Annotated in this window: 49 protein-coding genes (1 of these 49 running past the window's edge); 24 read left to right on the top strand and 25 right to left on the bottom strand. The window is 71.8% G+C overall.

Annotated elements, in window-relative coordinates:
• The 3 genes from crtI to AB0C27_RS22415 form a co-directional block, all read right to left on the bottom strand.
• On the bottom strand, positions 1-30 hold the beginning of the coding sequence (gene crtI / locus AB0C27_RS22425) for a phytoene desaturase family protein (protein WP_357846862.1). The gene continues 1413 nt to the left of window position 1, outside the view; the window shows 30 of its 1443 coding nt (coding positions 1-30); it begins with the start codon at positions 28-30; its stop codon lies off the left edge, out of view.
• 219 nt (positions 31-249) lie between these two features.
• Positions 250-729, bottom strand: coding sequence for a DUF305 domain-containing protein (locus AB0C27_RS22420; RefSeq protein ID WP_357846860.1), 480 nt, complete (start codon positions 727-729; stop codon positions 250-252).
• A 50-nt stretch (positions 730-779) separates the two neighbouring features.
• Positions 780-1313 (bottom strand): XRE family transcriptional regulator, encoded by a 534-nt coding sequence (locus AB0C27_RS22415; RefSeq protein ID WP_346107611.1) that lies wholly within the window; start codon positions 1311-1313, stop codon positions 780-782.
• Positions 1314-1401: 88 nt separating this feature from the next.
• On the opposite strand from AB0C27_RS22415, the gene AB0C27_RS22410 reads away from it, so the two are divergent.
• Both AB0C27_RS22410 and AB0C27_RS22405 read left to right on the top strand, forming a co-directional pair.
• Positions 1402-2526, top strand: a complete 1125-nt coding sequence (locus AB0C27_RS22410) for an aminotransferase class V-fold PLP-dependent enzyme (protein WP_357846857.1) — start codon at positions 1402-1404, stop codon at positions 2524-2526.
• Positions 2527-2560: 34 nt separating this feature from the next.
• Complete coding sequence (locus AB0C27_RS22405; protein WP_357846855.1) at positions 2561-3946, top strand: amino acid permease; 1386 nt, start codon at positions 2561-2563, stop codon at positions 3944-3946.
• Between the two features lie 2 nt (positions 3947-3948).
• On the opposite strand, the gene AB0C27_RS22400 is transcribed toward AB0C27_RS22405, so the two are convergent.
• Complete coding sequence (locus AB0C27_RS22400; protein ID WP_357846853.1) at positions 3949-5478, bottom strand: alpha-L-arabinofuranosidase C-terminal domain-containing protein; 1530 nt, start codon at positions 5476-5478, stop codon at positions 3949-3951.
• A 211-nt stretch (positions 5479-5689) separates the two neighbouring features.
• Between AB0C27_RS22400 and AB0C27_RS22395 the strand changes: the two genes are divergently transcribed.
• From AB0C27_RS22395 to katG, 6 genes are all read left to right on the top strand, one after another.
• Complete coding sequence (locus AB0C27_RS22395) at positions 5690-7306, top strand: FAD-dependent oxidoreductase (protein ID WP_357846851.1); 1617 nt, start codon at positions 5690-5692, stop codon at positions 7304-7306.
• Between the two features lie 31 nt (positions 7307-7337).
• Positions 7338-8558, top strand: a complete 1221-nt coding sequence (locus tag AB0C27_RS22390; RefSeq protein WP_357846849.1) for a cytochrome P450 — start codon at positions 7338-7340, stop codon at positions 8556-8558.
• Between the two features lie 103 nt (positions 8559-8661).
• Positions 8662-9039, top strand: coding sequence for a hypothetical protein (locus AB0C27_RS22385; RefSeq protein ID WP_357846847.1), 378 nt, complete (start codon positions 8662-8664; stop codon positions 9037-9039).
• Positions 9040-9090: 51 nt separating this feature from the next.
• Entirely contained in the window at positions 9091-10263 is a 1173-nt protein-coding gene (locus AB0C27_RS22380; RefSeq protein WP_357846845.1) for a serine hydrolase domain-containing protein, read from the top strand.
• Between the two features lie 102 nt (positions 10264-10365).
• Positions 10366-10803, top strand: a complete 438-nt coding sequence (locus AB0C27_RS22375; protein WP_357846843.1) for a Fur family transcriptional regulator — start codon at positions 10366-10368, stop codon at positions 10801-10803.
• Between the two features lie 34 nt (positions 10804-10837).
• The gene (katG, locus tag AB0C27_RS22370) at positions 10838-13069 is read left to right on the top strand and encodes a catalase/peroxidase HPI (RefSeq protein WP_357846841.1); all 2232 of its coding nucleotides are present in this window, start codon (positions 10838-10840) and stop codon (positions 13067-13069) included.
• A gap of 64 nt (positions 13070-13133) precedes the next feature.
• On the opposite strand, the gene AB0C27_RS22365 is transcribed toward katG, so the two are convergent.
• The 5 genes from AB0C27_RS22365 to AB0C27_RS22345 form a co-directional block, all read right to left on the bottom strand.
• Entirely contained in the window at positions 13134-13442 is a 309-nt protein-coding gene (locus AB0C27_RS22365; protein WP_357847867.1) for a tetratricopeptide repeat protein, read from the bottom strand.
• 97 nt (positions 13443-13539) lie between these two features.
• Complete coding sequence (locus AB0C27_RS22360) at positions 13540-14907, bottom strand: NB-ARC domain-containing protein (protein WP_357846839.1); 1368 nt, start codon at positions 14905-14907, stop codon at positions 13540-13542.
• A gap of 61 nt (positions 14908-14968) precedes the next feature.
• A complete protein-coding gene (locus AB0C27_RS22355) occupies positions 14969-15538 on the bottom strand; it encodes a dienelactone hydrolase family protein (RefSeq protein WP_357846837.1) in 570 nt (189 codons plus the stop codon).
• 106 nt (positions 15539-15644) lie between these two features.
• Complete coding sequence (locus AB0C27_RS22350) at positions 15645-16370, bottom strand: hypothetical protein (RefSeq protein WP_357846835.1); 726 nt, start codon at positions 16368-16370, stop codon at positions 15645-15647.
• 88 nt (positions 16371-16458) lie between these two features.
• On the bottom strand, positions 16459-17328 hold the full coding sequence (locus tag AB0C27_RS22345) for a sigma-70 family RNA polymerase sigma factor (protein ID WP_357846833.1): 870 nt from the start codon (positions 17326-17328) through the stop codon (positions 16459-16461).
• An 85-nt stretch (positions 17329-17413) separates the two neighbouring features.
• Here AB0C27_RS22345 and AB0C27_RS22340 point away from each other — a divergent pair, with 85 nt between their 5' ends.
• The 4 genes from AB0C27_RS22340 (at position 17414) to AB0C27_RS22325 (ending at position 20476) form a co-directional block, all read left to right on the top strand.
• Entirely contained in the window at positions 17414-17863 is a 450-nt protein-coding gene (locus AB0C27_RS22340; RefSeq protein WP_357846831.1) for a carboxymuconolactone decarboxylase family protein, read from the top strand.
• Positions 17864-17989: 126 nt separating this feature from the next.
• A complete protein-coding gene (locus tag AB0C27_RS22335) occupies positions 17990-18403 on the top strand; it encodes a helix-turn-helix transcriptional regulator (protein WP_357846829.1) in 414 nt (137 codons plus the stop codon).
• A gap of 259 nt (positions 18404-18662) precedes the next feature.
• Positions 18663-19445, top strand: coding sequence for an ABC transporter permease (locus AB0C27_RS22330; RefSeq protein ID WP_357847865.1), 783 nt, complete (start codon positions 18663-18665; stop codon positions 19443-19445).
• Positions 19442-20476 carry an ABC transporter ATP-binding protein gene (locus AB0C27_RS22325; protein WP_357846827.1) on the top strand — a complete coding sequence of 345 codons (1035 nt, stop codon included), beginning with the start codon at positions 19442-19444 and terminating at the stop codon, positions 20474-20476. Before AB0C27_RS22330 ends, AB0C27_RS22325 begins: the two co-directional genes overlap by 4 nt.
• A gap of 65 nt (positions 20477-20541) precedes the next feature.
• Here the strand turns inward: AB0C27_RS22325 and AB0C27_RS22320 are convergent, their stop codons facing one another.
• The 3 genes from AB0C27_RS22320 to AB0C27_RS22310 form a co-directional block, all read right to left on the bottom strand.
• Complete coding sequence (locus AB0C27_RS22320; RefSeq protein WP_357846825.1) at positions 20542-21558, bottom strand: hypothetical protein; 1017 nt, start codon at positions 21556-21558, stop codon at positions 20542-20544.
• Positions 21559-21664: 106 nt separating this feature from the next.
• Positions 21665-22234, bottom strand: a complete 570-nt coding sequence (locus tag AB0C27_RS22315; RefSeq protein WP_357846823.1) for a hypothetical protein — start codon at positions 22232-22234, stop codon at positions 21665-21667.
• Positions 22235-22301: 67 nt separating this feature from the next.
• On the bottom strand, positions 22302-22931 hold the full coding sequence (locus tag AB0C27_RS22310) for an HD domain-containing protein (protein WP_357846821.1): 630 nt from the start codon (positions 22929-22931) through the stop codon (positions 22302-22304).
• Between the two features lie 270 nt (positions 22932-23201).
• Here AB0C27_RS22310 and fdhA point away from each other — a divergent pair, with 270 nt between their 5' ends.
• Positions 23202-24425, top strand: coding sequence for a formaldehyde dehydrogenase, glutathione-independent (gene fdhA / locus AB0C27_RS22305; protein WP_357846819.1), 1224 nt, complete (start codon positions 23202-23204; stop codon positions 24423-24425).
• Between the two features lie 70 nt (positions 24426-24495).
• Here the strand turns inward: fdhA and AB0C27_RS22300 are convergent, their stop codons facing one another.
• Positions 24496-25248, bottom strand: coding sequence for a LysE family translocator (locus AB0C27_RS22300; RefSeq protein ID WP_357846817.1), 753 nt, complete (start codon positions 25246-25248; stop codon positions 24496-24498).
• Positions 25245-25994: a metallophosphoesterase gene (locus AB0C27_RS22295; protein WP_357846815.1), complete on the bottom strand. Its 750-nt coding sequence runs from the start codon at positions 25992-25994 to the stop codon at positions 25245-25247. Before AB0C27_RS22295 ends, AB0C27_RS22300 begins: the two co-directional genes overlap by 4 nt.
• A 93-nt stretch (positions 25995-26087) precedes the next feature.
• Between AB0C27_RS22295 and AB0C27_RS22290 the strand changes: the two genes are divergently transcribed.
• The gene (locus AB0C27_RS22290; protein ID WP_357846813.1) at positions 26088-26699 is read left to right on the top strand and encodes a CGNR zinc finger domain-containing protein; all 612 of its coding nucleotides are present in this window, start codon (positions 26088-26090) and stop codon (positions 26697-26699) included.
• Between the two features lie 106 nt (positions 26700-26805).
• Here AB0C27_RS22290 and AB0C27_RS22285 read toward each other — a convergent pair whose 3' ends face one another.
• The gene (locus tag AB0C27_RS22285) at positions 26806-28029 is read right to left on the bottom strand and encodes an NAD(P)-binding domain-containing protein (RefSeq protein WP_357847863.1); all 1224 of its coding nucleotides are present in this window, start codon (positions 28027-28029) and stop codon (positions 26806-26808) included.
• A 76-nt stretch (positions 28030-28105) separates the two neighbouring features.
• Positions 28106-28654 carry an OsmC family protein gene (locus AB0C27_RS22280; RefSeq protein WP_346107570.1) on the bottom strand — a complete coding sequence of 183 codons (549 nt, stop codon included), beginning with the start codon at positions 28652-28654 and terminating at the stop codon, positions 28106-28108.
• Between the two features lie 80 nt (positions 28655-28734).
• On the opposite strand from AB0C27_RS22280, the gene AB0C27_RS22275 reads away from it, so the two are divergent.
• The 3 genes from AB0C27_RS22275 to AB0C27_RS22265 are packed head-to-tail and all read left to right on the top strand — an operon-like array spanning position 28735 to position 31782.
• Positions 28735-29946, top strand: coding sequence for a homoserine O-acetyltransferase (locus tag AB0C27_RS22275; protein ID WP_357846810.1), 1212 nt, complete (start codon positions 28735-28737; stop codon positions 29944-29946).
• A gap of 19 nt (positions 29947-29965) precedes the next feature.
• Entirely contained in the window at positions 29966-31303 is a 1338-nt protein-coding gene (locus AB0C27_RS22270; RefSeq protein ID WP_357846808.1) for an O-acetylhomoserine aminocarboxypropyltransferase/cysteine synthase family protein, read from the top strand.
• Entirely contained in the window at positions 31300-31782 is a 483-nt protein-coding gene (locus AB0C27_RS22265) for a CoA-binding protein (RefSeq protein ID WP_357846806.1), read from the top strand. Before AB0C27_RS22270 ends, AB0C27_RS22265 begins: the two co-directional genes overlap by 4 nt.
• Here AB0C27_RS22265 and AB0C27_RS22260 read toward each other — a convergent pair.
• The 4 genes from AB0C27_RS22260 to AB0C27_RS22245 form a co-directional block, all read right to left on the bottom strand.
• Entirely contained in the window at positions 31754-33163 is a 1410-nt protein-coding gene (locus tag AB0C27_RS22260; RefSeq protein WP_357846804.1) for a HAMP domain-containing sensor histidine kinase, read from the bottom strand. The two genes, AB0C27_RS22265 and AB0C27_RS22260, sit on opposite strands and share 29 nt — an antisense overlap.
• A 157-nt stretch (positions 33164-33320) precedes the next feature.
• On the bottom strand, positions 33321-34697 hold the full coding sequence (locus AB0C27_RS22255) for a HAMP domain-containing sensor histidine kinase (protein ID WP_357846802.1): 1377 nt from the start codon (positions 34695-34697) through the stop codon (positions 33321-33323).
• A gap of 229 nt (positions 34698-34926) precedes the next feature.
• Positions 34927-35661: a haloacid dehalogenase type II gene (locus tag AB0C27_RS22250; protein ID WP_357846800.1), complete on the bottom strand. Its 735-nt coding sequence runs from the start codon at positions 35659-35661 to the stop codon at positions 34927-34929.
• 8 nt (positions 35662-35669) lie between these two features.
• Positions 35670-35807: a hypothetical protein gene (locus AB0C27_RS22245; protein ID WP_357846798.1), complete on the bottom strand. Its 138-nt coding sequence runs from the start codon at positions 35805-35807 to the stop codon at positions 35670-35672.
• Between the two features lie 164 nt (positions 35808-35971).
• Here AB0C27_RS22245 and AB0C27_RS22240 point away from each other — a divergent pair, with 164 nt between their 5' ends.
• The 5 genes from AB0C27_RS22240 to AB0C27_RS22220 are packed head-to-tail and all read left to right on the top strand — an operon-like array spanning position 35972 to position 39139.
• Positions 35972-36478, top strand: a complete 507-nt coding sequence (locus AB0C27_RS22240) for a hypothetical protein (RefSeq protein ID WP_357846796.1) — start codon at positions 35972-35974, stop codon at positions 36476-36478.
• The gene (locus AB0C27_RS22235; protein ID WP_357846794.1) at positions 36475-36909 is read left to right on the top strand and encodes a S26 family signal peptidase; all 435 of its coding nucleotides are present in this window, start codon (positions 36475-36477) and stop codon (positions 36907-36909) included. Before AB0C27_RS22240 ends, AB0C27_RS22235 begins: the two co-directional genes overlap by 4 nt.
• The gene (locus tag AB0C27_RS22230) at positions 36899-38794 is read left to right on the top strand and encodes an ABC transporter ATP-binding protein (RefSeq protein WP_357846792.1); all 1896 of its coding nucleotides are present in this window, start codon (positions 36899-36901) and stop codon (positions 38792-38794) included. Before AB0C27_RS22235 ends, AB0C27_RS22230 begins: the two co-directional genes overlap by 11 nt.
• Positions 38767-38928, top strand: coding sequence for a hypothetical protein (locus AB0C27_RS22225; RefSeq protein WP_326630037.1), 162 nt, complete (start codon positions 38767-38769; stop codon positions 38926-38928). Before AB0C27_RS22230 ends, AB0C27_RS22225 begins: the two co-directional genes overlap by 28 nt.
• A 25-nt stretch (positions 38929-38953) precedes the next feature.
• Positions 38954-39139 carry a hypothetical protein gene (locus tag AB0C27_RS22220; protein WP_346107550.1) on the top strand — a complete coding sequence of 62 codons (186 nt, stop codon included), beginning with the start codon at positions 38954-38956 and terminating at the stop codon, positions 39137-39139.
• 82 nt (positions 39140-39221) lie between these two features.
• Here the strand turns inward: AB0C27_RS22220 and AB0C27_RS22215 are convergent, their stop codons facing one another.
• Positions 39222-39992: a BTAD domain-containing putative transcriptional regulator gene (locus tag AB0C27_RS22215; protein ID WP_357846789.1), complete on the bottom strand. Its 771-nt coding sequence runs from the start codon at positions 39990-39992 to the stop codon at positions 39222-39224.
• 118 nt (positions 39993-40110) lie between these two features.
• On the opposite strand from AB0C27_RS22215, the gene AB0C27_RS22210 reads away from it, so the two are divergent.
• The gene (locus AB0C27_RS22210) at positions 40111-40272 is read left to right on the top strand and encodes a hypothetical protein (RefSeq protein WP_357846787.1); all 162 of its coding nucleotides are present in this window, start codon (positions 40111-40113) and stop codon (positions 40270-40272) included.
• Positions 40273-40333: 61 nt separating this feature from the next.
• Here the strand turns inward: AB0C27_RS22210 and AB0C27_RS22205 are convergent, their stop codons facing one another.
• From AB0C27_RS22205 to AB0C27_RS22195, 3 genes are read right to left on the bottom strand one after another with little or no spacing between them, the layout of a single operon-like run.
• Positions 40334-42022 (bottom strand): ABC transporter ATP-binding protein, encoded by a 1689-nt coding sequence (locus AB0C27_RS22205; RefSeq protein WP_357846785.1) that lies wholly within the window; start codon positions 42020-42022, stop codon positions 40334-40336.
• Positions 42015-53186, bottom strand: a complete 11172-nt coding sequence (locus AB0C27_RS22200) for an amino acid adenylation domain-containing protein (protein WP_357846783.1) — start codon at positions 53184-53186, stop codon at positions 42015-42017. Before AB0C27_RS22200 ends, AB0C27_RS22205 begins: the two co-directional genes overlap by 8 nt.
• A gap of 24 nt (positions 53187-53210) precedes the next feature.
• A complete protein-coding gene (locus tag AB0C27_RS22195; RefSeq protein WP_357846781.1) occupies positions 53211-54986 on the bottom strand; it encodes an ABC transporter ATP-binding protein in 1776 nt (591 codons plus the stop codon).
• A 143-nt stretch (positions 54987-55129) separates the two neighbouring features.
• Between AB0C27_RS22195 and AB0C27_RS22190 the strand changes: the two genes are divergently transcribed.
• On the top strand, positions 55130-56230 hold the full coding sequence (locus AB0C27_RS22190; protein WP_357846779.1) for an alpha/beta hydrolase-fold protein: 1101 nt from the start codon (positions 55130-55132) through the stop codon (positions 56228-56230).
• 109 nt (positions 56231-56339) lie between these two features.
• Here the strand turns inward: AB0C27_RS22190 and AB0C27_RS22185 are convergent, their stop codons facing one another.
• Positions 56340-57656 carry a lysine N(6)-hydroxylase/L-ornithine N(5)-oxygenase family protein gene (locus AB0C27_RS22185; RefSeq protein ID WP_357846777.1) on the bottom strand — a complete coding sequence of 439 codons (1317 nt, stop codon included), beginning with the start codon at positions 57654-57656 and terminating at the stop codon, positions 56340-56342.
• Between the last annotated feature and the right edge of the window lie 15 nt (positions 57657-57671).

Below are 57671 nucleotides of genomic sequence, written 5' to 3'. Positions count from 1 at the left end.
CCCGACGACCACCACAGGACCTCGTCGCACAGGGCTCCCCTCCGTCGCTCGGTGACAAGCTGCGGAGGGAGAGTCGGATTCAGGGCGGGTCAGTCAGCCCCGGAACCGCACCATCACGGTATCCACCGGACGCGCGCCGGGAAGCGGGGACACGCCCGCGCGCCGCCCATGTCCCCGAGGGAACCTGGACGGCGGCGGCCCTCAGGCGGCGGGTGGCCCCAGCCGGCGGCGGGGCGGCGGTCGCAAGCCTCAGATGGCCAGTTGTTTGCCGATGGCGGACAGTTCCTCGGTCTGCACGGTCACGATCCGGTCGGCCAGTTCCCGCGTCGCCGCGTGCTCGCCCGTGCTCTGGATCTCCTTGGCCATGTGCACGCCGTGTTCGAGGTGCCCCTTCAGCAGCGTCAGCCACCCCCGGTCGAACCCGTCGCCCGCCTTCAGCTCGGCGCCCTCGTCCGTCTTCTCCTCGGCCGGCACCGACTCCGACCACGACGTGAGCCAGCCGGACATCTTCTGGATGTCGGCCTGCTCGTTCGGGATGATCTCCTTGGCCAGCTTGCGCACGTAGTCGCCGCCGCCCCGCTCGGCCGCGAGCTCGGCCAGCTGGATGGTCTGGCGGTGGTGGGTGATCATCTGCTGGTTGAACCGCACGTCCGCCTGGTTGTACCCGGCTTGGGTCTCCGCCGAGGCGGAGCACGCGCCCGCCGCCAGCAGTCCCAGGAAGGCGATCAAGGCCATTCTCCAACGCATGTACGAAGGTACGCGCGGCGCAGGGGAAAGGTTCAGTAGCTGGGCGGGGTCGCGGTGATCAGGAAGTCGACCGGCTCCTCGCCCGGGTTGAGGTAGCGGTGCGGCAGCGCGGAGTCGAAGTAGCAGCTGTCGCCCTCCTCCAGCGCATGCTCGACCCCCGACACCTCCACGACGAGCCGCCCCCGCAGCACCAGCACGCACTCCTCGGACGGGTGCGACCACGGCTCGGCGGCCGACGAGCCGCCGGGCTCCAGCCGGCCCTCCAGGACCTCAAGCCGCCCGTGCCCCGGGGAGACGCGGGTGTAGGTGACGCCGCCGGTGGGGGATCTGACCAGCATGCGCTTGTCCTGCCGGACCACGGCGACGACAGCCGCGTCCGGCTCCTGGAACAGGCTGAACAGCGGCAGGTCCAGCACCTTGGCGATCTTCCTGAGCGTCTCCAGGCTCGGATCGGCCAGATCGCGCTCGACCTGGCTGATCAGCCCGCTCGACACGCCGGCCGCGGCGGCGAGCTGCGCGAGGGTCAGCCCCCGTTCGGTACGGAGCTTCCGGATCCTGGCGCCCATCACCCGGGGATCATATCCATTGTTAACACCATTTAACGCCCATTGACCAGGTTAAATCCCGCCCGATAGTGTGCCCGAAATGTCGCGCATGTTGAACGCAACCCAGTTCCGGGCCGAGTTCCCCTCTCTGGCCGACTCCGTGCACCTGGCCAGCTGCAGCCAGGCCGCGCTGTCGTCGCGGCTGGCCTACGCGCTCCAGGAGATCGGCCACTCGCTGCGCGCCGAGGGCGCCCCGTGGCAGACCTGGATGGAGCAGGTCGGCCGGGCCAGGGAGCGCTTCGCCCGGCTCATCGGCGCCGAGCCCGGCGAGGTGGCCGTGCTGTCGTGCGCGTCCGAGGCCGCCTTCCAGGCCGCCGCCTCGCTCGACTGGTCCCGCCGGCCCGGCATCGTCACCAACGACCTGGAGTTCCCCTCGATCGCGCACGTGTGGCTGGCCCAGCGCCAGCGCGGCGCCGAGGTGCGGGTGGCCGCCGACACCGGCGAGAACGTCGCGGCCGAGGCGTACGAGCAGGTCATCGACGAGCGGGTCAACCTCGTCTCCGTGCCGCTGCACACCTACCGCAACGGCGCCCGCCTGCCCGTCGAGGACGTCGTACGGCTGGCGCACGACCGGGGCGCGCGCGTCTTCGTGGACGCCTATCAGGCCACCGGCGTCGTCCCGATCGACGTCAAGCGGCTGGGCTGCGACTATCTGGCCTCCGGGTCGCTCAAATACCTGCTCGGCCTGCCCGGCATCGCCTTCCTGTACGTCAGGGGCGGCATGGAGCAGCAGCGCGAGCCCGAGCTGACCGGCTGGTTCGGCCGTACGCAGCCGTTCGCCTTCGACCCCAGGCTGCTCGACTTCCCCGCCGACGCCCGCCGCTTCGAGACCGGCACCCCGCCCATCCCGTCCGCGTACGCGGCCAACGCAGGGTTCGACCTGATCGAACGGGTCGACCTGGTCGCCGTACATGAGCACGTGTCGGCCCTGGTCGAGGAGCTGGCCCAGCGGCTGACCGAGGACGGCGAGCGGGTGGTGAGCCCGGCGGGGGCACGCGGCCCGCAGGTCGCCATCGCCGACCCCGACCCCGACAAGCTGGCCGCCAGGCTGGCCGAGCGCCGCATCTGGACCGCGCCGCGCGGCGACCTGCTGCGGCTGTCGTTCCACTACTACAACGACCGGTCCGACGTGGACGCGGCCGTCGAAGCCATCAGGGACTGCCGCAGGACCTGATCATCCCCCCGAGAGGTCTTCCGTGGACTCTTCCGTGGACAACGAAACCGGGCTGCGCCGCCGGCTGACCGGCCGCCAGCTCACCATGATCGGGCTGGGCGGCGCCATCGGCACCGGGCTCTTCCTCGGCTCCAGCCTGGCGATCTCCCAGGCAGGCCCGGCCACCGTCGTCGCGTACGTGATCTGCGCCGGCGTGGCGCTGGTGATCGGCTGGGCGCTGGCCGAGATGGTCGTGGTGCATCCGGAGGCGGGCGCGTTCGGGGTCATCGCCCACCGGTATCTGGGGCCGTGGGCCGGGTTCGTGGTCCGCTGGACGTACTGGACGATCCAGGTCATCGCGATCGGCGGCGAGGTCATCGCGGCCGGGATCTACGTGCAGTTCTGGTGGCCGTCGCTGCCGCTGTGGCTGCCGGTCACCGTCTTCTCGGCCGTCGTGCTGATCACGAACGCCGCCGCGGTCAAGCTGTTCGGCGAGGTCGAGTACTGGTTCGCCATGATCAAGGTGGTGGCCATCGTCGTGTTCATCCTGCTCGGTGTGGTCCTGGTCACCGTCGGGCTTCCCGGCGCGCAGGCGACCGGCGTGTCCAACCTGACCGCGCACGACGGCTTCCTGCCCAACGGGATCAACGGCCTGTTCCTGGCCATGGTGTTCGTGCTGTTCAGCTACATCGGCACCGAGGTCGTCTCGGTCACCGCCGCCGAGTCCGAGAACCCCACGCGCGACATCCCGCGCGCCGCCCGCCGCATGGTCACCCGCCTGGCGCTGTTCTACGTGCTGGCCATCGCGGTCGTGCTGACCGTGGTGCCCTGGACCACCACCGCGCAGGGCGGCGACGTCACCGAGAGCCCGTTCGTGCGCGTCTTCTCCGCGGCGGGCGTCCCGGCGGCGGCCACGATTATGAACTTCGTGGTCCTGACCGCCGCGCTCTCCAGCGCCAACACGAACCTGTACCTGACCACCAGGATGATGCACTCGCTGGCCGCCCACCGCTACGCCCCCGCCTGGACCGGCCGCCTCAGCGCCTCCGGCGTGCCGCGCAACGCGCTCGCCCTGTCGGCGCTGGGCCTGGCGCTGGCCGCGATCGTCTCGGCGGCCAGCGAGAGCGAGGCGTACCTGGCGCTGTTCGGCGTGTCGGTGTTCGGGGCGCTGGTCGTGTGGCTGCTCATCCTGGTGACCCACCACGCCTTCCGCCGCACCCGCGCCGCCCAGGGGCTGGCGCCGTCGCCGGTCCGGCTCTGGGGCGCGCCCGTCACCTCGGTGGTGGTGATGCTGTTCCTGGCCGCCGTGCTCGTCTCGACGCTGTTCATCGAGCCGCTGCGGCCGGCGTGGTGGGCGGGCGTCCCGTTCTTCGTGATCGTCAGCGTGGTGTATTTCGTCATCTCCCGCCGGAGCGGCAGCCGCGAACCGTCGCAGACGTAGCCTCACCGGCCGTCCAGGCGGCCCTCCACGGTGACGAAGGAGTGGGCGGGCAGGTGCACCCGCAGCCCGGACGCCGTGGCCGTGACCTGCTCGTACGGGCGGGGCGCGACCGCGGCGGGGGCCTCGGGGGTGTTGTGGTCCTGGAGCCGCCCCGCGGTGAGGATCCGGGCGCCGACCTCGGTCACGGCGCCGCCGCGCAGGTCCAGCTCGACGTCCGCCGCCTCGTCCGCGTCCACGTTCGACAGCGACACGAGGAGCCGGCCGTCCTTGCGGCTGGCCGACAGCGAGACGGTCGCCAGCCGGTCCTCCCCGACCTCGCGGGTGGGCAGCCCCGAGGGGAGGTCCACCCGCAGCGAGGCCGCGTCCTGGTGCCCCTTGTTCATCTCGAACACGTGGTACGTGGGCGTGAGCACCAGTGCGCCCGACTCGGGATCGGTGAGGATCATGGCCTGGAGCACGTTCACCGTCTGGGCGATGTTGGCCATGACCAGGCGGCCGGCGTGGCGGTGGAAGACGTCGAAGTGCAGCCCGGCCACGAGGGCGTCGCGCAGCGTGTTCTGCTGGTAGAGGAAGCCGGGGTTGGTGCCCGGCTCGACGTTCCACCAGGTGCCCCACTCGTCCAGCACCAGGCCCACGTTCCGGCCCGGGTCGTAGCAGTCCATGACGTTGGAGTGGCCGGTGAGCAGCTCGTCCACCCGGGCCGCCTGCACCATCGTGCGGTAGTGGTCGTCGGTGCCGAAGTCCGTGGCCTGGCCCTTGTCCTGCCAGGTGCCGGTGAGCGTGTAGTAGTGCACCGACAGCGCCTGCATGAACGGCGCCGGGCGGTAGGCGCAGCCCAGCTCGCCGAGCTGCTTCATCAGCGTCTCGGTCCAGGCGTAGTCGAAGGAGTTGGCTCCCGCCGCGATCCGGTAGAGCTTGTTGTCGCCGTGGTCACGGCAGTAGGTGCCGAACCTGCGGGCCTCGGCGGCGTACTGCGCGGCGCTCATGTTGCCGCCGCAGCCCCACGCCTCGTTGCCGAGCCCCCAGAAGCGCACCCGCCACGGCTCCTCGCGCCCGTTCTCCTTGCGCAGCCGCACCATCGGCGAGTCGCCGTCGCGGGTGAGGTATTCGACCCAGTCGCTCATCTCCCTGACCGTGCCCGAGCCGACGTTGCCGCTGATGTACGGCTCCGCCCCGAGCAGCTCGCACAGGGCCATGAACTCGTGCGTGCCGAAGTGGTTGTTCTCCTCGACGTTGCCCCAGTGGGTGTTGACCATGACCGGGCGCCGGTCCTTGGGCCCGATGCCGTCCGTCCAGTGGTATTCGTCGGCGAAGCAGCCGCCTGGCCAGCGCAGGTTGGGGATGTTCAGGGCGCGCAGCGCCTCGACCACGTCCAGGCGCAGGCCGCCCTCGTTCGGCAGGTCGCTGTCCTCGCCCACGTAGAACCCGCCGTAGATACACCGGCCCAGGTGCTCGGCGAAGTGCCCGTACAGGTGCCGGTTGATCAAGGGACCGGGGACGTCGACGTTGATGACGGCGGGGACGGCACTCATCCTGGACTACCTCGCGTTGTTCGTGCGTCATGAAGGCGACGCAAGTTTGTATCGATACAAGTTCGCCTGTCAAGGCGCCTGCACCCGGCATGCAAAGAGCAGGGCAGGATCGCGCGGGGCGGGCTACGGCCCTCGGCAGCGCGGGTAGGTCCCACGCCGGGACCCGCCGCCGGCCAGCGGGAACGTGCTCGCTCGACGGGGGAGTGGCCTTGTGAGAGTCATCGTCGACCTGACCCGCTGCCAGGGCTACGGCCAGTGCGCCTTCCTCGCGCCCGACGTCTTCACCGTCCGCGACGAGGCGCTCCTGTACGACCTGGACCCCGGCGACGAGCAGCGCGAGCACGTGCTGCGGGCGACCGCCGCCTGCCCCGTCCAGGCCATCCACCTCGACTGGACGCAGACGCGCCGGGTCGGCCTGTCCTCGGCCGCGCGGCCGCCCGCCGAGCAGCCGCCGGCCGCGAAGATGACCGAAGGCCACATCGTGATCGTGGGAGCCTCGCTGGCCGGCGCGCGCGCCGCCGGCGTGCTGCGGCGGGAGGGCTTCGGCGGGACGCTGACCGTGATCGGCGACGAGATCCACGAGCCCTACGACCGGCCGCCGCTGTCGAAACAGGTGCTCACCGGGCAGGTGCCGTCCGGCCACACCATGCTGCCCCGGCTGCGCGAGTTCGAGGCCGAGTGGATCGCGGGCACCCCGGCGACGGGGCTGGACGTGGCGAACAAGCGCGTTTACCTGGCCGACGGCCGCGAGATCGGCTTCGACCGGGTCCTGCTGGCCACCGGCACCCGCGCCCGCCCCTGGCCGAACGAGGCCGAGGCCGCGCTGGAGGGCGTGCACACGCTGCGCACGCTGGAGGACGCCGCCCGCCTGAGAGAGGCTCTGGCCGCCCGGCCGCGCCGGGTGCTCATCCTCGGCGCGGGCTTCACCGGCAGCGAGATCGCCTCCGTCTGCCGCGAGCTGGACCTTCCCGTGACGGTCGTCGAACGCGGACCCAGCCCGCTCGTCAGCGCGCTCGGCGCGGTGATCGGCGGCGTGGCCGCGCGGATGCACCGCGACCACGGCGTCGACCTGCGCTGCGACACGACCGTCACCGCCCTGGAAGGCGACGCGGAGGGCCGGCTGCGCGGCGCCCGCCTGTCGGACGGCAGCACGGTGGAGGCCGACGTGGCGGTGGTCGCGCTCGGCTCGATCCGCAACGTCGAGTGGCTGCACGGCTCGGGGCTGGCCGCCGGCGTGTGGGGCGTGGCGTGCGACGCCGGCTGCCGGGCCGTCGACACCAACGGCCTGGTCACGGACGACGTCTTCGTCGCCGGTGACATCGCCCGCTTCCCGCACCCGCTCTACCAGTACCAGTTCATGACGCTGGAACACTGGGGCAACGCGGTCGCCCAGGCCGAGATCGCCGCCCACAACATGGTCAGCGACCAGGCCCACCGCTGGCCGCACCTGTCGGTGCCGGTCTTCTGGTCCACCCAGTTCGGGGTCAACATCAAGTCGGTCGGCGTACCCACGTTCGCCGACGAGATCGTGATCGCGCAGGGCTCGACGGACGAGCGCCGCTTCGTGGCCGTCTACGGCTACCAGGGCCGGGTCACCGCGGCGGTCACCTTCGACCAGGGGATGTGGCTGGAGTACTACCAGGGGCTGATCGAGCGGGCCGCGCCGTTCCCGCCCGCGTCCCGCCACGTCGACCGGCGTGAGGCCCCGCGGCCGATGCCGGCCCAGGTCCCGGACCGGACGGTCGCCACGGCGGGGGCGACCGTCGTGGTGACCGGCCACGACCCGGCCGAGCGCCGCGCCACGCTGGTCCACCCGCCGCAACGCTGACCGCCGCACAGATGGAGCAGGAGTTCAGGTCATGTCATCGCAGAGCCTCTTCGAGCGGATTCTCGACCCTTCGGGCCGCGCCGACCCCTATCCGCTCTACGAGCGGCTGCGCGAGACGCCGGTGGCGCGCCAGGAGGACGGCACGTACGTCGTGAGCACGTACCGGGAGATCGTCGCGCTGCTGCACGACCCGCGGATCAGCTCCGACCGCCGCAACCTCGCCGCCCCGACCGAGGCGCTCGACCAGAATCCCGCCTTCATCGGGCTCGACCCGCCCGAGCACGATCGGCTGCGCCGCCTCGCCATGCGCCACTTCGGGCCGCCGCACTCGCCTCGCGTGGTGGAGGGGCTGCGGCCGGCGATGCTGGAGATCACCACCGGGCTGATCGACGGCATCGCGGACAGGAACAGGGCCGATCTCGTGGACGAGGTCGTCTACCCGCTGCCGGTCGCGATCATCTGCCGGCTGCTCGGCGTGCCGGTGGAGGACCAGCCGCGCTTCAGCGTCTGGGCGGACGCACTCGTCGAGACGCTGAAACCGGGCGAGGAGGACCGCGCCGAGCGGGAGCGGGAACGCGAGGCCGTCGCGGCCGAGCTGCGCGGCTACCTCGGCGGCCTGGCCGAGGAGCGCGGCCGGCAGCCGGGGGAGGACCTGCTGTCCGGGTTCGTCACGTATCGGGGCCCTGAGGGCGGGATGACGCCGCAGGACGTGATGTCCACCGCCGTGCTGCTGCTCATCGCCGGCCACGAGACCACGATCAACCTCATCGCCAACGGCATGCTCACCTTCCTGCGCCATCCTGACCTGCTCGAACGCCTGCGCGCCGATCCCGGCCTGATCGTCCCCGCCGTCGAGGAACTGCTGCGTTACGAGCCGCCGGTGCACTTCCTGTCCTCGCGGGTCGCTCTCGACGACATCACGATCGCCGGCGTCACCATCCCGGCCGGCGCGCCCGTCGTGCTCGCGCTGGCGGCGGGCAGCCGGGACCCGGCCCACGTGAGCGACCCGGGCCGCTTCGACCCGTACCGCCTCCGCAACGAGCATCTGGGCTTCGGCGGCGGCGTGCACTACTGCTTCGGCGCGCCGCTGGCCCGGCTGGAGGGGCAGATCATGCTGACGGAGCTCGTCCGCAGGCTGCGCGCGCCCAGGCTCGTCACCGACCCGCCTCCCTACCGGCCGAGCCCCGTCCTGCGCGGGCCGCGTCATCTCCTGGTCGAGTACGACGGCGTGGAGCCGTACTTGCCAACTTAGTCTCTCATAGAGACAATGTTTCCGGCGCTCGTGAAGCAGGGCGCTTTTCCGTGGTAGTAGTGGAGATCCGCGAAGGAGGCCGGACAGACGAGCAGGTGCATCCATGACCGAGCGTTACCTCGGCATCCTCGGCCTGGCCGAGGCCCTGGGGGTGACCCGGCACGCGGTGCACAAGTGGCGCACCCGCTTCCCCGGCGACTCCGATCACCCGTTCCCCGCGCCTGACGTCGAGGTGGACGGTGCCCCCGGCTGGCGGGCCGATCGGCTGGCGGAGATCGTCCGCTGGCGTGAGGGGCTGCCAGGGCGCGGCGCGGGCGGAGGACGTCCGACGGCCGCCCGGCAGGACTACCTCGAGGCCGCGCTGGCCCGCGGCCTCGACCGGGACGAGGCGATGCGCGCGCTGTCCACGTTCGCGGCGGAGTTCCCCGAGATGACCGAGCCTGAGCTGTGCGCCTGGCTGGTCGAGAAGTTCCGCCGCTGACCCCTTTCTTCTTCGCGTCTTCTTCGCGGACCTGACGAGAGGAGATGAGTCATGCCCGAGATCGATGGGGACGTCGCACCGGGATTCGAGGCGGTGCGCACGGCGTTCGCCGCCAACCTGGACTCCGGCCAGGACGTCGGCGCGGCGGTGAGCGTCTACGTGCACGGCCGCAAGGTCGTCGACCTGTGGGGCGGGATCGCCGATCCCGAGGCCGGGCGTCCGTGGGAGCGCGACACCCTTCAGGTCGTCTACAGCACCACCAAGGCCGTCACGGCGGCCTGCGCGCTGCTGCTGGCCCAGCGGGGCGAGCTCGACCTGGACGCGCCCGTGGCCCGCTACTGGCCCGAGTTCGCGGCCCAGGGCAAGGAACGGCTGCCGGTGCGGTGGCTGCTCACCCACCAGGCCGGACTGCCCGCGGTCGACCGGCCGATCACCCCGGCCGAGGCCATCGCCTGGGAGCCCATGGTGCGCGCGCTCGCCGCGCAGAAGCCGTACTGGGAGCCGGGGACCGAGCACGGCTATCACGGGATGACGTACGGCTGGCTCGTCGGCGAGGTCGTACGCCGGGTCAGCGGCAGGAGCGTCGGCACGTTCCTCGCCGAGGAGATCGCGGGGCCGTACGGCATCGACTTCTGGATCGGCCTGCCCGAGTCCGAGCACCACCGCGTCAGCCGCATCCTCACCGACGAGGCCGCCTTCGACCCGAGCGCCATCGACCTCGACGCCCTCCCCGAGCCCATGCGCGAGATCCTGGCCGTCTACGCCGACCCCGACTCGCTCACCTCACGTGCGATGGGCGTCGTCAAGCCCGCGCTGGACCACAACGACCCCGCCGAGCAGGCCGCGGAACTGCCCGCGACCAACGGCATCTGCACGGCCCGCGGCCTGGCCCGCTTCTACGCGGCGCTCATCGGCGAGGTGGACGGCCGCCGCATCCTCACCCCCGGCAGCCTGGCCGCCGCGATCGAGGAGCGGGCCGCCGGGATCGACCGGATCCTGCGGATGCCCGTACGGATCGGCACCGGGTTCGGCCTGCCGGCGAAGGACGCGTACTGGTACTCGCCTTCCGCGTTCGGCTTCGGAGGCCTCGGCGGCTCCATCGGCTTCGCGGACCAGGAGAGCGGGATCGCCTTCGGCTACGTGATGAACCGCCTCAGGGAGGGCGTCCCCGACGACCGGGCCGCGAGTCTCTACCGCGCCGTACGCGCGGCCGTCGCGGCCTGACCGGCACGGCTCGGGAAACGCCGTCGGTTACCTGTCCGCGCCCCAGACTTGGACGATTCATTATCTTGTACAGTTCGTCTTTGTGGCGGTAGGTTTGACGACATGACCGCATCCAGCACTCCGACCACCGCCGAGGAGTTGCGCGGCGCGGGCCTGCGGGTCACGGCCGCCCGCGTGGCACTGCTCGACACCGTCAGAGAAGGCGATCATCTCGGCGTCGAGGCGATCGCCGACGGAGTGCGCGAACGCGTCGGCCACGTCTCCCTGCAAGCCGTCTACGAGGCCCTGCACGCCCTCACGGCGGCGGGCCTCGTCCGCCGCATCGAACCGGCCGGCAGCCCGGCCCGCTACGAAGGCCGGGTCGGGGACAACCACCACCACATCGTCTGCCGGTCCTGCGGGGCCGTGGCCGACGTCGACTGTGCCGTCGGCCACGCGCCGTGCCTGAGCGCGTCCGAGGAGCACGGCTTCGTCATCGACGAGGCCGAGGTCATCTACTGGGGCTTGTGCCCCGCCTGTTCCACCGACATCAGTACCTGAGCAAACGTGATCTCCACAGTCCGGAAGGATGCCCATGTCCGAGAACCATGACGCGATCGTCACAGACCCGCAGCCGGAGGGCGAAAGCGGCTGCCCGGTCGCGCATACGCGCGCACCGCACCCGACGCAGGGTGGTGGCAACCGTCAGTGGTGGCCGGAGCGGCTCAACCTGAAGATCCTGGCCAAGAACCCCGCCGTGGCCAACCCCTTCGGCGGGGACTTCGACTACGCCGCGGCGTTCAAGAGCCTGGACCTCGCGGTCGTCAAGCGGGACATCGCCGAGGTGCTCACCACCTCGCAGGACTGGTGGCCGGCCGACTTCGGCCACTACGGCCCGTTCATCATCAGGATGGCCTGGCACAGCGCGGGCACGTACCGCATCAGCGACGGCCGCGGCGGCGCCGGAGCGGGCCAGCAGCGCTTCGCCCCGCTCAACAGCTGGCCCGACAACGCGAACCTGGACAAGGCCCGCCGCCTGCTGTGGCCGATCAAGAAGAAGTACGGCAAGAAGCTCTCCTGGGCCGACCTGCTCGTCCTGTCCGGCAACGTGGCCCTGGAGACGATGGGCTTCAAGACCTTCGGCTTCGCCGGCGGTCGTGAGGACGTATGGGAGGCCGAGGAGGACGTCTACTGGGGTCCCGAGACCACCTGGCTCGGCGACGAGCGCTACACCGGTGACCGCGAGCTGGAAAACCCGCTCGGCGCCGTTCAGATGGGCCTCATCTACGTCAACCCCGAGGGCCCCAACGGCAACCCCGACCCGATCGCCGCCGCCCGCGACATCCGCGAGACGTTCCGCCGGATGGCGATGAACGACGAGGAGACCGCCGCCCTGATCGTCGGCGGCCACACCTTCGGCAAGACCCACGGCGCGGGCCCGTCCGACCACGTCGGCGACGACCCCGAGTCCGCCTCCATCGAGCAGCAGGGCCTGGGCTGGAAGAACAGCTTCGGCACCGGCAAGGGCGGCGACACCATCACCAGCGGCCTTGAGGGCATCTGGACCAACACCCCGATCACCTGGGACAACAGCTTCCTGGAGATCCTCTACGGCTACGAATGGGAGCTGTTCCAGAGCCCCGCCGGCGCCAACCAGTGGCGGCCGAAGGACGGCGCGGGCGCCGGCACCGTGCCCGACGCGCACGCCCCGACGAAGACGCACGCCCCGACGATGCTGACCACCGACCTGTCGATGCGCTACGACCCGATCTACGAGCAGATCACCCGGCGCTGGCTGGAGCACCCCGACGAGCTCGCGGACGCCTTCGCCAAGGCGTGGTACAAGCTGACCCACCGCGACATGGGCCCGATCGAGCGCTACCTCGGCCCCGAGGTCCCGGCCGAGGTCCTGCTGTGGCAGGACCCCCTGCCCAAGGCGACGTACGAGACCATCGACGCCGCCGACGTCGCCGCGCTCAAGGGCCAGATCCTGGCCTCGGGCCTGACGGTGTCGCAGCTCGTCTCCACGGCGTGGGCGTCGGCCTCCTCCTTCCGCGGCAGCGACAAGCGCGGCGGCGCCAACGGCGCCCGCATCCGCCTGCAGCCGCAGAGCTCGTGGGAGGTCAACGAGCCCGACCGCCTCGCGGCCGTGCTCGGCACGCTCGAAGGCATCCAGCAGTCCTTCAACGGCGCGCAGACCGGCGGCAAGCAGGTCTCGCTGGCCGACCTGATCGTGCTGGCCGGCGTCGCCGGCGTCGAGAAGGCCGCCAAGGACGCCGGTTACGCGATCGAGGTGCCCTTCCGTCCCGGCCGCGTGGACGCCACGCAGGAGCAGACGGACGTCGAGTCGTTCGCCGCCCTTGAGCCGGCCGCCGACGGCTTCCGCAACTACCTGGGCAAGGGCAACCGGCTGCCGGCCGAATACCTGCTGCTCGACCGGGCCAACCTGCTGACCCTCAGCGCCCCGGAGCTGACCGTCCTCATCGGCGGCCTGCGCGTCCTGGGCGCCAACTACCAGGGCTCGCAGCACGGCGTCCTCACCGAGACGCCCGGCGTCCTGACCAACGACTTCTTCGTCAACCTGCTCGACCTGGGCACGGAGTGGTCGGCCGTCGGGGGCGACGAGGACACGTTCGAGGCCCGCGACGCCGCCACCGGCCAGGTCAAGTGGACCGGCACCCGCGCCGACCTCGTCTTCGGCTCCAACTCGGAGCTGCGGGCGCTGGCTGAGGTCTATGCGAGTGATGACGCCAAGGAGAAGTTCGTCACGGACTTCGTGGCGGCATGGGACAAGGTCATGAACCTCGACCGGTTCGACATCGCCTGATCGTCCCCGTTTTGACTCGGGCCGGCCCGCTTGGGCCGGCCCGTTGTCTTCGTCGAGCCGTGGGTTACCTGACTGCTTCCAGGTTGGCTCGCACCGTCTTCGTCGTAGGGTGGTCGGCGCCCAGCACCCGCTCGCAGTCGGCGAGCGTGGCCTCGTAGAGCGGGATGGCCCGGCTCAGGTCTCCCGCCGTCTGGTAGGCGGCGGCGAGGTTGTTGCGGGAGGTCAAGGTGTTGGGATGGTCGGCGCCCAGCGCCCGCTCAGAGGCCGTACGAGCGCGGGTGAGTACGCCGATCGCGCTGTTGATGGTGCCTTGCCCTCTGAGGATGATGCCGGTGAGGTTGAGTAGACGGGCAGTGGTGGAGGTGTCAGTGATGGGGTTGGTGTGATCGGCGAGGGTGGCGATGTGGGGGAGCAGCGCTCGCCAGAGTGGCCATCCGGCTGGATCCCACAGCGGCTCGGGGGCGACATTGTCAAGCAGGTGGGTGGCCCGGTCGCGGGCGGGTGTCGATGGCTGTGGGTTGCCGGTGCGGGTCTTGGCTGTCGGGGGTGCGGGCGACGGCCTGGACGAGCCGGTGCACGGTGATCGCCTGGCCGTCGAGGGTGATCATGTTGTAGGCGGCCAGCTCGCCCAACGCGTGCTGCACCTCGCTCGGCTCGGCGTCCAGGTCGTCCAGCGGTCCGTCGAGCAGGGTGCGGGGGATGGGTTCGGCGTTGTACCAAGCCAGGATGCGCAGCAGGTCGTCGGCCGGGGGAGTGCCGGTCAGCTGGTCTAGGGTCAGGCGCCAGATGCGGGCGATGGTGCGTTCGGCGTCGGCGCCGCGGGCGGTTCGGTTGTACATCACCGCCGGCTGCTTTTTCAGCAGTTCCAGGTAGGCGTGCGGGGTCAGCCGGGTCTGGTGCAGGTAGGCGCCTGCCTGCTCGATCGCCAGGGGCAGATGGCCCAGCTCGTGTACCAGGTCGGCTGCTCCGTCCAGCTCCTGCGGCGGGTGCCCGTCGAGGACGGCCTGGACTGCGGAGGAGACGAGGCCAGGGGTAACAAGGCGGGCCAGGAGTTCGAGTGCTTCTCGTTTGCCCAGTACGTCCAGGTGTAGCAGCTGGGCGTCCAGCCGGTGCCAGCTCTCGCTCAGTCGGCTGGTTACCAGCACCTGGCCGGTCAGGGTCCGCTGTAGCAGCGGCTGCACGTCGGCCGTGTTCACCACGTTGTCGAGTACCAGCAGCCATCCTTGATGGGCGGCCAGCCACGCGGTGGCCCGCTCGGCCAGCGCTTCCAATGGCAACACCGTAGCCAGTTCCGGCTGCAGTGCGACCGCCAGGCCCGCCAGGCCGGTCTCGACCGCCTGGGCGGAGTCGGCCGTGACCCACCACACCGGATTCAGGCTTCCGCCATCCCGCCGCGCTGCCTGGGCGAGTGCGTAGTGCGCGGCCAGCGTGGATTTACCCACCCCACCCAGGCCATGCACTGCGGCCACCACCACTTCACCCCCGCCGCGCAGCGCCGCCTCCAGCCGGGCCAGTTCCTCACCGCGGCCGACGAACGTGCGCGTGTGCCGGGGCAGATTCACCAGCCGCGGCGGTGCGACCACCTCGGCCACCGGCCGAACCACCGCCTCCGGCAGCACCGTCTCGTTGATGGTCTGGTCCCGGACGGCCTGATACACGCGGCCCGACCCCGATGCCTCTGCCCGCATCTGTACGTTCGTCGTGTTGTCGCCGGTGGAGGCGATCCCGCTGTTGTCACCGCTGATCGCGATCGACCCAGGCCCGGAGGCGGAGGTCGACGTCCCGAACGTCGCCACCAGCACCCGCAATTCGGCCTCGGCAGCGGGATCGTCCTCCAACAGGTCGCTCAGCCGCAGCCGCCACGCCGCCTCCAGCTCCGCGCCGGTCCTGCCGGCGAGCTCAATCGGCGAGGAAGTCCAGGGCGATGGCCCAGGCGCGTTCGGCGGCCTCGGCGTCGTAATCGGGCAGGTCGGGGTCGGTGAACAGGTGGCCGACGCCCGGGTAGCGGAAGACCTCCACGTCGGCCCGTGCCTGGCGCATCCGCAGGTACCAGGCGTTCAGCCAGTCGACCGGCTCGTAGGTGTCGGGGTCGGCGACGTGCAACTGCACGGGCAGGTCGTCGGCGGACACGCCTTCGGCCATGTCGGACGTCCCGTGCAGCAGCAGTAGGCCGCGCGACTGCTCGTCGCCCAGGGCGAGGTTCTGCGCGATGGCCGCGCCGAGCGAGAAGCCCGCGTAGACCAGGCCGTCGGCCGACAGCGGGGCCGCCGCGGCCACGGCCCGCTTCAGCAGCTCGTCGCGGCCGATCTCGTCCTTGATCGCGATGCCCTCCTCGGGCGTGTCGACGACCCGGCCGTCGTACAGGTCGGGGACGTGCACGGTGTGACCGGCCGCCCGCAGCCGGTCGGCCGCCTGGTGGACGGCGGGCCGCAGGCCGTACATCGAGTGCAAGAGGAGAATCCGCGCCATGCGCGCAGCTTAGCCAGCCCGAGCCCGGCACCGGTCGCCCGCCCCGCGCGAGCCGCCGGAACAGACCTGAGCCGGTCGAAGACGACGAGCGTTCACGTCGGCGCGGTCAGGCGACCTTGGCGGAGGTGGCCTTCCAGGTGTTGCAGGCGCCCGGCTTGCCGCTCTTGTAGCCGGTCTCCAGCCAGTGGAGGCGGTTGGCGGGCTTGCCGTGGAACTTGTGCTTCCAGATGTCCGGCACCTTGGTGACGGGCTTCCAGTCTTTGACCCGGCGCCCCAGCGCCTTCGCCGACACGCCGTGGAAGCAGTCGATCTGCAGGTAGTAGCGGCGGTTGTGCTCGTGCAGGACGGTTTCCGACGCGCCGTTCGGCAGCGCCCACCAGGCCGAGCCGATGCCGGTCTGCCCGGTCACGACCCCGCTCCAGGTGGCGGCGATGGAGGTGAACACCGCGAAGTCGTTCTTGGCCCTGATCCAGTCGTCGGCCACCCTGACGCGGATCTCCCTGAAGCAGATCTCGGAGAACGAACGGGAGAGGCTCACGCCGGTGGAGCAGGACTCCTTGTCGTCCTCGCTCTTGAACGTCACCTTCACGGGCTGGAAGTCCTTGATGGCCGGCTTCCACGCCTTGTTCAGGCAGTCGACGAGCTTGGTGACGTACTTCTTGGTGGACGCCCTACTCGTCCCCTTGGTGAGCTTGCAGGCGGCTTTGGGGGCTTTGGCCTTGTAGAGGTCGTTGTGGGTCAGCTCGGGAGCGCCCTTGACCGGCTCCGCGGTGGCCGGGACGGAGACGAGTGCCAGGCCCACTGCGGTGCCGGCTAATAAGCGAATGATCATAAAAGTGGATCTTAATCCCCGTGCTGGAGGTGGTCCGTCGGCCTGGGATCTTGTGTTGGTCTTGTGCACGGGGGCCGTCTCGGGACGCTCAGGCCGGCGGGTTCATCGCCGCCAGGCGGGCGCCGTCGGTCAGGGCTGTGATGGCGGTGATCCGGTCGCCGGTGACGGTGAAGTACAGGATCGACAGCGGGGTGCCGTCAGCACGCCAGGACATGAACCCCGGCAGGCCGTCCACCAGCACCTCCCGCATCCGTGCCGCCGCGCCGGAGAACAGCCGCGCCCGGCCGGCGACCTCGGTCGCCCCGAGCACGACGACCTCGCCACCCGGGGCGTCGACGGTCAGTTTCACGTCGGGGTCGAGCACGCGCAGCAGCCCCTCGAAGTCGCCGTCCCGCGCGGCCGCGCGGAAGGCCCGCACCACCTGCCGCTGCTCCCGCCCGGGGACGAGCTCACCCTCCGTCGCCCGCACCTTCCTGCGGGCGCGGCTGGCCAGCATCTTGGCCGCGTCGGCCGACCTGCCGAGGATCCGGCCGATCTCGTCGAACGGCACCGCGAACAGGTCGTGCAGGACGAACGCCAGCCGTTCGCCCGGCGTGAGCGACTCCAGGACGACGAGGAGCGCCAGCCCGACCGAGTCCGCCAGCACCGCCTCGTCCTCCGGCTCCGCCTCCTCGTCGAGGACGACGACGCCCGGCAGGCGGTCACCGTAGGACGCCTCGGGGTGGGTCTTCCGCGAGCGCAGGACGTCGAGGCTGATCCGGCCGACCACCGTGGTCAGCCAGCCGGCCAGGTTGTGGACGGCCGCCGCGTCCTGGCGGGAGAGCCGCAGCCAGGCCTCTTGGACCACGTCCTCGGCGTCGGCGTGCGAGCCCAGCATGCGGAAGGCGACTGCGCGCAGTCGCTCGCGCTGCGCCTCGAACGCCTCGGTCACCAGGTCTGCCTGGCGGTGGTCGGACATGTCGTTACCTTCCTCGAAACCGCTCCGTCATAGGTGATGACGGGCCAGGACCGGCCCGGGTAACCGGAACGAAGGAGCGACAACGATGCAAGCACGGATGCAGAGCCCGGCCGACGCCGACGTCATGGCGGCCATCAAGGGGCTCTACAAGGCTATGTACTCGGGCGGGGTGGACCCGCGCGTGCTGGAGCTGGTCCATCTGCGGGCCAGCCAGATCAACGGCTGCTCCGCCTGCGTCTTCGCCGGGATCCACTCGGCCAGGAAGCACGGGGAGAGCGACGAACGGCTGCACAGCGTGGCCGCGTGGCGCGAGACGCCCTTCTTCACGGAGGCGGAGCGGGCGGCGCTCGCGCTTGCGGAGGCGGCCACCCGGATCCAGGACGGGTCGCCGGGGGTGACCGACGAGATCTGGGCCGCCGCGGCCGAGCACTTCGACGAGCGGCAGTTGTCGGCTGTCGTTCTGGACATCGCGCTGACCAACTTCTTCAACCGGATCAACCACACGATCAGGGAGCAGGCCGGCAAGACCTGGTGACCCGGCCGGGCCTTCCGGGCGTGCGGGCCGGTGTCCCAAATGCGATGGCTTTCGTGGGTACGGTGCCGCTGTTGCGGGGATGGCGGGGGTTATGGCTGGCACGTGCGGTAGGTAATGTGTGGGGCTGTGACGACGTTCAGGATCAGTGAGGCCGCGGCGTTGCTCGGCGTCAGCTCCGACACGGTCCGCCGCTGGGTTGACGCGGGCCGCCTCGGGGCCGAGCGGGACGAGCACGGTCACCGGCGGGTGAATGGGGCCGATCTGGCCGCTTTCGCCCGCGCGCAGGTGGGGGCCGATGACGACGGCGGCCGTTCGTCGGCGCGCAACCGGTTCCGGGGGATCGTCACCGAGGTGATCCGCGACGCGGTGATGGCCCAGGTGGAGATCGCCGCGGGGCCGTTCCGGGTGGTGTCGCTGATGAGCCGCCAGGCCGCCGACGAGCTGGGGCTGGAGCCCGGCGTGGTGGCGGTCGCCGTGATCAAGTCCACCAACGTCGTCGTGGAGGTTCCCGGGCGCGACCGTGTGGCCGGGCAGGTGTGAGGAGGCGGTTCGTGGGTTGCGCCGGTTCCCTGCGGCGGTGCCGGACGCTGTCCGCAGCCCAGGTGGTGTCGCGGTCAAGCGCGGCGGCCGAGGCGGGTTGCGAAGTCCGCTGATGAGCAGCCCCATACCGGAACCAGACGCCGGGCCCCACGACGGTCCCGGTGGCGGCCTCCGCCACGGCGCCCGAGACGGACACCGTAATGGACGCCGTAATGGACGCCGTGACGGGGCCGCTCGGCGTTCGGAGTCAGGGCGTGGGATCTCCGGGCGGTTGCCGTGGGTGCTGGTGGTGCCCGCCGTGCTGGGGCTGGTCTTTCTGGTGTTGCCGCTGGCGGGGCTGCTGGTCCGGGCTCCCTGGGCGACGTTGCTGGAACGGCTGGCCGAGCCGCAGGTGCTGGAGGCGTTGCGGTTGTCGCTGGTCACCGCGACCGTCGCCACCGTCCTGTGCCTGGTGCTGGGGGTGCCGCTGGCGTGGTTGCTGGCCCGGGTGGAGTTTCCTGGCCGGCGGGTGGTGCGGGCTCTGGTGACCGTGCCGCTGGTGCTGCCGCCGGTGGTCGGGGGTGTCGCGTTGCTGCTGGTATTGGGGCGGCGGGGGCTGGTCGGGCAGTGGCTGGAGGCCGGTTTCGGGGTCACGCTGCCGTTCACCACGGCGGGGGTGGTCGTGGCGGAGGCGTTCGTGGCGATGCCGTTCCTGGTGATCAGCGTGGAGGGTGCGTTGCGTGCCGCCGACAGGCGGTTCGAGGAGGCTGCGGCGACGCTTGGGGCCTCACGGTGGACGGTGTTCCGGCGGGTGACGCTGCCCATGGTCATGCCGGGGGTCGTCGCGGGGGCGGTGCTCTGCTGGGCGCGGGCGCTGGGCGAGTTCGGGGCGACGATCACATTCGCCGGCAATTTTCCCGGTACGACCCGGACGATGCCGCTGGCCGTCTATCTGGCGCTGGAGACCGAGCCGGAGGCGGCCATCGTGCTCAGCCTGGTGCTGCTGGCCGTGTCGGTGGTCATCCTGGCCAGCCTGCGCGACCGGTGGGTGAGTGCGCCGTGAGTCTTGACGCTCGGCTCGTGGTCGAGCGGGCCGCCTTCACGCTCGACCTGACGCTCGACGTACGGCCGGGCGAGGTGGTGGCGCTGCTCGGGCCCAACGGTGCGGGCAAGACCACCGCTCTGCGTGGCCTGGCGGGGCTGACCCGGTTGTCCGGTGGGCACATCACCCTGCGCGGCAGGCAGTTGCACACCCTGCCCGCCGAGAGCCGGCCGATCGGCATGGTGTTCCAGGACTACCTGCTGTTCCCGCACCTGTCCGCGCTGGACAACGTCGCGTTCGGTCTCCGCTGCCAGGGGAGACCCAAGGCCGACGCCAGGGCCGCCGCCGCTGTGCTGCTGGAACGGGTCGGGCTGGGCGATCGGGCGGCGGCCAGGCCGCGGCAGTTGTCCGGCGGGCAGGCCCAGCGGGTCGCGCTCGCCCGCGCGCTCGCCGTACAGCCCGAACTGCTGCTGCTGGACGAGCCTCTGGCGGCGCTCGACGCGCACACCCGGCTGGAGATCCGGTCCCAGTTGCGGCGGCATCTGGCCGACTTCGACGGCGTCACCGTGCTGGTCACCCACGATCCGCTGGACGCGATGGTGCTGGCCGACCGGCTGATCGTCATCGAGCACGGCGCCGTCGTCCAGCAGGGCGCCCCGGCCGAGGTCGCCCGGCGGCCCCGTACCGACTACGTGGCCCGGCTCGTCGGGCTCAACCTGTATCGCGGCGTGGCCGGCGGGGGCCGGGTCGAGGTGGGGGAGTTGCTGCTGCACACCTCCGAACCTCCGATCGACGGGGCGGCGTTCGTCGCCTTTCCTCCCGCCGCCGTGGCGCTGTACCGGACCCGCCCGGACGGCAGCCCGCGCAACCTGTGGCAGGCCCGCATCGGAGGGATCGAACGGCACGGCGACAACGTCCGCGTCCACCTGGACGGTCCGATCGCCGCCTTCGCCGACATCACGCCCGCCGCGCTCGCCGACCTCGACCTGACCCCCGGCCAGCGGATCTGGGCCTCGGTCAAGGCCACGGAAACCCACGCCTACCCGGCCTGAGCTGCCGAGGGTGCCGGGGGTCGAGATGGCCGGAGGGACAAAAGCGGCGACCAGCAGCCGGTGGGTCAGGCGGCGACGGCGGCGCGGAAGGTGGCCAGGGCCTCGGGGCCGAAGTAGGCGCCGTAGCTGGTCGTCGTGTTGCGCAGGGCGTGGGCGGAGATCACGTAGCCGGTGCCGGTGGTCCGGTTGAACTCCTGGAACCAGGGCCCGCCGCTGGAGCCGCCGCCCATGTCGCAGAGCATCGCGTACTTCATGCCGTACGACGGGTTGACGGACGCGCCGCTGCAGTACTGCAGGGTCTTGCCGCCGTTGCCGTTGCTCGGGTAGCCGAACAGGGTGTTGGACGTGCCCTCGGTGGTCACGTTGAACCTGATGCCCTGCCCGCCCACGGTCTGCACCGGGGTCTTGCTCTTCACCTTGTTGACGACGAGCATGCCGAAGTCGAGCGGCGGCTGGTGGGCGTTGTCCTTGTAGTAGCCGGACCAGATGTACATGGTGCGCGCCGTGAACTTCCCGTACGGCGCCGCCCCGTCCTTGTACGCGGGCACGAAGACCAGGTTGGTGCTCCAGCGCCCTTCACCGTCGATCATCGCGTGGGCGACGGTCACGATGACGTCCCCGTCGGCGCTGTTCACCACGGTGCCGGAGGCCACGAAGTTCTTGCCGTTGCCGCCGGTGCCGAACACCTTGCCGGCCGTCTTGGCGATCAGGCCGCCGCCCTTCCACGTCTGCTGGGCGGCCGCCTTGGCGACGAAGGGGAAGCCGTTCGTGGGCTTGGGTCCCGGGCGCGGGCCGGCGACGGGCGCGAACTCCACCGGCTCTCCGGCCGCGGCCGACGTCGTGGCGCGGCTGGTCGCCGCCTTGGCCGAGCCGGCCGGGGCGGCCAGCGGCTGGGCGGCGCGCATGCGCTCGGGCGTCCAGTAGTCGTCACCCGCGGCGAAGGTGGCCGCGAGCCGATGCTCGACGGGTCCGTCCTTGGCGGGCGCGGCCAGAGCGGCGGGCGCGGCAAAGGCGGTGGGTGCGGCGATGGCGCCGGACCCGAGCAGCATGGTGGTCAACCCGGCAACGGCCAGGATACGCATGGGGCCTCCGTGACAAATGTGGTTACGGAGATTTACCACACATGTCGGCTATGGCGGGAATTAGAGATCTGGCCGGGCCGAATGCGCAGGTGGGAGGCGGCAAAGGCTAGGGGCGGTCGGCGCAGAGGGTGAGTGGTGGGTGGCGGTACACGATGGCGCGCGGCAGCACGTCAGGGGTCTTGGTCCAGTTCGGTACGTCCTTGCCGCAGACCGAGGCGTCGGCGGTGCCGTCCGACACCTTGGTGACCCGGTAGGTCGCGGAGGGGCCGCAGCTCACCTTGGACGCCCGGCCGGTCGGGAAGCCGATCTCCTGGTAGAAGCAGTCGCCTTCCTGCGCGTTCAGCGTCAGGCACAGGCGGGTGCGCGACCGGCGGGTGCCGATCTCCAGATATCCGTTGGTGCTGTCACCGCATTGGTCGTTCTTCTCGATCATCTTGTACGCGGCCCGCGGGCTCGTGCACGGGACGAGGCGGAAGTCGTCCCGGACGGTCTTGCCGCCCTTGCCCTGCGCTTCGAGGCAGGAGCCGACCGTGGCCCGGCTCGGATCGTCCTCGGCGGCGCAGCCGGCCGTCACGGTGAGCAGGAGTGCGCAGGCGAGCCCCATGGTGAGACGAGTGGTGAGGCCCCTGACGAGGCTGGGGCGGGGGAGTGAGCGGTGGTGTGTGGGGCCGGTCATGGCACGGCAGCCTAGTGAGCTCGCCGGACGCTTCCCCTCATTTACCGAATAGCCGAAATGTCAGGCGTCACTCCGGCCACGGCGAGTCGAGGATCGTGTCGACGAAGTTCCCTCGCCGATAGCCGGGCACATACCGTTCGAGCACGTCGGCCTTCACGTTCCCGAACGTGGTCTCCGGCTTGGGCGCGATGCCCTCCGTGAACGCCCGCAGGATCGCCTGCTTGAAGCCGGGCCGAGGATGCAGCGCGGTGACCTCGGCGCGCTGCTCGTCGGTGAGGTCGTAGTAGCCGAGGCCGAGCACGTCGTACTCGACGCCCGCGGTGACCAGGGCGACCTCGGGCTCCATGTACTCGGGGATGCCGGGAGTCGTGTGCAGCGCGATGGCGGTCCACACCCGCCGGACGCTGTCCTCGGGCACACCGCGCTCGCGCAGGAAGCGGCGGGCGGCGTCGGCGCCGTCCACCTCGAAGCGCCGCCCGCTGCCGCGGTGCTCCTCGTTCAGCCCAAGGTCGTGGAACATGGCGCCGAGGTAGAGCAACTCGGGGTCGAAGCTGAGGTCGCGCTCGCGGCCCTGGAGGACGCCCCAGAAATAGACCCGGCGCGAATGGTGGTAGATCAGGTCACTGGTGGCCTGCCGCACGAAGTCGGTGGCCTCGGCCGCCAGCCTGGTGTCGGGAACGGTCTGCTTGATCCCCATGGCTACCCCCGTCTCACGCCTTCCCGGCGTCCCACGGAACCCTTCCCGCCGCCGCGACCGCGCCGCATGCATGAAACGGTGAAGATCTAACAAAGCCCCTTTTGTACGCCTTCACCCGCCCCCAGGTCTCCGCCGACTTATAGGGATATATTCGGATTTAGAGGACAAAACGTCCGTCGTTTGTCTTCGTCCCCGGCGGGGAGGAGGTGGTCCGCGAGCCTGTGCCGCGAACGCATGCCCCATCACTTCCGACGCGAGGGAGAAAGCACCATGCCTGGTAACAAGGGAGTCATCTACGAAGGCCCAGGCAAGGTCGAGGTCCACGAGATCGACTATCCCGGATTCGAGCTGAAGGACGGCCCCGGCGTGAATCCGGCCAACGTCGGCCGCAAGTTGCCGCACGCCGCGATACTCAAGGCGGTCGCGACCAACATCTGCGGCAGCGACCAGCACATGGTACGCGGGCGCACCACCGCCCCCCAGGGCCTCGTCCTCGGTCACGAGATCACCGGGGAGGTCGTGGAGACGGGCCCAGGCGTGGAGTTCATCAAAAAGGGCGACCTAGTGTCGGTCCCGTTCAACATCGCCTGCGGCCGCTGCCGCAACTGCAAGGAGGGCAACACCGGCATCTGCGAGAACGTCAACCCCGACCGGCCCGGCTCGGCGTACGGCTACGTCGACATGGGCGGCTGGGTCGGCGGGCAGGCCGAGTACGTCCTCGTCCCGTACGCCGACTGGAACCTGCTGAAATTCCCCGACAAGGACCAGGCGATGGAGAAGATCCTCGACCTGGCCATGCTCGCGGACATCTTCCCGACCGGCTTCCACGGCTGTGTGACGGCGGGAGTGGGTCCCGGATCCACGGTCTACATCGCCGGGGCGGGACCGGTCGGCCTGGCCGCCGCCGCGTCCGCGCACCTGCTCGGGGCCGCCGTGGTGATCGTCGGTGACCTGAACAAGGAACGTCTGGACCAGGCCCGCAGCTTCGGCTGCGAGACCGTCAACGTCGCCATGGGCGAACCGAGGGACCAGATCGAGCAGATCCTCGGCGAGCCTGAGGTGGACTGCGCCGTGGACGCGGTCGGCTTCGAGGCGCGCGGTCACGGCCGCGAGGCCGAGGTGGAGCGCCCCGCCACCGTGCTCAACACGCTCATGGACGTCACCAGGGCGGGCGGCGCGCTCGGCATCCCCGGCCTGTACGTGACGGGCGACCCGGGCGCCGCCGACGAGGCCGCCAAGCACGGGTCGCTGTCCATCCGCATCGGTCTGGGCTGGGCCAAGTCGCACAGCTTCGCCACCGGCCAGTGCCCTGTCATGCGCTACAACCGTCGGCTGATGCAGGCGATCCTGCACGACAAGGTGCAGATCGCCAAGGCGGTCAACGCCACGGCGATCGGGCTGGACGAGGCGCCGCGCGGGTATCACGAGTTCGACGAGGGCGCGGCCCGCAAGTACGTCCTCGACCCGAACGGCATGCTCCCCAAGGCGGCCTGACCGGTGCGGCCCCGGAGGCCGCCGCCATCCCCGCGGCCTCCGGCGGCCCGCCCTGTCGCTCCCGTACGGGCTACGCCGTGGCGGCCCTGACGCCGAGTGCGACCAGCACCACGGCGCTCACCTTGCCGATCATCCGCCGGAAACGCGCCTCGCGGACGAGGTGGGCCCCTCGGTGCAGGAGCGCCGCCCAGGTGAGCAACCACACCGCCATCAGCGCGGCGTGGACGGTGGCCAGCGCGAGGATCTGCCCGGCGACGGAAGACCCGGGGACGACGAACTGCGGCACCAGGGTCAGGTAGATGGAGGCGGCTTTGGGGTTGAGGACGTTCGCGAGCACGGCCTGAACGTAGACGGATCGGGCCCGCCCCGGCCGGTCGGCGGACGTCGAAGACAGGGGCTGGTCGGACGACAGGGGCTGGTCGGAAGGCAGGAGCTGGTCGGAAGGCGGGGGCAGGTCGGTGGACGCGGAAGGCTCGAGCTGGTCGGCGGGCGCGGGAGACAAGGACCGGGTGGCGGGTGCTTGAGGCCGTAGGCGGGTGGCGGTGTGCCAGGTCCACAGGCCGAGACCCACGAGGTAGGCCGCGCCCACGAGCTTGACGGCGGTGAACGCCTGGGCCGAGTGCATGATCAGGGCCGACAGGCCGGCGACGGCCAGGGTCGCGTGGGCGTACAGGCCGGTCGCCGTTCCGAGCAGAACGGGCAGTGCCTGGCGCCGGCCGCCGGCCGTGACGTGCTGGACCAGCAGGGTCATGCTGGCGCCCGGAGTGGCGACGATGGGCAGGATCGCCAGCAGGAACCCGGCCGCCGCGTACAGAGAGATCATGCCTGGAGCACGACGCGGAAGTGCGTGGTGAGGCGGCGGTCGTCGTCCAGGAGGTGGAAGGCGAGGCCGGGCGGCTGTTCGCGGTCGTCGGGCCGCTCACCCTCCCACGGCATGCGCAGGGTCCAGGTGACGGCCGGACCGACGATCAGGGGACGGCCGGCGAACGTGGAGGCGGCGGCGGTGTGGGCGTGGCCGGTGAGCACGGCGGCGACCTGGGGATGGTCGTCCAGCAACGCGGCCAGCTCGGCGGTCGACTCCATCCGGCAGCAGTCGGGCAGCGGGTGGTGCAGCACGACGGGCGGCTGATGGAAGGCGATCAGGGCGGGCGTGTCCGGGGTGAGGCCGCCGAGGGTGGCGCGCAGCCAGGAGAGCGTCTCCGGGTCGAGGCGGCCTTCGTCCCGGCCGGGGATCGTGGTGTCGCACATCAGGACGGCGGTCCCGCCCAGGTGGTGCACCTCGTTGACGGGGCCCGAGCCGGTGGGCCGGCCCAGCAGCGCCTTGCGGTAGGCCGGGCGGGCGTCGTGGTTGCCGGGGCAGGTCAGCACGGGGAAGGGGGCGGTGAGGAGCTCGGCGGCCTCCTCGTACTCGGACTCCGCGCCGTGATCGGCGATGTCGCCGGTGACCAGCAGGGCGTCCACCGGGCGGGGGAGCGCACGCAGGTAGTCCATGACCAGGCGGGCGCGCCGGGTCGCCCGCTCGGTGCCGTCGAGGTGCAGGTCGCTGATCTGGGCCAGGAGCAACGTCATCGGGCCTCCCGCAAGGGCGTCTAATGGTTAATTCCGTTTTAGCGTTAGTGACGATAGGGTACGGAGGGGACACGGGCAACAGGAGGAGGCGAGATGGGGAGCTGGCCGGCGCTGGACCTGGCGAGCACGATCCGCCACGACGGCGACGGCGGTGTCGCCGACGACCTGGCCACCCCGGAGGGCGCGACCCGCTGGGTCCGGCAGCGGGGCGAGTCACTGGGCGGGCAGGTCGACGTCACGCGGCTCGTGGTGGACGCCGGGCTCTGGAACGAGATCGTCGAGCTGCGCAGGGCCGTACGCGCGCTGTTCGCGCACGCGGTCAGCCCGGCGCCGCCGAGCCGGGCCGACGCCCACCGGCTGATGCCGGTCGAGCAGGCGCTGGCCCGCCTCAATGCGGCGGCGGCCCGTGAGACCGTGGTGCCGCGCCTCGACTGGCCCGAGGGCGCACCGCCCAGGACGGTGGTGTTCTCGGCCGAGCCCGACGCCGGCGTCCGGCTGGTCGCGGCCCTGGCCCGGGCGACCATCGACTTCCTCAGCGGCCCAGAACGCGAGCGGCTGCGGGCGTGCAACGCGCCCCGGTGCGTGCGTTACTTCGTCAAGAGCCACGGGCGGCAGGAATGGTGCAAACCGTCCTGCGGCAACCGGGCCAGGGTGGCCCGCCACTACGAACGCCACGCCGCCACCACCACGGACCCACCCGGCTGACCCCGCCACGGCCGCGACCGATGCCGGAGGCCCGCACCCAGCCCGGTGGGCCACTGCCCGCCCGCGTCAAGCGTCATGGCATCCGGAGGGCCACGGCCCGCCCGGCTCAGGCGTCGGCGCGTCCTGCGAGGGTCACGCCGGCGAGGTGGCCGATGACCTCGCGGGCGTCGGACTCGATCCCGTGGATGAACGTGGACCTGCGCCGCCGCAGCACCGGCAGCCCCAGCGCGTACAGCCCGGGGCTGTCCACCACGCCGCCCTCGTGCCGCAGCCGCCCCTTCTCGTCGATCACGGGCACGTCGAGCCACCCGTAGTCGGGCCGGAACCCCGTCGCCCACACGATCGTGCGGATCTCGCCGCCGCGCAGGTCGAGCTGGAGCCGTGCCCGCTCAGGCGCCCGCGTCGGGGCGAAGCGCTCGGGCGGCCCGACCTCGCCGTCCCAGCCGTGCTCGCGCGCCCACGCGTCGAACGTGTCCAGCAGACGTTCCATCTTGAGGTCCGCGAGGGAGAACACGTTACGCAGCCCGCCGGAGAACAGCGCTCGCCCGTCACGCACGGCGGCCAGGCGGCCCACCAGCTCGACCCCCATCGCGGTGAGCGCGTTGAGATCGAGCGTGGTCCGCTCATCCGTGCCGATCAGCTGGGGCGAGGGCAGCCGCCTGGCCCGGGTGAGGTCGTCGATCTCGTCGTAGCGCTGGTCCCACACCCCGGAGACGTCCATCCACCACAGCACGTCGCGCCCCCGGTACGTGCGCGGCAGCCGTACGTGCTCGCCCACCGAGAGCGTCACGGGACGGCCGGAGCGCCGCAGCTCGGCCGCCAGTTGCACGCCGGTCGCCGACGCCCCGACGACGAGCACGCCGCCGTCGGGGAGCTGCGCGGGACCGCGATAGCCGAACGGCGTCACCTGCTCGACGGAGGCGGGCACCGCGCCGGCGAACGGCGGCACCACGGGCACGTTGCAGGCCCCGGTGGCGATCACCACCGTCCGGCAGCGGAACTCGCCGCCGCCCGTGGTCACCTGGTAGCCGTGGTCGGCCCGCCGTACGGAGGTGACGTCGGCGCCGGTCCTGACGGGCGCCCCCGAGCGGGCGGCGAAGCCCTCGATGAACGCGGTCACCTCCGCCATCGTCATGTAGCCGTCGGGGTCAGGGCCGTCGTAGCGGTGGCCGGGCAGGCGGCTCTGCCAGTTGGGCGTGAGCAGCCGGAAGGAGTCCCAGCGCTCGCGCCGCCACGAGTTCGCCACCTCGCCGCGTTCGAGCACGACGTGGTCGATCGAGCGCCGGGTGAGGAAGTGGCTCGCGGCCAGTCCCGCGTGCCCGGCGCCGATGACGACGGTGGTGACGGACTCGATGGCTCTGCTCCTCAGTACTGCTCGGTACTGCTCGGGGTAAGAAAGGGGTGGCTCAGGCGACTTCGACGGTGACGTCCGTCGGGTTCGTGAGCGCGTCGAACACGGCCGACCGCTTCTGCGACTGCGCCACCAGCGCCTCGATGTCCTGCCTGGACGCGTCCGCGTCGATGGTGAAGGTCACCTTGATGTCGTTGAAGCCGTTGCGCACGTCGCTGTCGACGCCGAGGATGCCGCGGATGTCGTGCTTGCCTTCGAGCGCCGCCTCGACCGAGCGGAGCTGGATGCCGCGGTTCTGCGCGACGGAGGCCACGCCCGCCGTCAGGCAGCTCGCCAGGCCGATGAGGAGGTATTCGATCGGCGTGATGCCGTTGTCCTGGGCCGCGAAGACCTCGGGGTGGTCGGCGTCGAAGACCGCCTCGTTCTTGTGCTCCTGCTCCTGCCCGAGGCCGAAGAACTCCTTGACCCGCGTCGTGCTGTGGACGCCGTCCTGCCATTTCGAGGAGGCTCGCCAGACGAACTGGGCGGCCTCGGGGGCGCCCTTCAGCGCCTCGCGCGCGTCCAGCAGTGCCTGTACGTTGACTCCGTTGGCGACCGTGGTCATGTCCCGCCCCTTCGCCTGAGATCCCACTTTCCCGGTAGGTATTTGACCATATACTGCCCGTGGCGGGCTACCATAGCCCCATGTCGCAGCCAGCCACTACGCTCGCGGCCGGCTCCGTCGGCACGGTGGAGACGCGCCATCTCGATCTGCCCGAGCCGGTGCGCCTCGACTGCGGCCGGGAGCTGCATCCGGTCCGCGTCGCGTACGAGACCTACGGCGTCCTGTCCCCACGGCGCGACAACGTCATCCTGGTGTGCCACGCGCTCAGCGGCGACGCCCACGCGGCCGGCTTCGCGAAGGCGCCGCCCGAGGAGGGCACGCGCGACGGCTTCGGCGCCGAGGAGCGCGACGGCGCGGCCGGCAAGGGGCTCGGCTGGTGGGACGGCATGATCGGCCCCGGCAAGGCGTTCGACACCGACCGCTACTTCGTCGTCTCCACCAACCTGCTCGGCGGCTGCCGCGGCACCACGGGCCCGTCGTCGATCGATCCGGCTACCGGGCAGCCGTACGGCGCGGACTTCCCGGTGATCACGGTCGCGGACATGGTCCGCACCGAGCGCGCGTTCCTCGACGCCCTCGGCATCGAACGGCTCGCGGCGGTGGCCGGGGGCTCGCTCGGCGGGATGCAGGCGCTGGAGTGGGCGGTCCGGTTCCCCGACCAGGTCGACGCGATCATCCCGATCGCCAGCACCCACGCGCTCCACCCGCAGGGAGTGGCCTGGAACGCCATCGCCCGCGACGCCATCATGCGCGACCCGGCCTGGCAGGGCGGGCGATACCACGGCACCGGCAGCGCGCCCGACGCCGGCATGGGCCTGGCGCGGATGGTCGGCCACATCACCTATCTGTCCGCGCAGGGGCTGAACGAGAAGTTCGGCCGGCGGCTGCAGTTCGCCGACGACGTCCGCTACACGATCACCGAGCCCGAGTTCGAGGTGGAGAGCTACCTGCGCCACCAGGCCGACTCGTTCGTCAAGCGCTTCGACGCCAACACCTACCTCTACACCTCGCGCGCGCTGACCTACTTCGACCTCGCCCGTCAGCACGGTGGCGGATCGCTCGCGCGGGCGCTCGAAGGCGTCAAGGCGCGGACCTTGCTGATCGCGTTCAGCTCCGACTGGCTCTACCCGCCGTCCGCGTCGGGCGAGATCGCCGAGGCGCTCGATGGGCTGGGCAAGCCGGTCGAGTTCCAGGTGATCGAGGCGCCGTACGGTCACGACTGTTTCCTGCTGGAAGAGGCGCGGCAGACGCCCATCATCAAGGAGTTCCTGGCCCGGGGCGGGCCCAGGTGAGATCGAGGAAGAGACGTTCGTGACCGACAAGCCCTCCCGTCAGGAACAGGCCCGCGCGTTCGGGTTCGAGACCCGCCAGCTGCACGCAGGGCAGCGGCCCGACCCCAACACCGGCGCCCGCGCGGTGCCGATCTTCCAGACGACCAGCTACGTCTTCGAGGACCCCGAGTCCGCGGCGGCCTACTTCAACCTCCAGGAATACGGCAACACCTACTCGCGGATCATGAACCCGACCGTCGCGGTGTTCGAGGAGCGCGTGGCCAACCTCGAAGGCGGCGCGGGCGCGGTGGCCTTCGCCAGCGGCATCGCCGCGCAGGCGGCCGCGCTCTTCACCCTGCTGGAGCCCGGCGACCACGTCGTCTCCTCCTCGGCTCTCTACGGCGGCACCGTCAACCAGCTCAAGCACCTGCTGCGCAAGATGAACGTGGAGCTGACCTGGGTCGATCCCGACGACCCCGAGGCGTGGCGGCAGGCGGTCCGCCCGAACACCAAGGCGTTCTTCGGCGAGACGATCGGCAACCCGGGCGGCAACGTGCTCGACATCGAGACCGTGGCGGCCATCGCGCACGAGCACGAGCTGCCGCTGATCGTGGACAACACGTTCGCCACGCCCTACCTGTGCCGCCCGATCGAGTGGGGCGCCGACATCGTGATCCACTCGGCGACCAAGTTCATCGGCGGCCACGGCACCAGCATCGGCGGCGTGGTCGTCGAGGCCGGCACGTTCGACTGGTCCAACGGGCGCTTCCCGGTGATCGCGGATCCGTCGCCCGCCTATCACGGGCTGCGCTTCCATGAGACCTTCGGCACGTACGGCTATCTGATGAAGCTGCGCGCCGAGACCCTGCGCGACCTGGGCGCGGCGCTCTCGCCGTTCAACGCCTTTCTGTTCCTGCAAGGGCTGGAGACGCTGTCGCTGCGGATGGACCGGCACGTCGAGAACGCGCGCACGGTGGCGGCGTTCCTGGAGGAGCACGAGCTGGCCTCGAACGTCACCTATCCCGGCCTGCCGGGCAGCAGGCACAAGGCGCTGGTGGAGAAGTACCTGCCGCTCGGCGCGGGCGCGGTGTTCTCCTTCGACTGCGCCGGCGGCCGGGCCGGCGGCCAGGGCCTCATCGGCGGCCTGACCATCTGGTCGCACCTGGCCAACGTCGGCGACGCCAAGAGCCTGGTCATCCATCCCGCCAGCACCACGCACCGCCAGCTCGGCGACGATGAGCTGCGCGCGGCCGGCGTCGGACCGGGTACGGTGCGGCTGTCGGTGGGCACCGAGTCCGTCGAGGACCTCATCTGGGATCTTGAACAGGGTTTCGCCCGCGTCGCCGCGACGATCGAGAAGAAGGTGGAGACGGCATGACCGATCTCGCTCGCTATCAGGACCCGCTGACGATCCAGCGCGTGCTCCACTCCACCAGGACGATCGCGATCGTCGGCCTGTCGGGCAACGAGCTGCGGGCCAGCTACTTCGTCGGCTACTACCTCAAGCGGCACGGCTACCGGGTGATCCCGGTGAACCCCCGCGAGAAGGAGATCCTCGGCGAGACCAGCTATCCGAGCCTGCTCGACGTGCCCGAGCCGGTGGACCTGGTGAACGTCTTCCGCGCGCCGGACGCGCTGCCCGGCATCGCCCGCGACGCCGTGGCGATCAAGGCGGGCGCAATGTGGTGCCAGTTCGGCGTGATCAACGAGGAGGGCGTCCGGATCGCCGAGGACGGCGGCGTTACGGTGGTCATGGACCGCTGCATCAAGGTCGAGCACGCCCGTTACGTGGGCCGGATGCACTGGCTCGGCTTCAACACCCAGCGCATCACGTCCGTCCGCGCGGGGCTGCAGTAACGGGTACGGCGGCCAGCGGCAGGCGCAGGACGAATCGGGCGCCGGCGGTGCTGTCCTCGACCCGGAGGGTGCCGCCGTGCGCATGGGCGATCTTCCTGGCCATCACCAGGCCGAGCCCGGAGCCGCCGGTGTTCCTGTCGCGGGCGGTGTCCAGGCGGGCGAAGCGCTGGAAGACGAGCTCGCGCTTGTCCGGTTCGATGCCGGGCCCGTCGTCGATCACCTCCAGCAGCGCCACGCCCATCGGGAAGCGCTTGGCGTCGTGCCCGGACGCCGGTTCGTGCGAGACGCGGACGGTGACGGTGCCCGCGGCGTGACGCTCGGCGTTGTCGAGCAGGTTGGTGAGCAGGCGGGAGAGCTGCGAAGGATCGCCGGTCACCACGACGCCGGGTTGCAGCGCGCAGTCGAACGCCTTGCGCCGGCCGGGCACGTCCCGGCACTTCGCGCTCACCAGCGTGGCCAGGTCGACCGGCTCGCCGTCGACGGGCTGCGCCGCCTCCAGCCGGGCGATGGCCAGCAGGTCGCCGACGATCGTCTCGATCCGGTTCACGCTGACCAGCACGGCCTCGCCCAGTTTTCGCACGGTGGTCTCCTCGGGCGCGACCAGGGCGTCCTCGACCTCGGCGCGGATCGCCGTGATGGGGGTGCGCAGCTCGTGCGAGGCGTTCGAGGTGAAGTTGCGCTGCTGCGACATCGCGGCGTGCAGGCGGGCCAGGGTCCGGTTCACGCTCTCGGCCAGGTCGTGGATCTCGTCGTGGGTCGGCGGCAGGGGCACCCGGCGCTGTGGAGAGCTCTCGCCGATCGCTTCGAGCTCCGCGCGGATGGTGTTCACCGGTCTGATCGCGGTGGTGACGATGCGATGGCCGAGGACTGTGATCGCCGCGGCCATCAGGGCGGCGGCGCCGAACACCGTCGCGGACAGCCACGGGGCGACGTAGAGCGGGATCGTGCGGCCGGAGCTGTAGACGACCCAGTCCTGTCCCGCGCGGTAGGCCGACTGCGCGACCACGAGCCTGCAGTCGCCGTCGGGGAACACGCCGCCGCAGACGACGTTGCTGGCCATGGCCTTGGGCAGGGGCGTGAAGTCGGCCATCGGCGGCTGACCACGCAGCCGCGGGGTCGAGGCGACGACCTTGCCCGTGGCGTCGACGACCTGCAGATCGCGGCCGTCCTCCTCGATTATGAGGGGGTGGACGCCGTCGTGCTCGATCTCGTGAGCCACCCGGCCGCCGTCCACGGCGATCTCGTTGATGTGGTCCTGCGTCACGTACTTGTGGATGGCGAGCATCACCGAGACGGCCAGCAGCGCCGACAGCAGCGTCGCCACCGCGCCCGCGAACACCGTGATGCGCGTGATGATCGACCAGTCTCGCCCAGCCCTCATGCGCCCAGTCGAGCACACGGGCCGTAGCGGGAGGTGCAGGCCGGGCCCCGGCGACGGCATGAAGCGAGTTAATACCTCGCCAAAAACTGGGAATGCATGTCATCTCGGTGCAAACCCGGAGGACATCGCCGCATCCACGGCGGGCCCAGGCGTGCCGTCAGCCGGCGTGCTCGTCCTTGGGGGCCGGTTCCGGCAACGGCAGGCGCAGCACGAACCGCGCTCCGACCGGGTCGTCCGCCACGGTGAGCGACCCGCCGTGGGCCTGGCACGTCTCCCTGCTGATGGCCAGGCCGAGCCCGGTGCCCCCGGGATCCAGGAGCTGCGCCTCCCGCAGCCGGACGAAGGTGTCGAAGACCCGCTCCCGGTCCTCGGGGGCGATGCCCGCGCCGTCGTCGTGCACGCTCACCACGGCCTGCCCGCCGTACTGCTCGACGGTGACGTCGATGCGTGATCTGGCGTGCCGCCGCGCGTTCGCCAGCAGGTTGGTCAGCACCCGGCAGAGCTGGATCCGTGAGCCCAGCACGATCGGGCGGTCCACCACCCGCAGCCGGACCTCGGCGCCGTAGCGGGGGAGCGCGGTCACCTCGAACTCCACCAGCTCGGCGAGGTCGAGCGGCTCGTACGCCGCAGGAAGGGCGCCAGTGACCCTGGTGTAGGCGAGCAGATCGTCGATGATCGCCTCAAGGCGTTCCGTGCTGCGCAACGTGTGCTGCAGGGTCAGGCGGAGGTCGGCGTCCTCCGGATACAGCAGCGCCTCCTCCAGTTGGGTGCGCAGAGCGGCGACCGGGGACCTCAGCTCGTGGGAGGCCATCGAGGCGAACCGGCGCTGCGCCCTCACCGCCTTCTCCAGCCGGTCGAGGTAGATGTTGGAGGTGCGGGCGAACTCGGCGATCTCGTCGTTGCCCGGCGGCTCCGGGACACGCAGGTTCAGGTCGCTCTCCGCGGCCTTGCGCATCTTCGTGCTGATCGCCCGTACGGGTTGCAGCGTCCTGCCCACCACCATCCAGGTGCTCCACGAGGCCGTCGCGGAGGCGAAGAGGACCGCGGCCACGATGCCGGCCTCCAGGTAACGCATGGCCAGGGCGGGCGGCTCCATCGTGCCCGCGTAGACGTAGTGCGGCTCGCCGCCGAACAGGGTGCTGGCCGCGCTGTCGTCCAGCCGCAGGATCGTGACCAGCAGGCACCTGCCCGACTCCCACGACGGGCAGGACTTGGTGTCCTGGAGGCGGTTGTCGTGCGACGGCCGGATCGTGCTCAGCGGCGGCTTGCCCGCCGCCGCGGCGTTGGACACCACCACGCGTCCCTTGGAGTCGACGAGCTGGAGGTACTTCGCGCGGGCGTTCGGCTTGGGCGACGGGATGTGACCGGGCCGCATCTCGGTGGCCCAGTCGACGATGGTCAGGCGCATGTCCTCGTTGAGGTCGGCCGCGACGGTGTTGCGCACGCCCAGGGAGACCAGCGCGCCGACCACCGTCAGGATCATCAGGAACAGCACGCCCACCGCGATGGTGTAGCGCACCCGGATGGAGTTCACGAACGGGCGGCGCCGCGGTCGGAGAGGAGAGCGTAGCCCGGCCATACGCTGACGGTATCCAGGACTTCTGATCCCTATGCGAATGCTTGTCCTAATATGACCAGTTGCGCAGCCGGGGATTGACGTTTCCGGGCGACGTCATGGCATGGCGTTCGGATCCGGCATACCTCCGGCATACCGCCGTCCACGACGCCCAGCCGGACTACATCTTCAAGGCGTTCGGGCGGGCTCAGCAGCCGAGCGCGTCGGCGAGCCCGTCGAAGCCGGTGAAGCCGGTGACGGCCAGGTCGCTGGTGGCGTCCTCGGCGCGGTCAGGGGCGCCGTGCGGCCCCTTCTCCAGCGGTCGCTCCACGAACGCGGTACGCAGCCCCGCCGCGCGTGCCCCGTCGAGGTCCCAGGCGTGCGCCGCGGTCATGAGGACCTGGCCCGGCTCCACGTCGAGCAGGTCGGCGGCGGTCAGATAAGGCGCGGGCAACGGCTTGTACGCCCGGGCCAGCTCGGCCGACACGACGCAGTCGAACGGCAGCCCCGAGTGGTGGACCAGGTTGGTCAGCAGCGCGAACCCGCCGTTCGACAGCGCCGCCAGCACGTACCGCCGGCGCAGGCGGGCCAGCCCCGTGGCCGCGTCCGGCCAGGCGGGCAGCCGGTGCCACACGCGGACCAGGCGCCGGCGGGCCGCCTCGTCGAACGCGTCGGCCACGCCGTGGAGCTCCAGCAGGTCGTCCAGCGACTCGCGGTGCAGCGTGTCGAGGTAGGCCCAGTCACGCTCGCCGCTGTTGACGGTCCGCATCGAGGGGACGTAGCGGCCCCTCCAGTCGTCGGCGAACCGGCCGCCGTCGATCGTGACGCCCTGCTCGGCGGCGATCAGGGAGACCTGCTCGGAGACGCCGGTGTACCAGTCGAAGGTGGTGCCGAAGATGTCGAAGGCGATCACGCGGACGTCGGCGGGGTCGAAATCGCTCATACAGCCCATCATGCGTCGCCGCCCCGGCCGAGTCGATCACCTGCCCGCGCGTTGCCGTCCTGCGCGTTGCCGTCCTGCGCGTTGCCGTCCTGCGCGTCGCCGTCCTGCGCGTCACCGGCCCGGCGCGTCACCTCCCCGCGCGTCACCGGCCCGGCGCGCCGCCTCCCTCTCGTGCGCCTCCGCGCGTCGTCCCCCTTCTTCCCGCCGGGCTAGCGGCGCGCGAGAGCCGGGCTAGCAGGGTCGTGAAATATCCAGATTCGCGGCCGGCGAAGCTCGCCGGGGCGTTGATGGACGGATCGGGGAGGGTGAGATGCAGTACCTGGTCGCCGCGGTCGTACTGGTCGGTCTGCTGGGCGTGCTGAACCTGCTGCTGACCGTCGGTGTCATCCGCCGGCTGCGCCGGCAGAGCGCGGCGTCGGCGGCGGACAGCCTGCCGCCCGGCACGCGGATCCCCCAGTTCGCCGCCACGACCACGAGCGGCGAGCCGATCTCCGACGAACTGCTCGGCACGCCCGCGCTGATCGGCTTCTTCTCGCACGGCTGCCGGCCCTGCGAGGACCTGCTTCCGCTCTTCGTGGAGCGGGCGCGCGGCACGTCGGACGCCGTGCTCGCCGTGGTCGTCTCCGCCCCTGGCGAGGACTCCGCCGCCGAGGCCGGGCTGCTCGCGGAGGTGGCGCGCGTCGTCACCGAGCCGCCTCAGGGGCCGCTTCAGACGGCGTTCGGGGTCAACGCCTTCCCGACCGTGCTCACGGTCGGCGCCGGCGACACGATCGTCACCAGCGGGCACGACCTGCCCGCCGCGGCGGGGGCGTCATGAGGTGGGCGTATCTGGCGGCGGCGGGCGCGGTCGCGGGGCTGGCCCTTATGGCCGTACGGCTGCGCAGGACGTACCTGGTGATCCGGGTGCACGGCGCCAGCATGGCGCCCACGCTCACCGACGGGGACCGGCTCCTGTCCCGGCGCACGGACCTGGCGGAGCTGCGCAGCGGGCAGATCGCGGTCGTGCTGAGCCCGCGCCCGACCGGCAGCAAGTACCTGATCAAGCGCGTCGCCGCCGTGCCCGGCGATCCGGTGCCCGAGCAGGTGAGGTGGGCCGTCGCCGGCGACGTCGTCCCCGACGGCAGGTTCGTGCTGATCGGTGACAACACCGAGGCCAGCTTCGACTCCCGCGAGCACGGCTACTTCCACGCCGCCGACCTGCACGCCGTCACCGTCAGGAAGCTGGAGAGGCAGCGGCATGGCCGCTGACGGGGCCCGGTTGGGCGCCGCCGCGCGTGAGGCGGTCGCCACCGGCTGGAACGCCGCCGCCGCTCCCATGATCGGGTACGCGGTCACCCTGCTGGGCACGGCCGCGGCGCCCGTCGCGGTGGCCTGGCTGACCAAGCTGGTCATCGACGGACTCACCGGCTCAGCTTCCCTGGCCGGGCTGCTCGGCCTCGCCGCGGGGCTGGCCGGCACCGGCGTCGCCGCCGCGATCCTGCCGCACTGCTCGCGCTACCTCGGCGGCCAGATCGGCCGCGCCATGGCGGCCACAACGACGGATCGGCTCTTCGCGGCCACGGCCCGCTTTCCCGGGCTGCGGCCGTTCGAGGACCCGCGCTTCCTCGACCGGCTGCGCCTGGCCCAGGAGGGCACGTCGCGCGCGGAGGGCATCGTCACCGAGGCGTTCGGCCTGGTCCGCTCCGCCGTCACCGTGATCGGCTTCGTCGGCTCGCTGCTGGTGATCAGTCCCGTCATGACGGTGGTCGTGCTGTGCGCGGCAGGGCCGGCCCTCGTGGCGCAGCTGAAGCTGTCGCGGCGGCGTACGGCGATGATGTGGCAGATCGGCCCGGCGGAGCGGCGGCAGCTCTTCTACAGCACGCTGCTGAGCACGATCGAGGCGGCCAAGGAGATCAGGCTCTTCAACGCGGGCGGATTCCTGCGCGGCCGGCTCATGGCCGAGCTGGCGACGGCGCACGCGGGCAAGCGGCGGATGGACAGGAAGGAGCTGTCGGCGGAGGGGGCGCTCGCCCTGCTGTCCGCCGTGGTGGCCGGGGGCGGGCTCGTCTGGGCCATCGCCGCGGCCCGCACCGGCACGCTCACCGTCGGGGACGTCTCGATGTTCACCGTCGCCGTCGTCGCGGTCCAGGGCGGACTCGACGCGCTGGTGACCGGCATCGCGGCGACCGACCACAACCTGCGCCTCTTCGGCCACTACGTGGCGGTGATCAGGGCCGAGCCCGACCTGCCCCCGCCGGCCGACCCCGCCCCGCTGCCGCCGCTGCGCCGGGGGATCGAGCTGCGCGACGTGTGGTTCCGCTACAGCGACGAACATCCCTGGATCCTGCGCGGCGTCGACCTGTATCTCCCGTACGGGGCCTCGGTCGCGCTCGTCGGCCTCAACGGCGCGGGCAAGAGCACGCTCGTCAAACTGCTCTGCCGCTTCTACGACCCGACCAGGGGAGCGATCCTCTGGGACGGGACCGACCTGCGCGACGTGCGGCCGGAGGAACTGCGGGAGCGGATCAGCGGCGTCTTCCAGGACCACATGGCCTACGACTTCTCCGCCCGCGACAACATCGGCGTCGGCGACGTCGGCGCGCGCGACGACCTTGGCCGGATCCGCGCCGCCGCGCGCAGGGCAGGCGTGGACGAGCTGCTGGCGGGCCTGCCGCGCGGCTACGACACGCTGCTCACCCGGATGTTCACCAGTGAGGAGGACCGCGCGGACGCCGCCACCGGCGTCGTGCTCTCCGGCGGCCAGTGGCAGCGGACCGCCCTGGCCCGGGCCTTCCTGCGCGACGGGCGCGACCTGATGATCCTCGACGAGCCGAGTTCGGGCCTCGACCCCGAGGCCGAGGCCGACGTGCACGCCCGGATGCGGCGGCACCGCGCGGGCCGGACCAGCCTGCTCGTCTCCCACCGGCTGAACACCGTGCGCGACGCCGACCTGATCGTCGTGCTGAAGGACGGGGCCGTCGCCGAGCGGGGCTCGCACGACGACCTCATGGCGGTGGACGGCGAATACGCCCGTCTCTTCCGCCTCCAAGCCCGCGGCTATCACGAGGTGCCTGACCGTGATGCCGCGCCCATGGAACCCGAGACGGGAGAGGAGGTGAAGAAGGAATGCTGGACAAGCTCATCGACCGGTTGATCCCGACCGTCAAGGCCGACGCCGCGTGCACCCCGAGGTGCGTGCAGATCAGCTACGACCCCAACACCGGCTGCTACAAGATGCGTTGCTACAACGCGGACTGCACCTACCGGACGGTCACTCTGTGCGAGTAAGACGTGGGAGGAAAGGTGGAGCAAGGTGAAACTCATCACCGACCTGGCTGACCGGATCGTCGCCTTCGTCGTGCCGTCCGGCGACGCGCAGGCCGCCTGCACCGCGCGGTGCATCGTCGTCAACACGACCTGTACCGGCAGCATCTGTTGCACCGTCTTCAAGTGCTGGAGGACGGACTGTTCCGTCTACACCAGGAAGCAGTGCGCCTGAGTGAGTAAAGGGAGCTGAGGGGAGGGCCTTCTGGCAGGCGCCGGCCAGAGGCGCTCCCCTTCGGCCCGTACCCGCCGCCGGGCTAGGAGGACGCGCCCCTGAGGATGGCCTGGTGGCGCCGGCGTAGCCGGTCGGCGGGTTCGATGCCGAGCTCCGTGCTGAGGATGTCCCGCATGCGCCGGTAGGCGGCCAGCGCCTCGGCGCGGCGGCCACGCCCGGCCAGGGCGCGCAGCAGCAGCTCCCACAGGGATTCGCGGAACGGATGGGCCTCGACCAGGCGCTCCAGCTCCGGGATGACGGAGTTGTGCAGGCCGAGCCGTAGTTCGGCCTCCGCCCGCAGCTCGGACGCGGTCAGGTGCATCGCGTCGAGGCGGCGGCGCTCGCACAGTACGGTCTCGACCTCGATCCCCGGCGCCAGCGGCCCGCGCCACAGCTCCAGCGCCTCGCGCAGCAGCTCGGCCGCCTCCGCCGCGCCGCCCGCGGCCAGCGCCTGCGACCCGCGGGCGAAGCGCTGCTCGAACGTCCTGACGTCCACCGCCCGGTCGGGGACGGTCAGGGTGTAGCCGTTCCCGAGTGTGACCAGCTCGACGCCGTGGCCGGCCAGCGGCGCCAGGGTGCGCCGCAGGCGGTAGACGTACGTCTGCAGGCTCGCCCGCGCGGTGGCCGGCAGCTCGTCCGGCCAGAGCTCCGTCATCAGCCGGTCCACGCTGACCACCCCGCCCGGCCGCAGCACGAGAACGGCGAGGATCGCCTGCTGCTTCGCGGCCCGTACGCTGATCGCCCGGCCCCCGCCGTCGACCACCGCCATGCGTCCTAACAGCTGGAACATCGTCTGGGTCATCGTCTGGGTCATCGTGCACCTCCGATCGGCATTCTGGTCGGGGCGAGTATGTTCCAGGTATGGCGGGCGCGCGGCGCCGTACCAGCCGGTCCCAAGTGATCCACAAGACGGGCCCGGTTGCATGATGCCCATGAGAACTCGTGTACGCCGCGCCGCGGCCCTGGCCCTCGTCGTCGCCACTGCCACCCTCACCGTCGGTATCACCAGCGCCCCCGCGCAGGCGATGCCGCCCGAGGGCTGGTACCGCTGCTACGTGCCGGGCTACGGCGCCATGTGGTGCCTCGACGTGTAGGTGGAACAAGCAGGCCGCCCTCCCCGCCAAGGGAGGGCGGCCTTTTCGCTTTATGGCGAGGTCAGCGGGCCACGGCCTGGCGGTAACCGGCATCGGTGCCGAGCAGGTCGCGGTGGGTGGCGTCGGCGGTGATGACGCCGCCGTCCAGGACGAGGACGCGGTCCGCGGCGTCGAGGAAGGCGGGGCTGCTGGTGATCACGACGGTGGTGCGGTCACGGCGGAGCCGGGCGAGGTTGCGCGCGATGAGCTGCTCCGTGACCGCGTCCACGGCCGTCGTCGGGTCGTGCAGGACCAGGATCTCGGCGTCGGCGGCGAGGGCGCGGGCCAGCGACAGCCGCTGGCGCTGCCCACCCGACAGGTTGGCGCCGCGGTCGCGGACGCCGTGGTCGAGGCCCTCCGGGTGGAGGGCGACGACGTCGGTCAGCATGGACGCCTCGACGGCCTCGGGCAGCAGGCCGGTGGTGCCGGATGGGTCGATGTTCGTGCGCAGGGTGCCCGCGAAGATCTCCCCGTCGTACGGGTTGACCAGCAGGTGTTCCCTGACCGCCTCGATCGACAGGTCCGCCGTCTCCTGCCCGCCGACCCGTACCACGCCCTCGTAGGCGCCGGGCGGGACGTGCACGGCCAGGATCGCCGCGAGGTCGGCCGCCGCCTGCGCCTGGTAGGCGGCGATGGCCACGAACTCGCCGGCGGCCACGTGGAACTTCACCTCGCGCAGCGATCCGTACCGGACGCCGTCCACCTCCAGGCCGCCGCCGGCGGACGGGCGCCGCGTGCCCGGGGTCGTCACCGGGCGCGCGGCCAGCACCAGCGCCATCCGCTCGGCCGACGCGCGCGCGATCATCACGTATTTCGGCATCTCCGAGAACAGCCTGAGCGGCTCCATGATGAACTGCGCCAGCCCCACCGCCATGACCAGCTCGCCGATGCCGATCCGGCCCTCGAACGCGAGCCAGCCCGCCGTCAGGGTCACCGCGGCGGCCAGGGCCGCGTTGAGCGCCAGCGCGACGCCGGCGTACGCGCCGTTCACCCTGGCCACGGTGATCGCCTGGCTCTTCGCCTCCGTGCTGACCTTCCGGTACGACCGGAACGCCGCGTAGTTGCCGCCGAAACCGTGCAGCGGGCGAAGTCCGCTGATCAGGTCGGCCACCTTCGCCCCTGCCCGCGCCACCCTGGCCTGCTGCTCCCGGGTGCTCGCGCCGATACGTTTCGACATCACGCTCAGGATCGACAGGATCGCGACCGTGCCGACGATGACCAGCAGGCCGAGCCGGACGTCGGCCAGGCCCAGCGCGACCGCCGTGATCAGCACCGCGACCAGCGAACTGATCAGCAGCGGCACCACCTCGATGATGTCGGCGGTCTGGTCGGCGTCCTCGGTCGCGATGGTCAGGACCTCGCCGGACTTCAGTCCGGTGTCCCTGGCCACCGGCTGCAGCGCGCAGGCCGCGACCCGCACCCGCCAGCGGTGGGCCTCGGTCGTGTTGGCCTTCTGCAGCACGCGCATGCCGAACCGCCACGACAGCGACACGGTGGTGATGATCACCGCCAGTGCCGCGATCGACAGGCCGAGCCGGCCCACGTCGCGCTCGCGCATCGTGTGCTCGACGATCAGGCCGAGCGCGATCGGGAAGGCGGTCTCGCCGGCCTGGTAGAGGCCCATGAGCAGGGTGCCGCCCGCCATGGCGCCGAGGTTGCGCCGCAGCGTGGTCCGCAGGATCCCCGCGCGGGAGGCCGGTTCGTCAGTCATCGAGGTGCCGGGCGATCGCTTCTGGCGTACGCAGGGCGTACAGGTCGCGGATGGTGATCCTGGGGCCGTACTCGCGGCGGAGCAGCCCGACCAGCCGCACCGCCAGCATGGAGTGTCCTCCGAGGGACAGGAAGTCGCTCACCGCGCTCACCTCGTCATCATCCAGGTCCAGGGCCTCGGCGAAGAACTCGCACACCGTGATCTCGGTCTCGGTCGCCGGCCGTCGCTCGCCCGCCGTGCTCAGCGCGCCCAGGGGCTTGGCCTCGGGCAGCGCCTTGACGTCGGCCTTGCCGTTCACGGTCAGCGGGATCGCGGCCACCTCGGCGTAGTGGGTGGGCCGCAGGAAGTCCGGCAGCCCGGCGCCCACCTCGGCGGCGACCTCCGCCAGGTCGGAGCCGTCCAGCACGAGGTAGGCGGCCAGCCGGTACGCGCCGTCCACCTGCGGGTCCGGCTGGGCGACCGCGGCGGCGAACCGGACCGCGGGATGCGCGGTGAACGCGGCCTCGACCTCGCCCGGCTCGACCCGATGGCCGCGGATCTTGACCTGCTGGTCGGTGCGGCCCAGGTAGGCGAGGTTCCCGTCCGGCCGGCGGAGCACGAGGTCGCCGGTGCGGTACATGCGCTCGCCCGGCTCACCGTACGGGCAGGCGACGAACCGGTGCGCCGTCTGACCGGGTTGCCCCAGGTAGCCACGGGCGATGCCGACGCCCGACACGTACAGCTCGCCGGGCACGCCGTCCGGCACGGGGCGCAGCCACGGGTCCAGCACGTACACGTCGGTGTTGTCGATCGGCACGCCCACCACCGGGTCCTGGCACTCGAACGTGCCGACGCCCAGGGTGTTGATCGTGTACTCGGTCGGGCCGTACAGGTTGTAGCCGACCGTGCCCTCCGTCTCGTCGAGGCGCTGCCACAACGCCGGCGTGACCGCCTCGCCGCCGAGCAGCACCAGCGGCGGCCGCCGTCCCGGGTCGTCGAGCAGCCCCTCGGCCACCAGTTGCTGCGCGTAGGTGGGGGTCACGTTGACGACGTCGATCGTGTGCCGCAGGCAGTACTCGACCAGCCGGGGCGCGTCGCGGCGCAGTTCCTCGTCGCAGATGTGCACCTCGTGGCCGTCGGCGAGCCAGAGCAACTCCTCCCACGACATGTCGAACGCGAACGACACGGTGTGCGCGATCCGGAAGATGCGGTGCCCGTGCTCGGCCAGGACCGGCCCGAAGATCCGGCGCTGGTGGTTGATCAGCATGTTCGTCAGCCCGGCGTACTCGGTGACCACGCCCTTGGGGCGGCCGGTCGAGCCCGAGGTGTAGATGACGTACGCGGGGTGGCGCAGGCGGTCGGGGTCGTCCGGCGCGAACGTGGTGACCGGCTCGGCCTCGGGCAGCGGCCGATCCAGCTCGATCAGCTCGGCTCGCGGCCTCGGCCGGTCCAGTTCGGTCGGCTCGGGTTGCGGCCGGTCCGGCTCGGTCGGCTCGCCGCCGGTGGCCGAGCAGCCGGTCAGGCGGGGGGAGACGGCGCTCACGGTGAGGATCACGTCGGGGCGGGCGTCGGCGACGATCGCGGCGATCCGCTCGTCCGGATGGTCCAGCTCCAGCGGCACGTACGCGGCCCCGACGCGCAGCACCGCGAACAGCGCCACGATCGAGTCGAGCGAACGCGGGATCGCCAGGCCCACGGTCCTGTCCGGGCCGAGCCCGCGCGCGGCGAGCACCCCAGCCACGGCCCGGCTGCGCTCCTGGAGCTGCCCGAACGTCATCGTCCTGCCGTCGGCGACGAGCGCGACCCGCTCCGGGTTGCGCTCGGCCGCCCGGTCGAACCGGTCGACCACGGTGTCGGAGCCGACGTCCGTCCGCGGGCCCCGCTCCGGCTCCGCCCCGAACCCGGGCAATCCGCCCACGGGCCCGGTCGCGCGGGCCACGTCGCCGAGCACGCGCAGATAGTCGTCGAGCAGGGCGTGGGCTCGCTCGGTGTCGTCGTCGCGGTACTCCAGCTTGATCGTGAACCGCTCGCCCGGCGTCACTACCCAGGTGAACGGGTAGTGCGTGGAGTCGTCGGCGCGGACCGAGGTGATGCCGTGGCGGGCGTTCATCGCGGCCAGCGCGTCCAGGTCGAGGAAGTTCTGCAGCACGAAGAGGTTGTCGAACAGGGTGTCGTGCCCGCCGGCCCGCTGGATCTCGCCCAGCCCCAGGTGCTCGTGCTCCATCGCGGCGACCCTGGCCGCCTGCACGCCTTCCAGGTATTCGCCCACGCTCTCGTACGGGCGGGGCCGCGTCCACATGGGCACGGTGTTGAGCAGCACGCCGACGATGCCGTCCAGCCCCTCGCCCTCGCGGCCCGAGACGGTCACCCCGAACACGGCGTCACCACGGCCGGTGTGTGCGCCGAGCAGCAGGCCGAACGCGCCGGTCAGCAGCGAGTTCAGGGTGACGGCGTGGGTCCGCGCCGCCTCCCGCAGCAGGTCCGACTGCTCGGCGGAGAGCGTGTGCACGAGCTGTCGCGGCAGGGCGTCCGTCAGGGACGGCGTGGGCCCGGCCAGGAGCGTCGGTCCTGGCAGCCCGGCCAGGTGCTCGGCCCAGAACCGCCGCGACGGATCCGGATCCCTGGCGTCGAGCGCGCGGGCGTGCTCCTCGAAACTCGGCGTGGCCGGGACCGGGTTCAGCGGCTCGCCCGCGAGGGCCGCCTCGTAGGCGTCGAACAGGTCGCGCAGCACGATCTCCCGCGACCAGCCGTCCCACAGCAGCAGGTGGTAGCTCAGCAGCAGACCGTCCCGGCCGTCCGGCCGCCGCACCACGGTGAGCCGGATCAGCGGTGGCTCGCCCGGGTCGAAGCCGGTGTCGCGATCCCTGGCGCACAGGGCCTCGACCTCGGCGTCCGTCGTCAGGGAGATCGTCCGCACGCCGACCCGCCGACCGGCCGCGAGCACCTGGACGGGGTTCCCGGCCGCGTCGGTGGTGAAGCCGGCGCCTGTGACCGGGTGCCGGGCGATCACGTACGCCATCGCCTCGGCCAGGGCGCCGGGGTCGAGCCGCCGGTCGAAGGTGAAGTAGTTCTGCGCGACGTAGTGGCCGGCCGGGCCCGCGAGCTGGGCCTGGAAGAACAGGCCGCGTTGCAACGGGGTCACCGGGGCCGTCCGCTCGGCCGTCGCGGCGGCGTCCGCGATCCGCTCCAGCGCCTGCCGCCAGTGTCCGACGATCTCGCCCGGTACGGCGTCGGCCAGGGTGAAGGTGGCCCGCAGGGTGCCGGTGGCCGCGTCGATCCAGGCGTTGACCTCGACCGCGTACGGGCTGCCCTGGTCGCCGCCGGTGATGGGGAGCGCCTGGGACTCGGTGGCCCGGCCGAGATAGTTGAACAGCACCTGCGGGCGGGCGGTCAGCAGCGGGGCCGTCTGCGGGTTGAGGTACCTGAGCCGGCCGTAGGCGATGTGATCGGACTCGTCCGGCTGACGCTCGGTGACCTCGCGCGCCGCGGCGACGGGGTCGGTGTGCGGGGTGAGCCGTACGGGGGCGATGGCGGTGAACCAGCCGACCGTGCGGGCGTAGTCGTGCTGGTCGCCCGCTGGGACGCGGCCATGGCGTTCCAGCTCGATCGCCAGGTCGGTGGGGGCGGGCTGGACGCGCGTCAGCGCGGCACGCAGCGCACCGCACAACAACTCGGTGAGCCCGAGCCCGAGCGCGGCGGGCGCGGTACGGGTCACGGCGGTGGTCAGCTCGGGCGGGAGCTCCACGGTGGTGTCGCGCAGACTTTCCGGCTTGGGCAGTAGTGGGGGCGCCTGGAGTGTGGTGATCCAGCGGTCGAGGGTGCCGACCGCCTGGGCCTGGGTGGCTCCCGTGGCCAGGGCGTCGGCGTAGCCGGCGTAGGAGGTGGTCGGCGGGGTGAGCGGTGTGCCGCGCAGGGCGGCGGCCAGGTCGTCCAGCAGGATCAGCCAGGACACCGCGTCGATGGCCAGGTGGTGCACGACGATCACCAGCGTCCGGCTCGCCGCCTGCCACGCGAACGCGACCACCTCCCCGGCCTCGGGATCGAGCCGCCCGGCCAGCTCGTCGGCCACGGCCGCCGGGTCGGCGGCTGCTTGCGGGTGGGTGACGGTGACCGTGCGGGGCGGGTCGGTGCGCAGGCTCCACACGCCGTGCTCGGTACGCAGCCGCAGCCGGAGGATCGGATGCGCGGCCACGACGGCGTTCGCGGCGCGTTCGACGTCCTCGAACCGGGTGCCCTCGGGCGCCACCAGCGTCCTGGCCTGGGCGAACCTGGCCAGTGAGCCGCCCAGCTCCCGCTGGCGCAGGATGATCGGCGTGGGCGTCAACGGGCCGTCCTCGTGGCGGACGGGTGCCGTGACCTGCGGGGTGCGGGTGCGGACGTGTCCGGCGAGCGCGCGCGGGGTTCTGAGCAGGAACACGTCGCGCGGGGTGATCGGCAGGCCGAGCGCCCTGGCCCGGTTGACCACGGTGATGGCGACGATGCTGTCCCCACCGGCGACGAAGAAGTCGGTGTCGGCATCCGCGTCCACGCCGGGAAGCGCCTCACCGAAGACCCCGACCAGCGCGGCCAGCGCATCGTCACCGACGGGCACGGTCCCATCGAGGGCGGACGCGGGCTGGCCGAAGGAAGACGTGGGGCTGCCGAGGGTGGGGATCGTTCCGTCGAGGGCAGACGCAGGTCGGCCGTTCACGAGCGTGGTGGGGAGGTCGTCCCATGCGCCGCCGGTCGCGTACGTTCCGGCGTCGGTCAGAGCCGCGCGTTCGGTCAGGGCCGCGCGGTCCAGCTTGCCGTTCACCGTCAGGGGAAGGGCGTCCACGCGCAGCACCCGGCCGGGCACCATGTGCGCGGGCAGCTTCGACGACAGGGACGCCGTGAGGTCGTCGGACACCTGCCCCACCACGTGGGCCACCAGATGGTCGCCGCCGGCCGCCACGGTGACGGCCACGTCCACGACGCCGTCCAGCTCCCTGATCGCCGACTCCACCTCACCCAGCTCGATGCGGAAGCCCTTGAGCTGCACCTGGTCGTCGGCCCGCCCGACGAACTCCAGCTCGCCGTCGATCGTCCGCCGGGCCAGGTCACCCGTGTGGTACATACGGGACCCGTCACCCGCGAACGGGTCGGCCACGAAGCGGCTAGCCGTGAGCTCCGGCCGGCCCAGATAGCCCAGCGACACCTGGTCGCCCGCGACGTAGATGCCGCCCACCCGGCCCGGCGGCACCGGACGGAGCCGGTCGTCGAGCAGGTACGTGGTCAGGCCGGGGATCGGGCCGCCGATCGGGCTGACGTCCCCGGCGGTGAAGTCGTCGCCGGTCAGCACCCGGTGGGTGACGTGCACGGTGGTCTCGGTGATGCCGTACATGTTGACCAGCTCCGGCGAGGCGGTGCCGTACCGCTCGACCCAGCCGCGCAGCCGTCCCAGGTCGAGCGCCTCGCCACCGAAGATGATCCGGCGCAGCGACGTGACGGGCTCGCCGGCGTGCCGGTCGGCCTCGGCGAACTGGTAGAAAGCGGACGGGGTCTGGTTCAGCACGGTCACCCCGCGCTCGCGGACCAGCCGGTGGAAGTCGAGCGGGGAGCGGGTCAGTGCGTACTCAGGCAGCAGCAGCTCACCGCCGTACGCGAGTGCGCCCCACAGCTCCCACACTGCGAAGTCGAACGAGAAGGAGTGGAACTGCACCCAGACGTCGTCCGGACCGAACTCCATGTCGGGCTGGGTGCCGGCGAGCAGGGCCACCACGCTGGAGTGCGGCACGACGACGCCCTTGGGCCGGCCGGTCGATCCGGAGGTGTAGATCACGTATGCCGGGTCGTTCCAGTCGACTTCGACCTCGGCCTCGGCGGTGTCTGACGGCGGCTCGCCGTCCAGCGTGAGCAGCCGGGCCGGCGATCCCGCTCTGGCCGCCAGCTCGGTGAATCGCTCCTGTTCCGCCCCGTCCACGAGGACGACCTTCGGGGCGGCGTCGGCGAGCACGTACGCCAGCCGTTCGTTTGGATACGCCAGATCCAGCGGCACGTACGCGCCGCCCGCGCTGACGACCGCGATCAGGGCGACGACCTGCTCCAGCGAGCGCGGGACGGCGACCGCCACCCGCTCGCCAGGCCGAACCCCGGCCGCGCGCAGCGCCGCCGCCAGCTCGTCCTTGGCCGCGGCCAGCTCGCCGTAGGTCATCGACCGGGTGCCGCCGTCGAGCGCGCACTGGGTGACGGCGGTGGCGGCCGGATCACGGCGCGCGGCGGCATCGAACAGGCCCCCCAGCGTCACCGGCGCGGTCCGCTCGCCCGGGGTCACCGGCCGGATCATCCCAGCAGCGTGCGGCGAAGGGCCGGTCGCGGCCACGGTGACCGGGTCGTCCGGGCGGGTGAGGACGCCGGTCAGGGCGCGGCTGAAGGTCAGCAAAATCGCCCGTGCCCGCGACTCCCGCAGCAGCTCCCCGTCGTAGATCAGGTTGAACCGCGCCCGCCCGCCAGGCTCCCGCTCGACCACCAGCGTCAGCGGGTAATGCGGTGCGCCCTCGTTCACCAGGTCGCTGATGACGAACTCGTCCCCGGGCCGGCGCAACGCCATCACGTCCGTCGGCACGTCGAAGACCACCAGGGTGTCGAACAGCGTCCCGCTCCCGGCCAGGCGGCCGATCCTGGTCAGGGAGACGTGCTGGTGCTCCAGCACCGCGCTCTGGTGCTCCCGTACCGAGGCGAGCAGGTCGCGCGCCGTCGTACCGCGCTCCCACCGGGCCCGTACGGGGATCGTGTTGATGAGCAGCCCCACCATGTCCTTGATGCCTGGAACGTCCGCGTCGCGCCCGGAGACCGTGGAGCCGAAGACCACGTCCCGCCCCTGGAGGATGCCGCCCAGCGTCACCGCCCACGCGCTGTGCACGGCGACGCTCAGCGGCACGCCCGCCGCACGCGCGGCGGCGTCGATGTCGCTGTCCAGCGAGGCAAAGAGCTCTCCGGAGGTATCGACGCCGGTCTCCGCGAACCGGCCCGACGGGGTGTGTCCCTCGGCGACCAGCGACGGGCCGGGCAGCCCGGCGAGCTGCTCGCGCCACACCCGGTCGCTCTCGTCGCCGTCACGCGCCGCGAGCGCCCGCACATGCCCAGGGAAACCGTCCCGTACGTGCACACTCCCCGGCGCGTGGTACTCGGCCAGCAAAGCGCGCAGCATCGGCGGCACCGACCAGCCGTCGGCGACGATGTGGTGCACGGTCTGCACCAGAACGCTCCGCCCCGGCCCGGTACGGACGAGGGTGTAGCGCATCAGCGGCCCCTCAGCCAGGTCGAACCCGGCGCGGCGGTCACGTTCGGCCAGGTCGCGCAGCTCGTCGCCGCTGATCCCCGGACGATCGAGCGTGCGGAACGGTGCCGTGACGCCGCTCTCCAGCACCGAGACCACGCGCCCGTCGGCGAGGGCGACGAACCGGGCGGCCAGGTTCGGGAAGAGCGCGAGCAGCCGGTCGGCCGCCGCCGCGAGCCGGACGGCGTCCACCTCGCCGTCGAGCGTCAGGATCTGCTGCTCGACGTAGCTGCCGGCCGAGTCGTCGTCGAAGACCGAATGGAAGTACAGACCCTCCTGCAGTGGCGTCAGCGGCAGGACGTCGAGCAGCGCCGGGCCGTCGAGGGCGTCCACGTCGGCCTGCGTGAGGGCGACGGCGGCGAAGTCGCTGGGGGAGTGGCCGCCCGTGTCGAGCGCGGCCAGCCCGGTCAGGGCGTGCAGGAAGTACCCGCCGATGGTGGCGACGTCCTCGTCGGTGAACATGCCGTCCGGCCACGAGATGCTGGTGACCAGCTCGTACGCGCCCGTCGGCCCGGGTTCGGCGATGGCGTTGAACTCCAGGGCGCGCGGCAGCCGCATCTTCGGATCGCGCTTCTCGCCCAGTTGCCCGGTGGCGCCGGCGAGCTGCCAGTCCCCGGGGGTGCCGGCGTCGTAGCGTCCCAGGTAGTTGAAGAGCACCTGCGGCGCGGGCGCGTCGAACGCGGCGCCGGCCAGGTAGCGCAGGGCCCCGTAGGAGACCCCGTTGTCCGGTACCCGGGCGAGGTCCTCCTTGACCGCCTTGAGCGCGGCCGACAGGTACGCGGGCGCGGTGAGGTCGGCCGCCGCGCCCGGGTCCACGGTCACCGGGAACAACGTGGTGAACCAGCCCACCGTCCGCGACAGGTCGGGCTCGAACCCGGCGGCGCCGGCCACGAACCCCGCCTCGCGGCCGTGCCCTTCGAGCTCGATGTGCGCGAACGTCTGCTCCTGCCCGAGATCGCGCCGCCACCGCGCGAGGGCGACGGCCAGCGCGGTCAGCAGGACGTCGTTGACCCCGGCGTGGAACCTGGCGGGCACCTCGCCGAGCAGCGCCGCCGTGACCTCGGGGCCGGCCGTGACCGTGCGCACCCGTTCCCTGGCGACGACGTCGGACCCGGCGAGCGGACGCCGGCCGAGCGGGCGGTCGGGACCCGGCAGGGGACGCTGGAAGTAGCCGGGATCGGCCTCGGACGCGGCCCGTTCCAGCAGGTGCGCCCAGCGCCGGAACGAGGTGCCCACCGGCGGCAGCTCGACCGGCGCGCCCGAGGCGAGCTGCCGCCGCCCCGTGGCCAGGTCGTCCATCAGCACCCGCCACGAGACGCCGTCGATCACCACGTGGTGGGCGACCAGCACCAGTTGCCGGGACGCGCGCCGCCACACGGCCCGCAGCATCACGCCGTCGTCCGGGCTCAGCCCGGCGGTGGCGAGCTCCACGCACCCGTCGAGCGGCCGGTCGCTCTCCTCCCAGCTCGCCACGGCCGTGTCCGGCTCGGGCACGTCGAACCCCCACGGCTCCTCGCGGACCAGCCGGGCGCGCAGCATGTCGTGCCGCCTGACCAGGGCGGTGAGCAGCTCGCCGAGCGCGTCGGCGGTGAGCCCGTCGGGGGTGTTGAGCACCACGGACTGCACGAAACCGTCGATCGCGTCCGTGGTGCCGGCGAGCCAGCGCACGATGGGCGTCCCCGCGAAGGGGCCGGTCGCGACGTCCTCAAGGTCCGCTGACGCGGCCTCGGCCGGGGTGGCCACCGCGGCCAGCGCTCCCACGGTGAGGCTGGTGAAGATCTGCGTCGCGGTGACGTGCAGGCCCGCGTCGCGCAGCGTGCTCATCAGGGAGATCGCCATGAGGCTGTCGCCGCCGAGCCGGAAGAAGTTCTGGTCGGGGCCGACCTCCTCCAGCCGCAGCACGGAGGCGACGGCCGCGCACACGACGCGCTCGTTCTCGGTGGCGGGCGCGGCGACCGAGCCGGTACGCAGCTCCGGTTCGGGCAGGGCGGCGCGGTCCAGCTTGCCGTTCGCGGTGAGCGGGAACTCCTTCAGCACGACGAGGTGGGCCGGCACCATGTACTCGACCAGGTGCTCGGCGGCCCACGCCCGGACCTCGTCGGGACTCAGGTCGCCGGCGCCCGAGACGGGGATGACGTATCCGACCAGGTAGGTGCCGCCGGCCGCGTTCTTCCTGGCGACGACGCAGGTGTGCCGGACGCGGGGGTGCTCGGCCAGGCCGATCTCGACGTCCTCGATCTCCAGCCGCATGCCGCGGATCTTGATCTGGTTGTCGGCCCGGCCGAGGAAGTCCAGCGACCCGTCGGGAGCGAAGCGGGCCAGGTCGCCGGTGCGGTACAGGCGGGAGCCGTCGCCGGCGAACGGGTTGGCCACGAAGCGGGAGGCGGTCAGGCCGGGCGCGTTGACGTAGCCGCGGCCGAGCAGGAAGCCACCCACGTACAGCTCGCCGCCGACGCCGACGGGGACCGGGCGCAGCTCGTCGTCCAGCACGTACAGCTCGGTGTTGGGGTTGGCCTTGCCGATCGAGGTGGACAGCCGCTCGGCGGCGCCCCGGTAGATCACGTGCGAGACGCCGATCGTCGTCTCGGCCGGGCCGTAGCCGTGGTACATGGGGATGTCGAGCCGGGTGCGGAAACGTTCGTACAGGTCGGGGGTGAGCACCTCGCCGCCGCACCACACGTGCCGCAGGCTGTCCAGCCGCCCCGAGCCGCCCTCGATCTCCAGCAGCACGTCCAGCATGGACGACACGAGGTAGGTGAACGTGACGCGCTGCTCGGCGATCACGCTCAGCAGGTGGTGCGGGTCGCGCTCGCCGCCCGGCCGCAGCACCACCAACCGGCCGCCGCACACCAGCGGCAGGAAGATCTCGTTGATGGAGATGTCGAACGACAGCGGCGCCTTGAACAGCGACGCGTCGTCATGACCGAAACCGAGGATCTCACGGCTCTGCCACAGCAGCCGCTCGCTGATCGCCTCGTGCCGGATCATCGCGCCCTTGGGCCGCCCGGTCGAACCGGAGGTGAAGATCACGTACGCCAGCGCGGGGCCGGGAATGTCCATCTCGGGGTCTTTGGCCGGGTATGCGCCGAACCGCCACGCGTCGAGATCGACGGCCACGGCCTCCGGCTCGCCCGCCGCGCCCGTGCCGGAGGCGTCGAGCTGCAGCACCACGCCGGCGTCCTCGATCACGACCGCCCGGCGCGCGGCGGGCCAGCGCGGGTCGAGCGGCACGAACGCGCCCCCGGCCTGCAGCACGGCCAGCAGGCCGAGCACCATCTCGGCGGAGCGGTCCAGCGAGACGCCGACGATCTGCTCGGCGGTGAGGCCGCGTTCGATCAGGTGGTGGGCGAGCTGGTTGGACAGGGCGGCCGCCTCGCGGTAGGTCAGCGACCGCCGCTCGTCCACGATGGCGACGGCGTCGGGCCTGGTCCTGGCCTGCTCGCGGAACAGCTGCACGATGGTGGGGCGCTCCCTGCCGGCCCTGGTGTCGTTCCACCTGGCCAGGGTCTCCAGCCGGGCCGCCACGCTGGAGGGGCCGATGGTGCCGAGCGGCCGGTCGGGGAAGTCGGCCAGGTCGTCCAGCGCCAGTTGCGCCTCGGCCGGGTCCACGCCGCCGGGCACGGCGATGCTCCGGCCGTCCGCGCCGACCTCCCACCCCGCGAGACCGCCACCGCTGGTCTCCCCGCCCGCGTCCGCCCAGTCGAGGAGGTCGGTGAACGGGGTCGCGGGGGTGAGTTCCAGCTGGTCGGGGCGCTGGCCGGTGGCCCAGTAGGCGAGTCCGGCGGCGCAGGCCAGGGTGATGGTCCTGTCGGAACGGTCACCGGTCCGCCGGCGCACGTCGGCCAGTCGTGCGGGAGAGAGCGATACGAGACGAGGGCGCGCTTCCATCAGCCATCCTTCGATAGTTATGTTCTAGGAGCCTTCCTGCCAGGCCTGCCAGAGCCGGGCGTACCGGCCGCCGAGGGCGACCAGTTCCGCGTGGGTGCCCTGCTCCACGACGCGCCCGGCGTCGAGGACGGCGATGCGGTCGGCCGCCATCGCCTGGGTCAGCCGGTGCGCCACGTACAGGGTGGTCCGCCCCGCGCACGCGGCCGTCACGGCCCGTTCCAGCTCGGCGGCGCCCTGGCTACCCGCCTCCGCGGTCGACTCGTCCAGCACCACCACCGGCGACCGGTGCAGGATCAGCCGGGCCAGCGCGAGCTGGGCGACCTTGGTGCCGTCCAGCCGTTCGCCGCCCTCGCCGACCATGGTGTCCAGCCCGTCCGGCAGCGCCTCGACCCACGGGCCCGCGCCGACGGTGCGCAGCGCGTCCATCAGTTCGGCCTCGCTCGCCTCCGGCGCGGCCAGCCGCAGATCGTCGGCGAGCGGCCCGGAGAACACGTGCGTCTCCTGCGTCAGGATGCTGACCAGGGCCCGCGCCCCCGCCTCGTCCAGTCCGGCGAGGTCGGTCGATCCGATCCGCACCGAGCCGGCCTGCGGGGTGCCGATGCCCGCGATCAGCGCCGCCAGCGTCGTCTTGCCCGCGCCCGTCGCCCCCACCAGAGCGAGCGAGCCGCCCGCCGGGATCTCCAGGTTCACGTCCAGCAGCACCGGCCGCTCGGTGCCCGGATAGGCGAACGTCAGCCCCTCCACCGTCACCGGGTACGGCCCGCCGTCCGCCGGCGCGGCCGCCGCCAGGCCCACCAGCCGCTCCTCCGTCGGCTCGGCCAGCACGCCGACCAGCCGGGTCAGGCTGGCGCCCGACTTCTGCGCCTCGTCGAACGTGAACATGATCGCGCCCAGCGGATTGAACAGCCGGTGGAACAGCAGCGGAGCCACCGACGCCTGGCCCAGGGTGACGGCGCCGGCCTCCAGCAGCACGTACCCGACCACGATGATCAGGCTCAGCCCGATGAACTCGGCCCGGTTCTCCCTGCCGACGAACCGGCCGAAGAACCGGAACACCTCGATGCCGAGGTCGCGCACCCGCCACGACTCGCGGGTGACCTGGGCGCGGAAGTCCGCTTCGAGACGGTAGGCACGGACGGTGTCGATCCCGTTCAGCCCGCTGATCAGCGCCTGCGCGCGGTCGGCCTGGGCCTCCCGCTGCCGCTGGTAGAGCGGCGCCGACCGGGGCAGATACCAGCGCAGGGCCAGCCAGTACGCGGGCAGCGCCCCCGCCCCCGCCAGCCCGAGCCGCCAGTCCAGCCCGAACATGCCGGCCGTGGCGATGGCGACCAGCACCCCGGAGGAGAACACCGTGGGGACGGCCGTGCGGATGCCCTTCGACACCACGGCCACGTCGTCGCCGACCCTGGACAGCACGTCGCCCCGGCCGACCTGCTCGATCCGCGCGCTCGGCATGGCCAGCACCGCCCGGACGGCGGCCTCGCGCAGCCTGGCCAGCAGGTCCGCGCCCAGCCGCCCGATCAGGTACGTCGAGACGGCCGTGGCCGCGGCGCCGAGCAGCACGGCGGCCACCAGCAGCGCCCCGATCGTGACGAGCACCGATGGCGCTTCGCCCGCGACCACCCCGTCGACCACCTGGCCGAGGATGAACACCGGCACCACCTGGAGCGCAGCTCCCGCCACGGTGGTCAGCACGGCGGCGGTCGTCAGCCCCGGCACCTCCCGCAGGTGCGCGGTCACCCAGCGGGTGGCCTCGGGCCCGGTCGCGGTGCGCAGGATGACCGGGTCTGCGGTGCTCACGCCTGGATCATGGCGGCTCGGGGGAAGGACACGTCGAGGGGCATGGAGTATCCCTTTGCTGTCATGCGCCCGTTGCCGGGCAGGCAAACCGTAACATGGGTAGCTTAGGTGAGGCTAACCTTACAGTCTCGATGGAGGGTCGTATGGAGAGCACCTTCGCCGCGTACGGGATGCTCGGAGAACCGGGGACCGGCGCGTTCTGGACGGCGGCGAAGGGCCCCGCCGCGGTGCCGTCGGACGACGGCTGGGCGGTGCTCTTCCTGTGGCGCGGCTCCCCGGCGAGCGTGCACTTCGAGAGCTGGTCGGAGCCGGTCGCGCTGCGCCGGTGGGGGGAGACGGACTGCTGGTACGCCGAGGTGGCCATGCCCGCTCGGCTGCGGGTGACGTACTGGCTGGTGAGCGACGGCGTGGCGTACGCGGACCCGTTCAACCCGGTGAGCGCGGGCGGCGAACGGTCCATCGCGGCGACTCCCGACGCCCCCGCTCAGCCGCACTGGCCCGCCATCGGCCCCGATGACGTCTTGCCTCTGCCGAGTGTCCGCCTGCGCTGGACCACTGAGCGGCTCAACGGGCGGCTGGGCGAACGGCTTCGGCGGCGTACCGTGCGCGTCCATCCGGCAGGCGGCGGCGGGCCGGTCGTGCTGCTGCTCGACGGGGACGACTGGCTCTACCTGCACCCGGCCATGACCGCGTTCGACTCGGCCGTCGCCCGGGGCGAGCTGCCTCCCGTCACCCTCGTCTTCCTGCCCGCCCTAGACCGGGAGGACGAGTTCGGCTGCCGGCCCGAGTTGTGGGAGGCGGTCAGGGACGAGCTGCTGCCCCTGGTGGCGGGCAGCGGCGTGCCCGCCGACACGGGCCGGCTCGTGGTCGCCGGGCAGAGCCTCGGCGGGCTGAGCGCGGTGTACGCGGCGCTGGAGTTCCCCGAGCTCGTGTCTCGCGTCGCCTGCCAGTCGGGCTCGTTCTGGTGGACACCCGGGGCCGCGGCCCCGGCCGACCCGCTGGGCGGCCCCGCCGGTGGCGTGGTCGCCGACCTGCTGCGGCGGCGGCCCGACCTGTCCGGCCTGCGGGTCGCGTTCGACATGGGGGAGCACGAGCCGCGCATGTTGCCGCACGGCGAGCTGGTCGAGACGCTGGCGGCGCGGGCGGGGGCGACGGTACGGGTCTCGCGCTCGCCGGCCGGCCACGACCGGGCGAGCTGGCGGCACGCCCTGCTCAGAGACGTCGCCTGGGTGCTCGAAGGGTGAGCCGCGCCAGTGAGGCGGGCCGGCTGGGACGTGCCGGTTCGGTACGCCGGTGAGACGCGCCGTGGTGGCGGGCCGGCCCGCGCCGGCCGGCCGCCACCACGGCGCGGGCCTAGTGCGAGAACGCGTACGAGCCGCGCCCGCTCCTGCTCAGCCGGGAGGCCACCGCGTCGGCGATCTCCCCGGCCCTGACGGCGGTGTTCGACAGCAACGTCGAGGTCAGGCCGTGGGTGTGCTCGGCGGCTCCCTGCACGTAGATGCCGCAGCGCACGTTCTCGGAGGTGACGATCCGGTAGTCGCGCTCGATGCGCAGCCCGCCGGAGGGCAGCCGTTCGCAGTGCTCGCCGGTGGCGCCCAGCAGGGTCAGCGGGTCGCCGGGCCGGTAGCCGGTGGCGTAGACGATCACGTCGGCCTCCAGCACCGTCCGCTCACCCGTGGGCAGGAACTCGACGGTGGCGTGCACGCCCTCCGCGTCCTGGGCCACGTCCACGAGCCGGGAGGCGTTGAGGATGCGCAGCCGTTCCTTCCCGCGCACCTTCTCCTGGTAGTGGCGGCGATACAGCTCGTCGATGAGGTCGAGGTCGACCACGGAGTAGTTGGTGGAGGTGTGGTAGGCGAGCAGCCGCTCCTTGACCGCCTCGGGGGCGCCGAAGAAGTGGTCCACAGCGGCGGGGTCGAAGATGCGGTTGGCGAAGGAGCTGTCGTCGGCCGGGGTGTAACCGTACTTGGCGAACACCGCGCACACCTCGGCCTCGGGAAAGCGCCCGTGCAGGTGCTCGGTCACCTCCGCGGCGCTCTGACCGGCCCCGACCACCAGCACCCTGCGCGGGTCGGTGAGCGAGGGGAGCTTGTCCAGCAGCTCCTCGCTGTGCCAGATCCGCTCGTCGCTGACGATCCCGTCGGGCAGCACCGGGGTCAGGCCGACGGCGAGGACCAGGTTGCGGGTACGCCGGGTGCTGAGCTCGCCGTCGGCCTGGCGGACCACGACGTCGAGGCACTCCACCGCCCCTTGATCGCCCCCGGTGACGGGCGTGACCGCGACCACCTCCGAGCCGTACTCGACCTGGTCGGCGAAGGGCGTCGCGGCCCACTCCAGGTAGTCGTGGAACTCCAGGCGCGACGGGAACATCGTCTTGTGGTTGATGAAGTCGATCATCCGGTCGCGTGCCTTGAGGTAGCTCAGAAAGCTGAACTCGCTGGTGGGGTCGCGCATGGTGACCAGGTCCTTGAGGAACGAGACCTGCATCGTGGTGCCTTCGAGAAGCATGCCGCGGTGCCAGCCGAAGGAAAGTTGCTTCTCCAGGAACACCGCGTCGATCTGCTCGCCGGTACGCGCCCCGCGTTCGCGCAAGGCGATGGCCAGGGCGAGGTTGGAAGGGCCGAAACCGATACCGACAAGGTCGTGCACGGGCTGCTCGGCAGTGGGCATGGAAGGCCTTTCTAG

The organism is Nonomuraea sp. NPDC048882 (genome assembly GCF_040649755.1).
GTDB lineage: Bacteria > Actinomycetota > Actinomycetes > Streptosporangiales > Streptosporangiaceae > Nonomuraea > Nonomuraea maheshkhaliensis.
The sequence above is the reverse complement of the archived record's forward strand: the minus strand, read 5'-3'. Positions and strand labels throughout refer to the sequence as shown.

Coding starts and splice junctions, on each gene's coding strand:
- AB0C27_RS22415 (WP_346107611.1), bottom strand. CDS start 1,313: ATGGGCGCCAGGATCCGGAAGCTCCGTACCGAACGGGGGCTGACCCTC.
- AB0C27_RS22410 (WP_357846857.1), top strand. CDS start 1,402: ATGTTGAACGCAACCCAGTTCCGGGCCGAGTTCCCCTCTCTGGCCGAC.
- AB0C27_RS22400 (WP_357846853.1), bottom strand. CDS start 5,478: ATGAGTGCCGTCCCCGCCGTCATCAACGTCGACGTCCCCGGTCCCTTG.
- AB0C27_RS22390 (WP_357846849.1), top strand. CDS start 7,338: ATGTCATCGCAGAGCCTCTTCGAGCGGATTCTCGACCCTTCGGGCCGC.
- AB0C27_RS22385 (WP_357846847.1), top strand. CDS start 8,662: ATGACCGAGCGTTACCTCGGCATCCTCGGCCTGGCCGAGGCCCTGGGG.
- AB0C27_RS22380 (WP_357846845.1), top strand. CDS start 9,091: ATGCCCGAGATCGATGGGGACGTCGCACCGGGATTCGAGGCGGTGCGC.
- AB0C27_RS22375 (WP_357846843.1), top strand. CDS start 10,366: ATGACCGCATCCAGCACTCCGACCACCGCCGAGGAGTTGCGCGGCGCG.
- katG (WP_357846841.1), top strand. CDS start 10,838: ATGTCCGAGAACCATGACGCGATCGTCACAGACCCGCAGCCGGAGGGC.
- AB0C27_RS22355 (WP_357846837.1), bottom strand. CDS start 15,538: ATGGCGCGGATTCTCCTCTTGCACTCGATGTACGGCCTGCGGCCCGCC.
- AB0C27_RS22350 (WP_357846835.1), bottom strand. CDS start 16,370: ATGATCATTCGCTTATTAGCCGGCACCGCAGTGGGCCTGGCACTCGTC.
- AB0C27_RS22345 (WP_357846833.1), bottom strand. CDS start 17,328: ATGTCCGACCACCGCCAGGCAGACCTGGTGACCGAGGCGTTCGAGGCG.
- AB0C27_RS22340 (WP_357846831.1), top strand. CDS start 17,414: ATGCAAGCACGGATGCAGAGCCCGGCCGACGCCGACGTCATGGCGGCC.
- AB0C27_RS22320 (WP_357846825.1), bottom strand. CDS start 21,558: ATGCGTATCCTGGCCGTTGCCGGGTTGACCACCATGCTGCTCGGGTCC.
- AB0C27_RS22315 (WP_357846823.1), bottom strand. CDS start 22,234: ATGACCGGCCCCACACACCACCGCTCACTCCCCCGCCCCAGCCTCGTC.
- AB0C27_RS22310 (WP_357846821.1), bottom strand. CDS start 22,931: ATGGGGATCAAGCAGACCGTTCCCGACACCAGGCTGGCGGCCGAGGCC.
- fdhA (WP_357846819.1), top strand. CDS start 23,202: ATGCCTGGTAACAAGGGAGTCATCTACGAAGGCCCAGGCAAGGTCGAG.
- AB0C27_RS22300 (WP_357846817.1), bottom strand. CDS start 25,248: ATGATCTCTCTGTACGCGGCGGCCGGGTTCCTGCTGGCGATCCTGCCC.
- AB0C27_RS22295 (WP_357846815.1), bottom strand. CDS start 25,994: ATGACGTTGCTCCTGGCCCAGATCAGCGACCTGCACCTCGACGGCACC.
- AB0C27_RS22290 (WP_357846813.1), top strand. CDS start 26,088: ATGGGGAGCTGGCCGGCGCTGGACCTGGCGAGCACGATCCGCCACGAC.
- AB0C27_RS22280 (WP_346107570.1), bottom strand. CDS start 28,654: ATGACCACGGTCGCCAACGGAGTCAACGTACAGGCACTGCTGGACGCG.
- AB0C27_RS22275 (WP_357846810.1), top strand. CDS start 28,735: ATGTCGCAGCCAGCCACTACGCTCGCGGCCGGCTCCGTCGGCACGGTG.
- AB0C27_RS22265 (WP_357846806.1), top strand. CDS start 31,300: ATGACCGATCTCGCTCGCTATCAGGACCCGCTGACGATCCAGCGCGTG.
- AB0C27_RS22260 (WP_357846804.1), bottom strand. CDS start 33,163: ATGAGGGCTGGGCGAGACTGGTCGATCATCACGCGCATCACGGTGTTC.
- AB0C27_RS22250 (WP_357846800.1), bottom strand. CDS start 35,661: ATGAGCGATTTCGACCCCGCCGACGTCCGCGTGATCGCCTTCGACATC.
- AB0C27_RS22240 (WP_357846796.1), top strand. CDS start 35,972: ATGCAGTACCTGGTCGCCGCGGTCGTACTGGTCGGTCTGCTGGGCGTG.
- AB0C27_RS22235 (WP_357846794.1), top strand. CDS start 36,475: ATGAGGTGGGCGTATCTGGCGGCGGCGGGCGCGGTCGCGGGGCTGGCC.
- AB0C27_RS22230 (WP_357846792.1), top strand. CDS start 36,899: ATGGCCGCTGACGGGGCCCGGTTGGGCGCCGCCGCGCGTGAGGCGGTC.
- AB0C27_RS22225 (WP_326630037.1), top strand. CDS start 38,767: ATGCTGGACAAGCTCATCGACCGGTTGATCCCGACCGTCAAGGCCGAC.
- AB0C27_RS22215 (WP_357846789.1), bottom strand. CDS start 39,992: ATGACCCAGACGATGACCCAGACGATGTTCCAGCTGTTAGGACGCATG.
- AB0C27_RS22210 (WP_357846787.1), top strand. CDS start 40,111: ATGAGAACTCGTGTACGCCGCGCCGCGGCCCTGGCCCTCGTCGTCGCC.
- AB0C27_RS22205 (WP_357846785.1), bottom strand. CDS start 42,022: ATGACTGACGAACCGGCCTCCCGCGCGGGGATCCTGCGGACCACGCTG.
- AB0C27_RS22200 (WP_357846783.1), bottom strand. CDS start 53,186: ATGGAAGCGCGCCCTCGTCTCGTATCGCTCTCTCCCGCACGACTGGCC.
- AB0C27_RS22190 (WP_357846779.1), top strand. CDS start 55,130: ATGGAGAGCACCTTCGCCGCGTACGGGATGCTCGGAGAACCGGGGACC.
- AB0C27_RS22185 (WP_357846777.1), bottom strand. CDS start 57,656: ATGCCCACTGCCGAGCAGCCCGTGCACGACCTTGTCGGTATCGGTTTC.